At 67.5% G+C, this 57,671-nt stretch carries 40 protein-coding genes (1 of these 40 running past the window's edge); 22 read left to right on the top strand and 18 right to left on the bottom strand.

Annotation, left to right across the window (positions count from 1 at the left end; all coding sequences use genetic code 11):
* From HB724_RS10115 to HB724_RS10135, 5 genes are all read left to right on the top strand, one after another.
* On the top strand, positions 1 to 2,496 hold a 2,496-nt coding region (locus tag HB724_RS10115), incomplete at its 5' end, for a TonB-dependent receptor (protein WP_213980807.1).
* A gap of 77 nt (positions 2,497 to 2,573) precedes the next feature.
* Positions 2,574 to 4,733, top strand: a complete 2,160-nt coding sequence (locus HB724_RS10120) for an acetylxylan esterase (protein WP_213980808.1) — start codon at positions 2,574 to 2,576, stop codon at positions 4,731 to 4,733.
* Between the two features lie 187 nt (positions 4,734 to 4,920).
* The gene (locus HB724_RS10125) at positions 4,921 to 5,763 is read left to right on the top strand and encodes an aldolase/citrate lyase family protein (protein WP_213980809.1); all 843 of its coding nucleotides are present in this window, start codon (positions 4,921 to 4,923) and stop codon (positions 5,761 to 5,763) included.
* A gap of 31 nt (positions 5,764 to 5,794) precedes the next feature.
* Complete coding sequence (locus HB724_RS10130) at positions 5,795 to 7,006, top strand: CaiB/BaiF CoA-transferase family protein (protein ID WP_213980810.1); 1,212 nt, start codon at positions 5,795 to 5,797, stop codon at positions 7,004 to 7,006.
* Between the two features lie 50 nt (positions 7,007 to 7,056).
* On the top strand, positions 7,057 to 8,076 hold the full coding sequence (locus tag HB724_RS10135) for a LacI family DNA-binding transcriptional regulator (RefSeq protein ID WP_213980811.1): 1,020 nt from the start codon (positions 7,057 to 7,059) through the stop codon (positions 8,074 to 8,076).
* Here HB724_RS10135 and paoC read toward each other — a convergent pair whose 3' ends face one another.
* Genes paoC through paoA form a run of 3 tightly spaced genes read right to left on the bottom strand, consistent with a single transcriptional unit; the run spans position 8,077 to position 11,861 of the window.
* A complete protein-coding gene (paoC, locus tag HB724_RS10140) occupies positions 8,077 to 10,272 on the bottom strand; it encodes an aldehyde oxidoreductase molybdenum-binding subunit PaoC (RefSeq protein ID WP_213980812.1) in 2,196 nt (731 codons plus the stop codon).
* Between the two features lie 3 nt (positions 10,273 to 10,275).
* Positions 10,276 to 11,226: a xanthine dehydrogenase family protein subunit M gene (locus HB724_RS10145; RefSeq protein ID WP_213980813.1), complete on the bottom strand. Its 951-nt coding sequence runs from the start codon at positions 11,224 to 11,226 to the stop codon at positions 10,276 to 10,278.
* Complete coding sequence (paoA, locus tag HB724_RS10150) at positions 11,223 to 11,861, bottom strand: aldehyde dehydrogenase iron-sulfur subunit PaoA (protein ID WP_213980814.1); 639 nt, start codon at positions 11,859 to 11,861, stop codon at positions 11,223 to 11,225. Before paoA ends, HB724_RS10145 begins: the two co-directional genes overlap by 4 nt.
* Positions 11,862 to 12,029: 168 nt before the next feature.
* Between paoA and HB724_RS10155 the strand changes: the two genes are divergently transcribed.
* Positions 12,030 to 13,907: an ABC-F family ATP-binding cassette domain-containing protein gene (locus HB724_RS10155; RefSeq protein WP_213980815.1), complete on the top strand. Its 1,878-nt coding sequence runs from the start codon at positions 12,030 to 12,032 to the stop codon at positions 13,905 to 13,907.
* On the opposite strand, the gene HB724_RS10160 is transcribed toward HB724_RS10155, so the two are convergent.
* Entirely contained in the window at positions 13,904 to 15,394 is a 1,491-nt protein-coding gene (locus HB724_RS10160) for an FAD-dependent oxidoreductase (RefSeq protein ID WP_213980816.1), read from the bottom strand. The two genes, HB724_RS10155 and HB724_RS10160, sit on opposite strands and share 4 nt — an antisense overlap.
* Before the next feature lie 63 nt (positions 15,395 to 15,457).
* Between HB724_RS10160 and HB724_RS10165 the strand changes: the two genes are divergently transcribed.
* The gene (locus HB724_RS10165) at positions 15,458 to 15,940 is read left to right on the top strand and encodes a MarR family transcriptional regulator (RefSeq protein ID WP_346344711.1); all 483 of its coding nucleotides are present in this window, start codon (positions 15,458 to 15,460) and stop codon (positions 15,938 to 15,940) included.
* On the opposite strand, the gene HB724_RS10170 is transcribed toward HB724_RS10165, so the two are convergent.
* From HB724_RS10170 to HB724_RS10195, 6 genes are read right to left on the bottom strand one after another with little or no spacing between them, the layout of a single operon-like run.
* Complete coding sequence (locus HB724_RS10170) at positions 15,905 to 16,363, bottom strand: YaiI/YqxD family protein (RefSeq protein ID WP_213980817.1); 459 nt, start codon at positions 16,361 to 16,363, stop codon at positions 15,905 to 15,907. The two genes, HB724_RS10165 and HB724_RS10170, sit on opposite strands and share 36 nt — an antisense overlap.
* Positions 16,363 to 18,090, bottom strand: a complete 1,728-nt coding sequence (locus HB724_RS10175; protein ID WP_213980818.1) for a DEAD/DEAH box helicase — start codon at positions 18,088 to 18,090, stop codon at positions 16,363 to 16,365. Before HB724_RS10175 ends, HB724_RS10170 begins: the two co-directional genes overlap by 1 nt.
* A 49-nt stretch (positions 18,091 to 18,139) precedes the next feature.
* Positions 18,140 to 18,403, bottom strand: coding sequence for a hypothetical protein (locus tag HB724_RS10180; protein ID WP_213980819.1), 264 nt, complete (start codon positions 18,401 to 18,403; stop codon positions 18,140 to 18,142).
* Positions 18,404 to 19,579, bottom strand: a complete 1,176-nt coding sequence (gene nagA, locus HB724_RS10185; protein ID WP_213980820.1) for an N-acetylglucosamine-6-phosphate deacetylase — start codon at positions 19,577 to 19,579, stop codon at positions 18,404 to 18,406.
* Complete coding sequence (locus HB724_RS10190; RefSeq protein ID WP_213980821.1) at positions 19,579 to 20,610, bottom strand: SIS domain-containing protein; 1,032 nt, start codon at positions 20,608 to 20,610, stop codon at positions 19,579 to 19,581. The genes nagA and HB724_RS10190 overlap by 1 nt, the downstream gene beginning before the upstream one ends.
* A 4-nt stretch (positions 20,611 to 20,614) precedes the next feature.
* Positions 20,615 to 21,358 (bottom strand): GntR family transcriptional regulator, encoded by a 744-nt coding sequence (locus HB724_RS10195; RefSeq protein ID WP_213980822.1) that lies wholly within the window; start codon positions 21,356 to 21,358, stop codon positions 20,615 to 20,617.
* Between the two features lie 207 nt (positions 21,359 to 21,565).
* Here HB724_RS10195 and HB724_RS10200 point away from each other — a divergent pair, with 207 nt between their 5' ends.
* The 8 genes from HB724_RS10200 to HB724_RS10235 all read left to right on the top strand — a co-directional run bounded on the left by HB724_RS10200 (position 21,566) and on the right by HB724_RS10235 (position 37,953).
* Positions 21,566 to 24,292 (top strand): TonB-dependent receptor, encoded by a 2,727-nt coding sequence (locus tag HB724_RS10200; protein ID WP_213980823.1) that lies wholly within the window; start codon positions 21,566 to 21,568, stop codon positions 24,290 to 24,292.
* 135 nt (positions 24,293 to 24,427) lie between these two features.
* Positions 24,428 to 26,692 carry a family 20 glycosylhydrolase gene (locus HB724_RS10205; protein ID WP_213980824.1) on the top strand — a complete coding sequence of 755 codons (2,265 nt, stop codon included), beginning with the start codon at positions 24,428 to 24,430 and terminating at the stop codon, positions 26,690 to 26,692.
* Positions 26,689 to 29,145, top strand: a complete 2,457-nt coding sequence (gene ptsP, locus HB724_RS10210; RefSeq protein ID WP_213980825.1) for a phosphoenolpyruvate--protein phosphotransferase — start codon at positions 26,689 to 26,691, stop codon at positions 29,143 to 29,145. The genes HB724_RS10205 and ptsP overlap by 4 nt, the downstream gene beginning before the upstream one ends.
* Entirely contained in the window at positions 29,142 to 30,818 is a 1,677-nt protein-coding gene (gene nagE, locus HB724_RS10215) for an N-acetylglucosamine-specific PTS transporter subunit IIBC (protein ID WP_213980826.1), read from the top strand. Before ptsP ends, nagE begins: the two co-directional genes overlap by 4 nt.
* A gap of 84 nt (positions 30,819 to 30,902) precedes the next feature.
* Positions 30,903 to 31,751, top strand: coding sequence for a phytanoyl-CoA dioxygenase family protein (locus HB724_RS10220; protein WP_213980827.1), 849 nt, complete (start codon positions 30,903 to 30,905; stop codon positions 31,749 to 31,751).
* 215 nt (positions 31,752 to 31,966) lie between these two features.
* Positions 31,967 to 34,918 (top strand): carboxypeptidase regulatory-like domain-containing protein, encoded by a 2,952-nt coding sequence (locus HB724_RS10225; RefSeq protein ID WP_346344712.1) that lies wholly within the window; start codon positions 31,967 to 31,969, stop codon positions 34,916 to 34,918.
* A 43-nt stretch (positions 34,919 to 34,961) separates the two neighbouring features.
* Positions 34,962 to 36,794 carry a family 43 glycosylhydrolase gene (locus HB724_RS10230; RefSeq protein WP_213980828.1) on the top strand — a complete coding sequence of 611 codons (1,833 nt, stop codon included), beginning with the start codon at positions 34,962 to 34,964 and terminating at the stop codon, positions 36,792 to 36,794.
* A 133-nt stretch (positions 36,795 to 36,927) separates the two neighbouring features.
* Positions 36,928 to 37,953, top strand: a complete 1,026-nt coding sequence (locus HB724_RS10235) for a substrate-binding domain-containing protein (protein ID WP_213980829.1) — start codon at positions 36,928 to 36,930, stop codon at positions 37,951 to 37,953.
* Between the two features lie 237 nt (positions 37,954 to 38,190).
* On the opposite strand, the gene HB724_RS10240 is transcribed toward HB724_RS10235, so the two are convergent.
* Both HB724_RS10240 and HB724_RS10245 read right to left on the bottom strand, forming a co-directional pair.
* Positions 38,191 to 39,615: a glucoamylase family protein gene (locus tag HB724_RS10240; RefSeq protein ID WP_213980830.1), complete on the bottom strand. Its 1,425-nt coding sequence runs from the start codon at positions 39,613 to 39,615 to the stop codon at positions 38,191 to 38,193.
* 258 nt (positions 39,616 to 39,873) lie between these two features.
* Positions 39,874 to 40,881 carry a LacI family DNA-binding transcriptional regulator gene (locus HB724_RS10245; RefSeq protein WP_213980831.1) on the bottom strand — a complete coding sequence of 336 codons (1,008 nt, stop codon included), beginning with the start codon at positions 40,879 to 40,881 and terminating at the stop codon, positions 39,874 to 39,876.
* 189 nt (positions 40,882 to 41,070) lie between these two features.
* Here HB724_RS10245 and HB724_RS10250 point away from each other — a divergent pair, with 189 nt between their 5' ends.
* Together HB724_RS10250 and purT are read left to right on the top strand one after the other, a co-directional pair.
* Complete coding sequence (locus tag HB724_RS10250; protein ID WP_213980832.1) at positions 41,071 to 43,359, top strand: glycoside hydrolase family 3 N-terminal domain-containing protein; 2,289 nt, start codon at positions 41,071 to 41,073, stop codon at positions 43,357 to 43,359.
* A gap of 174 nt (positions 43,360 to 43,533) precedes the next feature.
* Entirely contained in the window at positions 43,534 to 44,715 is a 1,182-nt protein-coding gene (purT, locus tag HB724_RS10255; protein ID WP_213980833.1) for a formate-dependent phosphoribosylglycinamide formyltransferase, read from the top strand.
* 170 nt (positions 44,716 to 44,885) lie between these two features.
* On the opposite strand, the gene HB724_RS10260 is transcribed toward purT, so the two are convergent.
* The 4 genes from HB724_RS10260 to HB724_RS10275 all read right to left on the bottom strand — a co-directional run bounded on the left by HB724_RS10260 (position 44,886) and on the right by HB724_RS10275 (position 49,271).
* Complete coding sequence (locus tag HB724_RS10260) at positions 44,886 to 46,208, bottom strand: glycoside-pentoside-hexuronide (GPH):cation symporter (RefSeq protein ID WP_213980834.1); 1,323 nt, start codon at positions 46,206 to 46,208, stop codon at positions 44,886 to 44,888.
* Between the two features lie 17 nt (positions 46,209 to 46,225).
* Entirely contained in the window at positions 46,226 to 47,410 is a 1,185-nt protein-coding gene (locus HB724_RS10265; protein ID WP_213980835.1) for a dipeptidase, read from the bottom strand.
* 70 nt (positions 47,411 to 47,480) lie between these two features.
* The gene (locus tag HB724_RS10270; protein ID WP_213980836.1) at positions 47,481 to 47,786 is read right to left on the bottom strand and encodes a hypothetical protein; all 306 of its coding nucleotides are present in this window, start codon (positions 47,784 to 47,786) and stop codon (positions 47,481 to 47,483) included.
* Positions 47,787 to 47,801: 15 nt separating this feature from the next.
* Entirely contained in the window at positions 47,802 to 49,271 is a 1,470-nt protein-coding gene (locus tag HB724_RS10275) for a L,D-transpeptidase family protein (RefSeq protein ID WP_256731438.1), read from the bottom strand.
* Positions 49,272 to 49,471: 200 nt separating this feature from the next.
* On the opposite strand from HB724_RS10275, the gene HB724_RS10280 reads away from it, so the two are divergent.
* The 4 genes from HB724_RS10280 to HB724_RS10295 all read left to right on the top strand — a co-directional run bounded on the left by HB724_RS10280 (position 49,472) and on the right by HB724_RS10295 (position 54,131).
* Complete coding sequence (locus HB724_RS10280) at positions 49,472 to 50,818, top strand: MFS transporter (RefSeq protein WP_256731439.1); 1,347 nt, start codon at positions 49,472 to 49,474, stop codon at positions 50,816 to 50,818.
* Positions 50,819 to 51,141: 323 nt separating this feature from the next.
* A complete protein-coding gene (locus HB724_RS10285; RefSeq protein WP_213980839.1) occupies positions 51,142 to 51,585 on the top strand; it encodes a cupin domain-containing protein in 444 nt (147 codons plus the stop codon).
* Between the two features lie 9 nt (positions 51,586 to 51,594).
* Positions 51,595 to 52,752: a Gfo/Idh/MocA family oxidoreductase gene (locus HB724_RS10290; protein WP_213980840.1), complete on the top strand. Its 1,158-nt coding sequence runs from the start codon at positions 51,595 to 51,597 to the stop codon at positions 52,750 to 52,752.
* Between the two features lie 14 nt (positions 52,753 to 52,766).
* The gene (locus tag HB724_RS10295; protein WP_213980841.1) at positions 52,767 to 54,131 is read left to right on the top strand and encodes a Gfo/Idh/MocA family oxidoreductase; all 1,365 of its coding nucleotides are present in this window, start codon (positions 52,767 to 52,769) and stop codon (positions 54,129 to 54,131) included.
* 35 nt (positions 54,132 to 54,166) lie between these two features.
* Here the strand turns inward: HB724_RS10295 and HB724_RS10300 are convergent, their stop codons facing one another.
* Entirely contained in the window at positions 54,167 to 55,387 is a 1,221-nt protein-coding gene (locus HB724_RS10300; protein ID WP_213980842.1) for a cysteine desulfurase-like protein, read from the bottom strand.
* Positions 55,388 to 55,434: 47 nt separating this feature from the next.
* Here HB724_RS10300 and HB724_RS10305 point away from each other — a divergent pair, with 47 nt between their 5' ends.
* Positions 55,435 to 56,457 carry an oxidoreductase gene (locus tag HB724_RS10305; RefSeq protein WP_213980843.1) on the top strand — a complete coding sequence of 341 codons (1,023 nt, stop codon included), beginning with the start codon at positions 55,435 to 55,437 and terminating at the stop codon, positions 56,455 to 56,457.
* On the opposite strand, the gene HB724_RS10310 is transcribed toward HB724_RS10305, so the two are convergent.
* A protein-coding gene (locus HB724_RS10310; RefSeq protein ID WP_213980844.1) for a glycoside hydrolase family 3 C-terminal domain-containing protein crosses the window boundary here: on the bottom strand, positions 56,454 to 57,671 show its 3' portion. 999 nt of this gene lie beyond the right edge of the window; only the last 1,218 of its 2,217 coding nucleotides appear in the window; its start codon lies beyond the right edge, outside the window; it ends in the stop codon at positions 56,454 to 56,456. The two genes, HB724_RS10305 and HB724_RS10310, sit on opposite strands and share 4 nt — an antisense overlap.

Genomic DNA, 57,671 nt, shown 5'->3' on the forward strand with positions numbered 1-57,671 from the left:
ACGTTGCTGCGCGGTGTCGCGCCCACCGGCACGAATGTGATCGGTGTCGACCGTGCCTCGATCGAGAAGAGCGGCGTCGTTTCCTCGAACGATCTGCTGGCGGACATTCCCCAGGTCGCGAACCTGTTCAACACGATCCCGAAGGGCGGTTCGGACGCGGGCCTGCCGCTGGTGCGCCCCAATATCCGCGGCCTGGGCGGCTCGGGCAGCAACACGACGCTGGTGCTGCTGAACGGCCATCGGCTGGTGAGCGTCGGCGTGACGGTGACGACGCCCGACGTCTCGGTGATCCCGCCCGGCGTGATCGAGCGCGTCGAGATCGTGCCGGACGGCGGCTCGGCCACCTATGGCTCGGATGCGATCGGCGGCGTCATCAACTTCATCACGCGCACCCGGTTCGACGGGGTCGAGGCGGATGCCCGCTACGGCTTCGCCGACGGTTACGATACGATCGACGCGAACCTGACCGTCGGCAAGGATTGGGGCTCGGGCTCGATCTTCGCTTCCTATGCCTATGACTGGCACAACAACATCCTCGGTTCCGAGCGCGACTATGTGACCCAACTCTCGAAGGACGGCGTCGATTCGCGCAGCACCTCGTGCATGCCGGGCAACGTCACTGCGAACGGCATCAACTATCCGCTGCCGGGCCTGACCGCGGGGCCGTTGAACCGCTGCGACCTGGGCGAGACCACCGACTATTATCCGCGCGAGACGCGGCACTCGGTGTTCGTCGGCTTCGTGCAGGATCTGAGCGATCGTGCGACGCTGAACATCTCCGGCTATTGGTCGCGCCGGCAGACCGACAACGTCGTCAACCAGACGACGGGCTCGGGTGTCATCACATCCGCGAATCCCTATTTCCGCCCGATCGCCGGCGAGACGCAGCAGACCGTGGCGTTCGGTTTCGAGCCAGCCTTCGGCGCCTATCGCCACGTCAATCCGCAACTGGATTCCTGGGGCATCACGCCCACGCTGACCTACAAGCTGGGCTCGCGCTGGCAGGTGCGTGCCGAGGGTAATTACGGACGCAGCGCGACGGTGGTGTACGATCACCAGCTCAACCAGCTCGCGATCAACGATGCGCTCGCCGGCACGACGACCGCCACCGCGCTCAATCCCTATGACGTAACCGCGAGCGCGCCCGCCGTGCTCGCCAATCTGGGCGACTTCATCAACTATGCCCATGCGAACCAGGAGCTTGCCGATGGGCGCGTGATCCTGGACGGCCCGTTGTTCGCCTTGCCGGGCGGCGACGTGCAGCTCGCGGTCGGCGGCGAGTTCCGCCACGACGTGCTCGACGGCTCGACCTATATCGGCCCTGTCGTCGGCAGCGGCCAGCGGACCAGCTCGCACAGCCGCACGACGCGCAACATCACTTCGTTCTTCGGCGAACTCCATGTGCCCATCATCGGCCCGGAGAACAGCATGCCCGGCCTTCGGGCGCTCGAGCTGTCGGGTTCGCTGCGCTATGACGATTACAACGACGTGGGCGGCACGACCAATCCGAAGATCGGCGCGACCTACAAGCCGTTCGACAGCGTCACCATCCGCGGCAACTGGGGTACCTCGTTCAACGCCCCCAGCATGGCGGACAGCACCAACACGGTCGATCTGCGCGCGCAGATCTTCGCCAACAGCAGTTGGCTGGTACCGGACGGCACGGCGGCGGATCGGGGGCGGACGACCGTGCTCTATGCCGGCGGCTTCTCCGAGCTGCAGCCGGAGAAGGCGGACACCTGGTCGGCGGGTGCCGACTGGAAGCCCGAATTCGCTCCAGGCCTGACGCTGAGCGCGACCTATTTCAACGTCCATTACAGCAACCAGATCGGCCTCGCGCCCTTTTCGTCGCCGAACCTGTTCTCGGATCCCAGCTACGCCGATTTCTACATCCTCAATCCCACCCAGGCGCAGCTCGAATCGATCTTCAACGGCGTCCGTCTCGATGGCACCACGAGCATCGCCTCGCTGTATGAGAACGGGAAGTCGCCCTATCTCTATGTCGATGCCCGCCGGCACAATTTCGCGACGGTCGATATCGACGGAATCGATTTCAACCTGAACTATGTGCAGCGGACCGGCTTCGGGTCCGTCAATTTCAACTTCGGCGGCACCAACATGCTCAATCGCCATACCAAGGCGAATGCGAATGCGGTCGAAGTCGACAATCTGGCGAACGGCACCCGCCGCCTGAGCTTCATCGGCGCGATCGGCGCGACCGCAGGCCCGATCTCCGGCCAGGTCCGCTACAATTACGGCGGCGGCTATCCGATCCTGGGCGTAGCCGATCAGGACCGGATCGAATCGTTCCAGACGGTGGCGCTGAACCTCGCTTACTCGCTGGACGGGCCGGGCGCGCTGTCGGGGCTTCAGTTCTCGCTGAACGTCGACAATCTGTTCGACACCGATCCGCCGTATATCAACCGCTCTCCCGGCTATGCGAACGGCTCGACGTTCGGCCGGCTGGTCACCCTGGGCGTCAAGAAGAAGTTCTGACGCTGCGATGCGCCGCCGGCTACCCTGCCATGGGTAGCCGGCGGACATGCGTTTTGGATTTACGAGAGGATTAGGCGATGCGACGACATTTCCTGCGCGCGGTGGCGATCGGCGCTCTCCTGGCCGGCGGCACCGCGCAGGCGCAAACCCAGCCCAAGCCACCCGCACCCGGCATGCCCCCGGGGGACGAGGGGCTGACGCGGAGTCCGCTCAGCGAATCCTTCGTCGCGCTTGCCTATCCCGCGCTCAGCAAGCGTGTCGTCGAGATCGAGGCGCTTCGCACGGCCGAGGATGTCCGCGCCCGCCAGCGGCGGGTCCGCCAGCGCATCCTGGACCGCATCGGCGGCCTGCCGGATCGCGCGAACCCGCTCAACGCCCGCGTTACGCGCAAGTCCGAAGGCGAGGGTTTTCGCGAAGAGAATCTGGTGTTCGACAGCCTGCCGGGCATGCGGGTGACGGCCAATCTCTATCTGCCCGCGACGGGTGCGAAGGCGCCGGCGATCGTCGCCTTTCCAGGCCATGGCCCCTGGGGCAAGCTGGCCTACCACTTCTTCGGCATATCGATGGCGCGCGAGGGGATCGCGGTGCTCTCGATCGATCTGCCGGGCGAGGGCGAGCGCGTCCAATATGTCGATCCTGCCACCGGCCAGTCGCGCGTCGGTCCTTCGACCAGCGAGCATGGCATGGATGCCTTCGCGGTGATGGCGGGCGGCGATCACGTGGCGCGCTATTTCGTCAACGACGGGATGCGCGCGATCGACTATCTCGCCAGCCGCGCGGATATCGATGCTTCGAAGATCGGCGTGTTCGGCTGCTCGGGCGGCGGCACGGTCGCGGCCTATGTCGGCGGGCTTGACACGCGCGTGAAGGCGACCGCGGTCGCCTGCTACATGAACGATTTCGCGCACCTCCTGCCGGTGCAGGGCCCGCAGGAGGCCGAGCAGACCATCCCCGGCTTCATCCCGGACGGGCTGGATCTGCCCGACTGGATGGAGCTGGCCGCGCCCAATCCCTATGCGATCGTCTCCACCTACGACGACATGTTTCCCTATACGGGTGCGCGGGCGGCGTATCAGGAGGGGCGGCAGTTCTGGGGGCTGCTGGGCGCGTCGGGCAAGCTGAGCTGGATCACCGGCCCCGGCGGCCACGGCAATATCGCGCCGCTTCAGGGGCAGATCGCGGCGTTCTTTCATGATACGCTGGGTGGCGTGCCGGGGCCGTCCTTTCCCGCGCCGCCCTTCCGCGCGACCGACGAATGGCGCGCCAGGCTGCAAGTGACGGAAAGCGGGCAGGTCTCCACCGCGCCGGGCGGCAGCGCGACGATCCAGTCGGCCAATGCGGCGCGGGCGCTGAAGCTGGCGGCGAAGCCCGCGGTCGTGACCGATGCCGAACAGGCGGCGGCGCTGAACGCGAAGCTTGCGGCCGTTGCCCGCGAGGTGGCCGCGATTCAGGTGATCCCGGGAGGCACGCCGCAGGTCGATATGGGTGACCTGGCGCTGGATCAGGGCTTCCTGGTGCGGAAGCTGAGCTTCCAGTCCTTCCTCGGCCTGCTTCCCGCGGCGCTCGTCCAGGGCACGCCGGATTCGCAAGGCCCGGTGATGCTGCTGATGGAGGCGGATGCGCTCGATCCGGTTTCCGCCACTGTGCGGAAGCTGGCCGGTGCCGGCTGGCGCGTGCTGGTGATCCAGGCGCGCGGGGCCGAGGGCATCCAGCGCGGCGAGGACGACATGATCGGCGATCAGAACCGCATGGCGCTGCGTGCCTTCGTGGTCGGCCGCACGCTGCCGGGCATCCGTGCCGACGACCTGATCGCCGCGCTCGACTGGCTCCAGTCCAAGGGGATGAACGACGTATCGCTGGTGGCGATCGGCAGTGCGACCGTGCCGGCCGCGCATGTCGCGCTGCTCGACGGTCGCGTCCATACCCTGGTGCTCGAAAAGGGGCTGGCTTCGTGGCGCAACGCCGTCTCGTTGCCGATGCAGCAGGATCTGCCGCCGAACACCATCCCGGGGGCGCTGCGGCACTATGACCTTCCGGATCTCATCACCGCCACCCGTGCCTGCAAGGTCGTGATCCTGGATCCCGCCGACGGCATGGGCGCCGCGCTCGGCAAGGCGGATATCGACAGCATCTATGCCCAGCCGCTGGCGTGGCTGAACCACGGCCGAAGCGGCCGGTTGCAGCTTCTGTCCGGCGGCGGCGATCTTGCGGCGGGCGCGCTGGAATGCCCGCGATGACCGTCATCCGGTGGCGGGCTTGACGATCGGCCCGCGCCGCAAACCTATCCTCTCCTGGGCATGGGCCGATACCGGTCCATGCCCATTTTTTGGCCGGGAGAGTTGAGTGCGCAGCCATGGCGGCAATAGTTGCCAGCCTGGCCCGGCGATGCGATGGCGTGAGCGTCGTTCGATCCCGGAGCCGTTCGTGAAGCTCAGATCCCTGCTATTCGTCCCCGGCGACCGGCCGGAACGCTTCGCCAAGGCCGAGGCGAGCGGGGCCGACGCGCTGATCCTCGACCTGGAGGATTCGGTCGCGGCGGAGAAGAAGCCCGAAGCGCGCGCGGCGATCTCGGAATGGCTGTCGGGCGAGCGGCGGGTGCCGTGTTTCGTCCGGGTCAATCCGCTCGACGGTGAACAGATCCGTGCCGATCTCGATGCGGTGCTGGGTGCGGGGCCTGACGGGATCGTACTGCCCAAGGCGGAAGGCGCGGCTTCGGTGCACCGGCTCGTCGAGATGGCGGGTGGGAATTGCCCGCCGATCCTGCCGATCGCCAGCGAGACGCCGGCGGCGATATTCCAGCTTGGCACCTATGCCGATGTCGCCGCGCATCTGGCCGGCGTGACCTGGGGCGCGGAGGATCTGCCCGCCGCGATCGGCGCGGCCACTTCGCGCAATCCGGACGGCAGCTATACCGCGCCCTATGAGATGGTCCGCGCGCTCGCTTTGTTCGGCGCGCATGCCGCGGGCGTGGCGGCGATCGAGACTGTCTATCCCGACATCGCCGATGCCGAGGGGCTTGCCGCTTATGTCGCGCGGGGGCAGCGCGACGGCTTCACCGGCATGATGGCGATCCATCCGACGCAGGTCGCCGCGATCAATGCGGGCTTCACGCCGAGCGAGGCGCAGATCGCGCATGCCCGCGCGGTGGTGCGGGCATTCGCCGACAACCCTGGGGCGGGCGCGCTCAAGCTCGACGGCAGGATGATCGACCAGCCGCACCTGAAGCAGGCGCGCGCGCTGCTGGTGCGGGCCGGCTTGCCGATTTGACCCGCCGCGCGCCGCGAACCTAGAAGACGCGATGACCAATTCGGATACCCCGCGCGCCGCACCCTTGGCCGGACGGCGCGTGCTCGATCTCTCGCGGGTGCTGGCCGGACCCTGGTGCACGATGATCCTGGCCGATCTCGGCGCCGAAGTCGTCAAGGTGGAGAATCCGAACGGCGGCGACGATACCCGCCATTGGGGGCCGCCCTATGTCGGCGGCGAAGCGGCCTATTACCTCTGCGCCAACCGCAACAAGCAGAGCATCGCGATCGACCTCGCCAGTCCGGAAGGACAGGCGATCGTGCGCGAACTGGCCGCGCGCGCGGACGTGGTGGTGGAGAACTATAAATTGGGCGGGCTGGACCGGTTCGGGCTCGATTATGCGTCGCTGGCGGCGATCAACCCGGCGCTGATCTATTGCTCCATCTCGGGTTATGGCCGCAGCTCGCCGATCGCGGAGCGGCCGGGCTATGATTATATGATCCAGGCCGAGGGGGGGCTGATGGCCGTCACCGGCCCGGTGGACGGCGAGCCGATGAAGGTCGGCGTCGCGGTGGTGGATCTCTACACCGGCATGGCGGCGGCGCAGGCGATCCTGGCCGCGCTGATCGCGCGCGATCGCGACGGGCTGGGCCAGCATATCGACATGGCGCTTTACGACTGCCAACTCGCGATGATGGCAAATGTCGGTGCGGCCTATCTCGCGTCGGGCAATGAGCCGAAACGCTATGGCAATGGCCATCCGGCGATCGTGCCCTATCAGACCTTCGAGACGCGTGACGGGCGGGTGGTGATCGCGGTGGGCAACGACCGGCAGTTCGCCGGCCTGTGCGGACTGATGGGCAGGCCGGAGATCGCCGCCGACGAACGGTTCGCGCGCAATTCGGCGCGGGTGGAAAATCGCGATGCGCTGCTTGCCCTGTTGCAGCCGCTGATCGCCGAGCGCTCGACCGAAGCCTGGCTGGAGGGGCTGCGCGGCGCGGGGATACCCGGTGGCGAGGTGCGCGGCGTGGGAGCCGCGCTCCAGGCGCCGGAGACCCGCGCGCGTGACATGGTGCGGACGGTGCCGCATCCGACCGCGGGCGAGGTGGCGCTGGTGGGGTCGCCGCTCAAGCTCTCGGGCACGCCGGTCGTGGAGCCGGTTGCGCCGCCGCTGCTGGGGCAGGACGGCGACGCGGTGCTCGCCACACTGGGCTATACGGCGGAGCAGATCGCTGCCTTGCGCGCGCAGGGGGCGATTGGCTGAGCTTCGTCGCCGCGCTGGCATAGCAGCGCTTCCGCGGGCATAGCAGGACCATGCCGGCGACGATCTGGGACGTGGCGAACGAAGTGGGGGTTTCGATCCGCACGGTTTCGCGCGTCCTGAACGATTCCCCTTTCGTGAACGAAAAGACGCGGACCAGCGTGAAGGCGGCGATCGAGCGGCTTGGCTTCTCGCCCAATTCGCGGGCGCGGGCGCTGGCATCCAGCCGCTCCAATCTGATCGGGCTGATCCACGAAGAAGTGAACGCGGCGGTGCTCGATCAGATGCAGCGCGGCATCATCGACGTATGCGCACCCCGCCATGTCGAGCTGGTGATCCACCCCTCCAGCGGCGCATCGCCTACGGTGCTGGAGGATGTCGAGGCGTTCCTGCGGCGGTCGCGCGTGGACGGCGTGGTGGTGGGACCGCCGATGGCCGAAGTGAAGGGGTTGCCCGAACTGCTCGAGCGGCTCGGCGTTCCCGCGATCGGCGCGGCGGCGATGGCGCTTTCGGGCTATGACGGCAGCTTCCGGTACGAAGAGCGCGCGGCGACCGCGCAGATCGCGCGGCTTTTGCTCGACCTCGGCCATCGCCGGATCGGGCTGGTGCGGGGGCCGGAGCGCTATCGCTCGGCGCACGAGCGGGCAGAGGGATTTTGCGGCGAGCTGGTGCGCGCGGGCGTAACGATCGCGCCGCACCATATCGGCGCCGGCAATTACGGCTTCGTCTCGGGGATCGAGGCGGCACTGCCGATCCTTGCCACGCCCGATCGGCCGACGGCGATCTTCGCGAGCAACGATTATATGGCCGCCGGGGTGATGAAGGCGGCGGCGCTGAGCGGCATTTCGGTGCCCGCCCAGCTATCGGTGGTGGGGTTCGACGACAGCGAGATGGCGACGATGCTGCATCCTTCGCTCACCACCGTGCGCCGGCCCGTGCGCGAGCTGGCGCGACGGATGACCGAGCGGCTGTTCGATGCGATCGCGGCGCCCGCCGGGACGCGTGGGCATGGAACCCCGCTTCCTGTCCCGCTGGAATTGGTCGCCCGCGAATCGACCCGGCCGCCGGCCTGATCATGCCATCGGCGGCAGCCGGTCGATGAGCTTGTCCAGCGTGATCGGATAGGCGCGCACGCGGACGCCGGTGGCGTTGTAGATCGCGTTCGCCACCGCCGCACCGACGCCGCAGATGCCCAGCTCGCCCACGCCCTTGGCCTTCATCGGCGAGGTGGTGGGATCGGTCTCCTCTAGGAAGATCACTTCCTGGTGCGGGATGTCGGCATGGACCGGCACTTCATAGCCGGCGAGATCGTGGTTGACGAAGAAGCCGAAGCGCTTGTCGACCGCCAGTTCCTCCATCAGCGCGGCGCCGGCGCCCATCGTCATCGCGCCGATCACCTGGCTGCGCGCGGACTTGGGGTTGAGGATGCGCCCCGCCGCGCAGATCGCGAGCATGCGGCGGATGCGGATTTCGGCGGTCGCGGCATCGACGCCGACCTCGACGAAATGCGCGCCGAAGGTCGATTGCTGGTACTTCTTCGCCAGGTCGCCATATTCCATGATATCCTCGGCGACGAGGCCATCCGGCCCGGCGGCCTTGGCGAGCGGCACGCTGCGATTGCCCGAACGGACCTTGCCGTTCGCGAACACCGTATCGGCCGAGTTGAAGCCCAGCCTGGCGGCGACTGCCTCGCGCAGTTTCACGCAGGCGGCATAGACGCCCGCCGTCGCGCTGTTCGCGCCCCATTGGCCGCCCGAGCCCGCCGAGATCGGGAAATCCGAATCGCCGAGCTTCACCACCACCTTTTCGAGCGGCACGCCCATCATCTCGGCGGCTGTCTGGGCGACGATCGTGTAGGTGCCGGTGCCGATATCGGTCATGTCGGTTTCGACCGTGACCAGTCCGTCACCGTCGAGCTTCACGCGGGCGGCCGACTTCATGTTGATGTTGTTGCGGAAGGCGGCGGCAACGCCCATGCCGACCAGCCAGCGGCCGTCGCGTAGTCCCGCGGGCCTGGTGCGCCTGGCCCAGCCGAATTTGTCCGCGCCGATCCTCAGGCACTCGTTGAGCTGGCGCTGGGAAAAGGGGCGTTCGGGCTTTGCGGGATCGACCTGGGTGTCGTTGAGCACGCGGAAGGCGATCGGATCGAGCTCGAGCTTCTCCGCCGCCTCGTCCATCGCGATTTCCAGCGCCATCAGGCCGGGAGCTTCACCCGGCGCGCGCATCGCATTGCCTTCGGGCAGGTCGAGCACTGCGAGGCGCATCGCGGTCAGGCGATTGGCGCCGGCATAGAGCAGCTTCGTCTGGTTGACCGCGGTCTCGGGGCCGCCGCCGGGCAGATCGCCCGACCAGCTCTCATGGCCGATCGCGGTGATCCTGCCGTCCGCCGTCGTGCCGATGCGGATGCGCTGGATCGTCGCGGGGCGATGCGGCGTGTTATTGAACATGAAGGGGCGGGGGAGGGCGACCTTCACCGGCCGCCCCGCCGCCCTGGCGCCCAACGCTGCCAGGATCGCATCGGTACGGACGAACAGCTTGCCGCCGAAACCGCCGCCGATGAAGGGCGACACCAGCCGCACATTCTCCGCGGGGATGCCGAGCGTCTTGGCGACGTCGCCCTTGCCCCAGGCGATCATCTGGTTGGCGGTCCACACCGTCAGCCTGTCGCCTTCCCAGGCGGCGATCGAGGCGTGCGGCTCCATCATCGCATGGGCATGGTCGGGCGTGGAATAAGTCGCGTCGAACTGCACCGGCGCGGCGGCAAAGGCGCCGGCGAAATCGCCGACCTTGCTGTCCTTGTCGCCGCCGCCCGGTTCGGTCGCGGTATCGCGTGCGGTGGCGAGATCGAAGCTGCCCTTGGCGCGGGCATAGTCGACGCGGATCAGCGAAGCGGCGGCGCGGGCCTGCTCGAAGCTCTCCGCCACCACCATGGCGATCGCCTGGTGATAATGCTGGATCTCGGGGCCGCCGAGCAGGTTCGCGGTGTTGAAATTGCCCTTGGTCAGCTTGCCGGCATTGTCCGCGGTGACGATCGCCAGCACGCCGGGCGCAGCCTTGGCATCGGCGAGGCCGATCGAGGCGATGCGCCCCTTCGCGATGGCCGAACCGAGGATATAGCCATAGGCGGCGTTGGGCGCGACGTCGTGATGCTCATAGGCATAGGTTGCGGTGCCGGTGGTCTTGCGCGGGCCGTCGATCCGGTCGTGCGCCTTGCCGATGACCTTGAGCTGGTCGATCGGATTGGTGGTGGCGGGGGTATCGAACTTCATGGCTCAGGCCCTCGCTTCGGCGAGCACCGAACCGAGCGTGCGCTCGGCCAGTGTCAGCTTGAATGCATTCTCATGGCTGGGCTGCGCACCGGCGAGCAGCACATCGGCGGTGGCCTTGGCGCCCTTGGGCAGTTGCGCCTCGGCCGCCTCGATGCGCCACGGCTTGTGGGCGACGCCGCCCAGCGCCACGCGGCCGCTGCCGTCGCGCTGGACGACCGCGGCGACCGAGACCAGCGCAAAGGCATAGGAGGCGCGGTCGCGCACCTTCTGGTAGAAATGCCTGCCGCCGATCGGCTTGGGCAAAGTGACAGCGGTGATCAGCTCGCCGGGGGCGAGGCTGTTCTCGATATGCGGCGTGTCGCCGGGCAGGGTGTGGAACTCGGCGATCGGGATCGCGCGGGCCGAGCCGTCGGGCTTCACCGTCTCGACGCTCGCATCGAGCAGGCGCATCGCCACCGCCATGTCGCTGGGATGGGTGGCGATGCAGGCGTCGCTGACGCCGATCACCCCCAGGCTGCGACTCACCCCCCCGATCGCCGCGCAGCCGCTGCCGGGCTTGCGCTTGTTGCACGGCTGGTTGGTGTCGTAGAAATAGGGGCAGCGGGTGCGCTGGAGCAGGTTGCCCGCGGTCGTCGCCTTGTTGCGGAGCTGACCCGAGGCGCCCGCCAGCAGCGCGCGGGAGAGCACCGCATAGTCCTTGCGCACGCGCCTGTCGGCGGCGAGATCGGTGTTGCGGACCAGCGCGCCGATGCGCAGGCCGCCCTCCGGCGTCGCCTCGATCGTGTCGAGCTTGAGGGCGTTGACGTCGACCAGGTGCGTCGGCGTCTCGATCTGGAGCTTCATCAGGTCGAGCAGATTGGTGCCGCCGGCGATGAAGCGGGCGCCCTGGGTGCGCGCGACGATCGCCGCGGCCTCTGCGGGGGTGCGGGCGCGTTCGTAGCTGAAGCTCTTCATGCCTTTGCTCCCGCGACTTCCCGGATGGCTTCGACGATGTTCGAATAGGCGCCGCAGCGGCAGATATTACCGCTCATCCGCTCGCGGATCTCGGCGGCGGTCATCTGCGGTTTCGCATCGAGATCGGCGCTGACATGGCTGGGGACGCCGCGCTTGATTTCGTCGATCACCGATACCGCGGAGCAAATCTGGCCCGGCGTGCAATAGCCGCATTGATAGCCGTCATGCTTAACGAAGGCGACCTGCATCGCGTGCATGTCGCCGGGCGTGCCGAGGCCCTCGATCGTGGTGATCTCTTCGCCTTCGTGCATCACCGCGAGGCTGAGGCAGGAATTGATCCGGCGGCCGTCGACGATCACCGTGCAGGCGCCGCACTGGCCGTGGTCGCAGCCCTTCTTGGTGCCGGTGAGGTGGAGATGCTCGCGCAGCGCGTCGAGCAGGGAGGTGCGCGTGTCGAGCTCCAGCGCGCGGGGCTCGCCGTTCACCGTGAACGCGACCTTGTGCATCGGCGGGGGCGCCTCCTGCAAGGGAACGGGTTCGGCGGCGACGGTGGGCGCCACCGTGACGGCCATCGAAGCGGCGCCGCTGATCAGCACGCCCCGCCTCGAAATGTCGAATTCGCCTGGTCTGTCCATTTGCGGTGCTCCGGATCGCACGCTGGGATGCGTAGCTTAATTGCGGGAGACGGATGGAGTTCCCTGATCCATCGTTTCGCTGGCGAAAATTCTAGCGTGTTGATCGCCGCCTGTCTCCCCCTGCATTGCGGAGTTGGGATCGGGCCCGACTGGTGCTAGCGGGCGCGCATGCTCAATCTTGCCGACATTACCGTCCGCATCGGCGGACGGACCATCATCGACGACGCCAGCGCCAAATTGCCGCCCAGGAGCCGCGTGGGCCTGATCGGCCGCAACGGCGCGGGCAAGACGACTCTGGTGCGCGTCATCACCGGGCTGCTCGATGCCGATGGCGGCGACGTGCAGATGCCGCGCGGCAGCAAGATCGGCTATATCGCGCAGGAAGCGCCGAGCGGCAGCGCTACGCCCTTCGAAACGGTGCTGGCCGCCGATATCGAGCGCGCCGCGCTGCTGGAGGAGGCCGAGCACAGCCATGATCCGGACCGACTCGGCGAAGTGCATGAGCGGCTGAACGCGATCGAAGCGCATTCGGCGCCGGCGCGGGCGGCGCGAATCCTGGTCGGCCTGGGCTTCGACGAAGAGGCACAGCATCGCTCGCTGGAGAGCTTTTCGGGCGGCTGGCGGATGCGCGTGGCGCTGGCCTCGCTGCTCTTTTCCGCGCCGGACGTGCTGGTGCTCGACGAACCTTCGAACCACCTCGATCTCGAAGCGGTGCTGTGGCTGGAGGATTTCCTGCAATCCTATTCGGCGACGATCCTGCTGGTCAGCCACGAGCGCGATTTCCTCAACAATGTCGTCGATCACATCCTGCATCTCGATCGCGGCAAGCTGACGCTTTATCCGGGCGGATATGACGCGTTCGAGCGCCAGCGCGCCGAGCGCCAGGCGCAGCTCGCCTCGGCCAAGGCCAAGCAGATGGCCGAGCGCGAGAAATTGCAGGACTATATCGCCCGCAATTCGGCGCGCGCCTCGACCGCCAAGCAGGCGCAGAGCCGACAAAAGGCGCTGGCGCGGATGCAGCCGATCGCCGAGCTGCTCGACGATCCGACGCTGCACTTCGACTTCCCGAATCCGGATGAGCTGCGCCCGCCGCTCATCACGCTCGACATGGCGACGGTGGGCTATGGCGAGACGCCGATCCTCAAGCGGCTGAACTTCCGGCTCGATCCCGACGACCGGGTGGCGCTGCTAGGCCGCAACGGCAACGGCAAGACGACGCTCGCCCGGCTGCTCGCCGCGCAGCTTGCCCCGATGGAGGGCGAGATGACCGCATCGGGCAAGATGAAGGTCGGCTATTTCACCCAGTATCAGGTCGAGGAGCTCGACCGGACCGAGACGCCGCTCCAGCACATGACGGTGCTGATGAAGGGCGCGAGCCAGTCGGCGGTGCGCGCGCAGCTCGGGCGGTTCGGCTTTTCGGGGCCGAAGGCGACGACCGAAGTCGGCAAGCTCTCGGGCGGCGAGCGCGCGCGGCTGGCGCTGGCGCTGATCACCCGCGACGCGCCGCACATGCTGATCCTCGACGAACCGACCAACCATCTGGACGTCGATGCGCGCGAGGCGCTGATCCAGGCGCTCAACGCCTATACCGGCGCGGTGGTGATCGTCAGCCATGATCGGCACATGCTGGAGATGACGGCCGACCGGCTGGTGCTGGTCGACAGCGGCACCGCGAGCGAGTTCGACGGCAGCCTGGACGACTACATCGCCTTCGTGCTGACCAAGGACGCGAGCGATGCGGCCAAGGCCGGCGGCGAAGGCAAGATGAGCAAGAAGGACGCCCGCCGCGCCGCCGCCCAGGCGCGCGAGCAGGGGACTGCGCTGAGGAAGAGGGCCAAGGAGGCCGAGACGGCGCTCGCCAGGCTGACCGAGCAGCGCAGTATGGTGGACCGGGCGATGTTCGATCCCTCGACTGCCGACGCGAGCCTGTCGAAGCTGTCGATGAGCGACCTGATGAAGCGGCGCGCCGAGCTGGAGAGCCAGATCGCGGCGGCCGAGGCGGCGTGGATGGAGGCGAACGAGGCGCTGGAGTCGATCGCGGCTTAGGGCTTGTCCGCCAGATACTCCGCGATTCGCGCGCTTTCGGTCTCGGGGACCAGCGCGCCGACATAGCCGTCCGGGCGGATGAGCAGCAGGTCGCCATCGGCCATGCCGTGGATCCGGCCGAGATGGTCTTCGGCGTCCTGGAACTCCCCGGTCGGGCCGATACGGTGGATGCGCAGTCCCGGGCGTGGCGGCGGCAACGAGCCGGCATCGGTCTCGCGCGCGATCAGCGTCCAGTGCGGCCCTTGCAACAGATCGAACAGTCGCCTGGGCTGGCCGCCCGCGCCCTGAAGCGGCGCATCGGGCGCGCGGTCGCCGGCCGTTACCGGGCCTTGGCGGACAGACGAAGCCAGCGAGAGCGAGGACGCGGGATAGCCGAGATCGAGCTGGTGGACCTCGCGGCCGCGGCGCATGTCGCCCTGTTCCGCCTTTTTGAGCAGGTCGGTGGACAGGCCGAGCATGTCCGCGGCGATCGGGCGGCGCTCTTCCTCATAGGTGTCGAGCAGCGAATCCGGCGCGCCCGCCAGCGCCGCCGCGAGCTTCCAGCCGAGATTATAGGCATCCTGGACGCTGGTGTTGAGGCCCTGGCCGCCGGTGGGCGGATGGATGTGCGCCGCGTCGCCGATCAGGAACACGCGGCCGACACGATAGCGGTCCGCAAGGCGCGCGTTCATGCTGTAGGCCGAGGCCCAGGCGATAGGGCCGACGGTCAGCCCGCTGCCGGGGAAGCGCGCGTCGAGGAATGCCTGGAGGCCGGCGGTGGAGAGATCGACATCGCCTTCGAGCGGAATCGGCGCCTGGAGCTGGAACAGGCCGGTGTGCGGCAGCGGGCAGAGCGAGAATTGGCGGGCCATGTCGCCCTCGTTGAAGCGATGCCAGGCGTCGCGCGTCAGGCCGCTAAGCACCATATCGGCGACGATGGCGCGCACCCCCAGCGTCTTGCCCGGGAAGCCGAGGTTCAGGGTCTGGCGGACGAAGGAGCGCCCGCCGTCGCCGCCGATGAGATAGCGGCAGCGGATCGTCTCGATGCCGTCCGGCCCGGCTACGCGCGCGGTGACGGCATCCGTATCCTGCTCGAATGCCTGCAGCGCGCGGCCATATTCGGGTGCGGACCCAAGCTCGGCGAGCCGCTCGCGCAGGACGGCTTCGGTGCGATACTGGGGGACCATCAGCGGCGTGCGGTAGGGCTCCGCCGCGGTCGGTGGGGCGATGGCGATGATTTGCTCATCTTCATGGCTGCCATCGGCGCGATGCGTGCGCTGCGGCGGATAGGCGCGGCCGACCGCCGCGAGGCGATCGATGATGCCGAGATCCTCGAACACTTCCTGGGTGCGCGGCTGGATGCCCTTGCCGCGCGAGCCGGCGAAGGGGGCATCGAGCTTGTCGATCAGCCGGAACGATACGCCGCGCCGGGCAAAATCGATGGCGAGCGTGAGCCCCGCGGCACCCGCGCCGCAGATCAGGACGCCGATCGTGCCTTGGTCTTCCATATTCCAGCTCCTATGTGTATGATGCACATATCTGGATGGGGATGATCCGTGTCAACGAATAAAGTGCAAAATGCACATATTTCTGCCTGCCTGCCCGAACTGCACCGTTCGCTGATCGATCTCGTGGGCATCATGAACGAGCCGGAGCGCGATGCGGCAATGCTGGAAGCGGCGGGACTGTCGCTCGAACGCGCGCTGTTTCCGCTGATCGTCCTGATCGAGCGGCTGGGGCCGATCGGAGTGGTCGAGCTCGCCGGGCGGGTGGGGCGCGACTATACGACCGTCAGCCGGCAGGTGGCGCGGCTGGAGGAGCTGGGGCTGGTGAGCCGCCGGGCCAGTGCTGCGGACAAGCGGGTGCGCGAGGCGGTGATTACGCCGCAGGGCAAGCTGGCGACCGATGCCGTCGACGCCGCGCGCGAGCGCATGGCGCTGGCGCTGTTCAGCGACTGGAGCCGCGGCGATTTCGATGAACTGGTGCGATTGATGCGGATGCTGGCCGACGGAATGCGCCTAGCGCCGCTTGAGCCCCACCAGCGCGGTGTCTAGCGCCTGCAGGAAGCGCGAGCGATCGGTCTTGGAAAAAGGCGCCGGCCCGCCGAGCTGGTCGCCGCCCGCGCGCAGGTCGGCCATGATCGCGCGAGTGGCGATGGCGCCGCCGATCGAGCTGGTGGTGAAGGGTTTGCCGGTGGGGGCGAGCACCGTGGCGCCGGCCTTCAGGCAGCGATCGGCCAGCAATATGTCGGCGGTGATCGCGATCGTGCGCGCGTCGCTGTTCTCGGCGATCCAGTCGTCGGCGGCGTCGAAGCCGTCGCTCACCACGACGCGGCTCAGCAGCGGATGCTGGGGTACGCGCAGATGACTGTTGCTGACCACGGTCACTGACACCTCATGGCGCCACGCGACCTTGTAGATTTCTTCCTTCACCGGGCACGCATCGGCATCGACGAGGATGCGGACGGGTCCGCGCATCAGGCGCGGGGGCCCTTGGGCGGACCCTTGCGATAGGGCTTGGGCTGGTGGCGCGGCGCCGGACGGCCGGCGTTCGGGCCGTTGCGCTGCGGGGGGCGGGGACCGCGCGGGGGGCCGTCGTCATGCGCCGGCCCCTGCGAGGGCTCGATGCGGACATCGTCCTCGCCATCGGCGGTGCGGGCGAGCGCGGCCTGGAACTTGGCAGCCAGCGCGCGGGGCACCTGGAAGTTGGTCTCGTTCTGGGCGATGCGGATCGCGCCGACCTCGTTCTTGGTGATGTTGCCGCGACGGCAGATCAGCGGCAGGATCCAGCGCGCATCGGCATTCTGGCGGCGGCCGATGTCCAAGCGGAACCAGGCGATGTCCTCGAAACCGGGACGGTGGCGCTCCTGCTGCGCGGCGCGGCGGGCCTCGGGGGATTGGTCGGCCAGTTCCTCGGGCTGCGGCATCGCATTGCGGTGCGCGCGAACGAGCGCGGCGGCGATGTCCTCCGGGCTCTTCTCTGCCATCAGGCGCTCGGCGAGCGTGCGATCCTCGTCGTCGTACTCGACCGGTTCGAGCAAGGCTGCGATCAGGCGCTCGCGATCGCTGGCGCGGATCTGTTCGGGCGTCGGTGCCTCGACCCATTCCGCGTTGATCCGCGCGCCGCGCAGCATCGCCTCGACCCGGCGGCGGCGCGGATAGGGAACGATCAGGACGGCGGTGCCCTTCTTGCCCGCGCGGCCGGTGCGGCCCGAACGGTGCTGAAGCGTTTCGGCGTCGCGCGGCAGCTCGACATGGATGACCAGGGTGAGCGTCGGCAGATCGATGCCGCGCGCGGCGACGTCGGTCGCGACGCAGACTCGGGCGCGGCGGTCGCGTAGCGCCTGGAGCGCGGCGTTGCGTTCGTTCTGGCTATGCTCGCCCGACAGCGCGACCGCGGCGAATCCACGCTCGACCAGGCTGGCGTGGAGATGGCGGACATTGTCGCGCGTGGCGCAGAACAGGATCGCCGTCTCGGCCTCGTAGAGGCGCAGCAGGTTGATGACGGCATGTTCGATGTCGGACGGACTGACGGTGACCGCCTGATAGGCGATGTCGCCATGGCCGCGATCCTCGCCCACGGTCGAGATGCGCAGCGCGTCGTGCTGATAGCGCTTGGCGAGGGCGACGATCGGCTTGGGCATCGTCGCGGAGAAGAGCATCGTGCGGCGCTCTTTCGGCGTCGCGTCGAGGATTTCCTCGAGATCCTCGCGGAAGCCCATGTCGAGCATCTCGTCGGCCTCGTCGAGCACGGCGACGCGCAGCCCCGACAGGTTGAGCGCGCCGCGTTCGAGATGGTCGCGCAGGCGCCCCGGCGTGCCGACGACGATATGCGCGCCATAGCCGAGGTTGCGGCGTTCCTTCGAGGCGTCCATGCCGCCGACGCAGGTGGCGATGCGCGCGCCGGCCGGGCCATAGAGCCAGATCAGCTCGCGGCTAACCTGAAGCGCGAGCTCGCGAGTGGGGGCGATGACGAGCGCAAGCGGCTCACGGCTGGGCGCGACGCGATCGCCGTCGGGGATGAGCTGGGCGGCCATCGCCATGCCGAAGGCGACGGTCTTGCCGGAGCCGGTCTGCGCGGAGACGACCAGGTCGCGGCCGACGGCCTCGGGTTCAAGCACGGCGGCCTGGACCGGAGTGGGAGCCGTATAGCCGCGCGCGGCGAGCGCCTCGGAAAGAAGCGGGGGGAGCTGGGTAAAGGACATGTTTCGCTTAAATGGGGGGTGCGGGTCTGGCCGCAATAAGCTGGCCCCCTTAGCCGCGATTGAGCTTCCACGCCAGCGTTAGATAATCCTCGGCTGCCTTGCGCAGCGCGGGATCCTTTTCGAACGCCTCGGCCGGGGGCGGCGCGGTGCCCAGCGCCTCCATCAGTGACCAGAGCGCGAAGCGGCGGCTGGGCTCGCGTTCGGTGCCGAAATCCACCGCCAGGCGATGATCGCCCGCGGCACGCGCGGCGGGATCGATCGCATCGAGATCGTCGGTGCCGAAATAGTGCAGGAGGAGCGCGTCGAGGTCCATTCAGGCGGAAGCCGTGAAGGGCTGCGCTTGTTCCACGTCCTTGTCGCCGACGCCCGCGATCCAAGTGCCGGCGATCCGGAGCGAATCGTTGAGCGCCACGAAATCGGCGGCCTGGCCGGGTGCGATCCGGCCACGTTCGGTGGTCAGGCGCAGGAGCCTGGCGGGGGAGCGGCTGGCCATGGCGATAGCGGTCGCCAGCGAGACGCCCAGCATCGACACGGCGTTGCGCACCGCCGAGGCCATGTCGAGATTCGAGCCCGCCAGCGTGCCGTCGGCATCGGTGCACATACCCCCGCGCACCAGGATGCGGCGGCCTTGCAGCGTGAACTCGCTCGCATCGCTGCCGACCGAGGGCATGGCGTCGGTCACCAGCATCAGCGATTCGGGCGGCTTGCAGCGCAGCGCCAGCTTGAGCGTGACCGGGCTGACATGATGGCCGTCGACGATGATCCCGGCGATCAGGTCGTCCCGCTCCAGCGCCGCGCCGACCAGGCCGGGCGCGCGCGAGGTGAGCGGGGACATGGCGTTGAACAGGTGCGTGATGCCAGTGAGCCCGGCCCCGGCGGCGGCGATCGCCTGCTCATAGGTGGCGTTGCTGTGGCCTGCCGCGACGATCACGCCGGCATCGACCAGGCGCCGGATCACGTCGGGCGAGGTCTGCTCGGGCGCCAGTGTGACCAGCGTGCGGCCGTGCTTGAGCGAGGTGAGGACGCCCAGGCTCTCCTCGTCGATCCGGCGGATCTTCTCGGGCAGGTGGATGCCGCGCCGGTCGATGTTGAGGAAGGGCCCCTCGATATGGATGCCGAGCACGCCGGGCACGCCCGCTTCGATCGCCGCGTCCACCGCAGCGACGGCGCGGCGAACCACCGAAATATCATCGCTAATGAGAGTCGGTAGCAGGCCGATAGTGCCGAAGCGGCGATGCGCGGCAGCGATCGCGGCGATGCCTTCGATCGTGGGTTCGTCGTTGAACAGCACGCCGCCGCCGCCATTGACCTGGGTATCGATGAAGCCGGGGACGAGCATCCGGCCGGCAAGGTCGTGGCGGACGGCGTTGGCGGGAAGATCGGCGGCCGGCAGGATCGCGGCGATGCGGCCATCCTCGACCAGCACCGCGACATCGTCGCGAAACCCCTCCGCGAGCAGGACGCGGCCATTGACGAAAGCACTGGCCATCAGACGGTCTCGGTCACTTTCGCAAGGCTGGGCGGGCGATCGGGATCGAAGCCGCGTTTGAGCGATAGCGCATTTGCTGCGCGGTAAAAGGCCTGGATCTGCAACATCGGCTCGATCGCGGGATGCGCGGCCGGATGCGGGAGCTGGATCGCGCCGGCGACCGCGCCGCCGCTGACCAGCACTTCGCCGCCCCGCGCGAGGACATCGGCGACCAGCTCGTCCACGCCGTCGGCGGTCTCGTCGCCCTGGCGGAAGACCAGCAAGGGAAAGTCCGGACCGACCAGCGCCATCGGGCCGTGGCGGACCTCGGCGGCGCTGAACGCCTCCGCGTGCAGCCCGCAGGTCTCCTTGAACTTGAGCGCTGCTTCCTGGGCGATGCCGAAGCCGACGCCGCGGCCGATCACATAGAGGCCGCGCGCCTTGTGCAGCCGCTCGACCAGCGGCGACCAATCGCATTCCCATGCCGTGCGCAGCAGGGCGGGGGAGGCAGTTACCGCTGCGAGCAGCTCGGCATCGTCGGCCCAGCGCGTTACGAGATGGAGCAGGCCGGCGAGGCTGGCGATATAGGATTTGGTCGCGGCGACGCTCAGCTCGGGGCCGGCGTGGAGCGGCAGCGTCACGTCCGATTCGGTGGCGAGCGGCGAATCCTCGACATTGACAAGTGCGAGCGTGCGGGCGCCGCCCTGCTTCGCGGCGCGCATGGCGGAAAGGATGTCGGGGCTCTTGCCCGATTGCGAGATGCCGATCGCGAGCATGCCGGAGAAATCGGTGGCGGTGCCGTAGATCGAGGAGACCGAAGGCGCGGCGGAGGTGGTCAGGATGCCGAGGCGCGTCTCGATCAGATATTTGGCGAAGGTCGCGGCATGATCCGAACTGCCGCGCGCGCAGGTGAGCACGCCGCGCACATGCTGCGCGCGCAGATCGGCGGCGAGCGCGGCTACAGCCTCGGCATTGGCCGCAAGCTGGCGCGCGACGGCGTTGGCGGCATCGGCCGCTTCCTGGAACATCCGGGTCGTTTGCGGATCGGCCATCGCTTCAGCCTCGCGTATCCAGTTCGGCGACGAAATCATAGGCGTCGCCGCGATACCAGCTCTGCGTCGCCTCGATCACGCGCCCATCGGAAAGGAATCCACGCCGCTCGATGTAAAGCCCCGGCGCGCCGGCTTCGATCCCGAGCAATTTGGCCTGCTCGGCGTTGAACAGCACCGCGCGCAGCCGCTGGAGCGCCCGCACGGGGCGGTTTCCCGCGGCCTCCAGCGCGGCATAGAGCGAGGAGCCGACCGTCTCGATATCTTCGAAGCCGAAGCCGGGGATCGTCGCATGCTCGAGCGCCATCGCGACATCGTCGGCATAGCGGATGCGATTGAAGCGGAAGACGGCGGCGCCGGGGCTGAGGCCGAGCGTCAGCGCCTCGTCGGGCGTCACCGCGCCTTCGGTGCGGCTCAGCCATTCGCTGCGCACGATGCGCCCGCGCGCGGCCATATCCTCGGAGAAGGAGGAGAGCTTGGCGAACTGCTTCTCGACGCGGCTCGCGACGAAAGTGCCCGCGCCGTGGCGGCGGACCAGCAGTCCCTCGTCGACCAGAGCGTCGAGCGCCTTGCGCAGCGTGATCCGCGAGACGGAGAGGTCCGCGGCAAGGTCGCGCTCGGGCGGCAGCGCCTCATTGGGCTTGAGCACCTGATCGCGCAGCGCCTCGCGCAACGCATCCTCGATCCGCCGATACAGCGGACCGCCACCGGACCCATCCAGGGGTTTTATTCTCTCGGCCAGCAGCGGCATCTCGGCTCCACCATTGGGCGTGTCGTCGCCCGACGCAACACTAATACCAATGGGATACCAGTTGTCAGCTAAAAAATTTCACTCCGCCGTCACATTGTTGAAAGAATCCCTCTTGACGCCTGAATTGGTCTGGCGGATGGTTCAGTTATTGGTACGCAACTGGTAAAGACGCAGGGCATACCATGGTATCATCGAAGGGGATGAGACATGCGGATTCGGGCACTACTTATCGGCACCGCCAGCAGCGTGGCGCTGCTTGCCAGCGCAGCACATGCGCAAAGCCAGGACACTGACGCGGCACCGGCGGCGGAAACCCAGGACAATGGCGAAATCGTCGTCACCGGCTTCCGCGCATCGCTGGCCGCGGCGATCGAGACCAAGCGCAACGCCGATGCGATCGTCGATTCGGTTTCGGCCGAGGATGTCGGCAAATTCCCCAACACCAACGTCGCCGAGGCGCTGACGCTGGTTCCGGGCGTCACCGTCGACCGACAGTTCGGCCAGGGCGAGAAGGTCTCGATCCTCGGCACCGATCCGGCGCTCAACCGCACGCTGCTGAACGGCCAGACGGTCGCCTCGGCCGACTGGTTCATCCTCGATTCCCCCGGCCGTACCTTCAACTATGCGCTGCTCGCGCCGCAGCTTGTCGGCCGGGTGGATGTGTACAAGTCGCCCGAGGCGCGGATCGACGAAGGCTCGATCGGCGGCACGGTGAACGTCAACACGCGCCATCCGCTCGACCTGAAGCCGTTCACCCTCGCGGGCTCGCTCGGCTATCTCTACAATGACCGCTCCGAAAAGGGCGACATCCAGGGATCGATCCTGGGGAGCTGGCATAACGAATCCGGCACGCTGGGCCTGCTCGCGTCGTTCCAGCGCAGCAAGGATCGCCTGCGCCGCGACGGCCTGGAAAGCTACGGCACGATCGGCGCGGACTTCTGGAGCGGCGTGAACGACGGCGGCGCCGGCAATTCGAGCCTGTTGCCGTTCCGCGACGAGGACGGCAACATCACCGCGCCGGCCAATTGCGTGGACGCCTGCGCGGCCACGCTCGCCGCCAATCCGGATGCCAAGTTCCCCAACGCGTTCGGCACTTCCTATTTCGAGCAGGATCGCGAGCGCCTGACCTATTCGGCCGAGGCGCAGTGGAAGCCGGTGCCCGAGCTGACGGTGAGCGTCGACTGGCTGCGCATCGACGCGACCTATGACAATCTCAACCAGTCGCTGTTCGCCTTCCCGGGCAATGTCTGGAACAGCGCCCGGCAGCTCACCGACCTGACCGTCGAGGACGGCATCGTCAAGCAGGCGAGCTTCACCCACGCGCTCTCGGTGCTCGACGCGCAATATCGCATCGCCGAGATGCATTCGCAGACCTTCCACGGCAAGCTCGCCTGGGAGGGCGTCAACTGGAACCTGAATGTCGAGGGCGGCGTCTCGGATGCCGATGGCGGCACCAAGCACCAGGTGTTCCTCGAATTCCTCAACTGGTCCGACTATACGGTCGACATCAGCGGCGCGCCGAAGAGCCCGGGCACGATCAGCTATCCGACCAACGTGCTCGGCAATCCGGCGGCGTTTGCGACCGATCCGGGCTGGAGCGGCAACCTGGTCGACAAGCCGACCACCGACAAGGAGCGCTACGGCCAGGCCGATCTGACCTTCAAGTTCGACGGTTCGCTGAAGAGCATCCAGATCGGCTATAAATATCGCCGCCACGAGACCGGTCAGCGCTATTCGGGCGTGACCGTCGCGGGCGTCAATGCCCCCGCCTCGCTGTTCGATCCGAGCACGGTGAAGGACAATTACCTGACCGGCTTCGACGGCATCAACGACCAGATGGCCGGCCGCTTCAAGATCGACGGCGATTCCATGGTCGATTATGTCGAGAGCGGCCAGTGGCTGCCCGCCGGCACGACCTTCCCGGTGCCGTCGCAATTCTCGGCCGCCGAGTTCACTGCCGGCAACTGGGACGTGACCGAGGATATCCACGCGGTCTATGCGCAGGTCAATTTCCAGCAGGGTCCGCTGCGCGGCAATATCGGCGCGCGCTACGTCAACACGTCGAGCGACAGCGTTGGGTTCGTCTGCAAGCCGGGCGCGCTGTGCAACTCCGAGCCCGATTGGGTGTGGCAGAGCACGAAGAAGAAATACGACAACCTGCTGCCCAGCATCAACATCGCGATCGACCTGAAGAAGGACCTGATCTTCCGCGCCGCGGCCTCACAGGTGATCTCGCGGCCGAACTATGCCGACATGACCAATTATTTCTGGCTGTCGGACCAGATCCTGACCGGCGGCGGCGGCAATCCGAACCTCGATCCCTATGAATCGACCAACTACAATGCGTCGCTCGAATGGTATTTCGCGCCGCGGGCGATCCTGTCGGCCGAAGTATTCTACAAGGACATCAGCAACTATATCCTCCAGCAGACCGCGCCGGAGCAGTATTTCAACCAGTCGACCGGCGGGGTGACGACCTATGATATCAGCCGCCCGTACAATGCGGGCTCGGCCGAGGTGAAAGGCTTCGCGGTCGCCTATCAGCAGAACCTGCCGCTGGGCTTCGGCGTGCTGGCGAACTACACCTATGCCGACGGCCATGGGCAGGACGGCGCCGACCTGCCGTATAATTCCAAGCATCAGGTGAGCTTCAGCCCGTTCTTCGAGAACGGACCGTTCGCGCTGCGCGGCACCTATACCTGGCGGTCGAAATATTTCACCGGCATCGACCGCGCCGACCAGATGTATGTCCGCGACACCGCCAATGTGGACGTCTCGGCGACGTACAACATCACCAAGGAGATCGGCCTTACGATCTCGGGCATGAACCTGACCGACAGTCAGTACTATGCCTATGCCAACACGCCGCAATTGCCGCGCGGCGTCTACAAGACCGGGCGCAAGCTGCTCGCGACCGTCAACGTCAACTTCTGATCCTGACCTGGAAGCGCATGACTGGGCGGTGGAATCGGGGAAGCCATGCTTCCTGCTTCCGCCGCCCATTTCTTTTGTGCGGGCCGCGTTTGCGCATAAGCTCGCACGAATTCGACCGGCCGGGGATGTGACCGCGTGAAGCCCTATCGATATCTGCTCATCGCGCTGCTGGCGGCGCTGCCCTCGCCGCCCGCCGCGGCGCAATTGCCCCGGCTGCTGCCGGTGCCGGTCGAGCTGAAGGCGGCGGATGGGGCGTTCCGGATCGCTCCCGGCACGGCTATCGTGGCGGCGAGCGACGACAGCGGCGCGCGCAACGCGGCCGAGCGGCTGGCGGCGCTGGTGAAGGATTCGCGGGGGTTCGCGCCGGCGATCGTGGCGAGCGGCAAGGGGCTGGCGATCCGTTTCCGCCGGGGGCCGACCGGCGATGCGGAATCCTATCGGCTCGAGGTGACCGGCGCGGGCGCGACGATCACCGCGGGCGACGATGCCGGGCTGCTCTATGGTGCGGTCACCCTGTGGCAGGCGATGACGCAGGAAGCAGGACAGGGCGCGGTCACTGTTCCGGGCTTCACCGTGAGCGACACGCCGCGCTTCCACTGGCGCGGGCTGATGCTCGACAGCGCGCGGCATTTCCAGTCGCCCGATTATGTGCGGCACCTGATCGACTGGATGGCGGTCAATAAGCTCAACACGCTCCACTGGCATCTGGTGGACGATCAGGGCTGGCGGATCGAGATCCCCAAATATCCGAAGCTCACCGAGGTTTCCGCGTGGCGCGAACCCGCCACCGCGCCCAGCGCGCCGCGGCTGCCCAAGGTGGGGGGCTTCTACACCCAGGCCGAGATCCGCGAGATCGTCGCCTATGCGGCGAAACGCAGCGTGACGATCGTGCCCGAGATCGAGATGCCCGGCCATGCGCTGGCGGCGATCCGGGCCTATCCCTGGCTCGGCACCGGGACGCCGATCCCGTCGGGCACCGAGAGCGACTGGGGCGTCTTCCCCTGGCTCTACAATATCGACGATCGCACCTTCGGCTTCCTGGAGGAGGTGCTCGGCGAGGTGATGGCGCTGTTCCCGTCGCGCTATGTCCATGTCGGCGGCGACGAGGCGGTGAAGGACCAGTGGAAGGCCTCGCCTGCGATCCAGGCGCGGATGAAGGCGCTCGGCATCAAGGACGAGGCCGCGCTGCAGAGCTGGTTCGTCCACCGGATCGAGAAGTTCGTCAGCGGCAAGGGGCGGCGGCTGATCGGCTGGGACGAGATCCTCGAAGGCGGCATGCCCGAGGGTGCGACGATCACCTCGTGGCGCGGCATCGACGGCGCGATCGCGGCGGCCAAGGCGGGGCATGACGCGGTGCTGAGCCCGTCGCCGACGCTCTATATCGACAATCGCCAGGGCTTCGGGCCGTCCGAGCCGCCGGGGCGGGGGAATCTGATCGACCTGAAGACGGTCTATGATTTCGATCCCGCGCCGGATGCGATCCCGGCCGAGCAGCAGCATCATATCCTGGGGCTGCAGGCGAACCTGTGGACCGAGCATGTCCGCACCGAGGCGCGGGCGGCCTGGGCGACCTTCCCCCGCGCCAGCGCCGTCGCCGAGATCGGCTGGTCGCGCGAGGGCGCGCGCAGCTTCCCGGACTTCGTGACGCGAGTGATCCCGCAGATGGCGCGGATGCGCGCCCTGGGGTTGCGTTCGGCGTTCAGCGCCTGGGAAGTGCGGCCAAAGCTCGATTATAAGCCGGGCGAGGACGGGGTGACGGTGACGCTCGCCAACCAGGCCGGGCTGGAGATGCGCTACACGACCGACGGCAGCCTCGTGATCGCGACGTCGCCGCTCTATGCCGCGCCGTTCCGACTGAAGCTGCCGAGCGAACTCAAGGCGTCGACCTTTCTCGATGGCAAGCCGGCGCCCGGCGCAATCGCGCGGCGCGTCGACGCGCGCGCGGTTCGCCGGCGCAGCGACGAGGAACTCAAGACCTGCTCCAACAAGGTCGTGCTCGCGCTGGAGGATGATTATCCGGCGACGGGCAAGCGCGCGGTGTTCCTGACCGACATCTTCGATCCCTGCTGGATCTATGAGGGCGCGCCGGTGGGCGGCGTGAAGCAGATCGCGATCGAGGTCGGGCAGATCCCGTTCAACTTCCAGATCGGTGCCGATATCGACCATATCAAATTCCGCCCGCCAGCGACCCCTGCGGGTGAGTTCGAAGTCTATGCCGGTACCTGCAAGGGACCACGGATCGCGGTGCTGCCGCTGGCGCCGGCGGTGGGCAATCCGGGACTCACGCGGCTGGTCGCGCCGATCGAGCCGCGTTCGGGCAATGAGGATCTGTGCATCAGCTATACGGCCAAGGGCGTCGAACCGATGTGGGCGATCGAATCGGTCGAGCTGATCCCATGAGCGCTGACACTGTGATTCTGGCCGCGCCCTTCGCGGGCTGGCTCGCGCCGCTGGAGGAAGTGCCCGACGCGGTCTTCGCCGAGCGGATGATGGGCGACGGCTTCGCGGTCGATCCGATCGAGGGCGTGCTGCGCGCACCGGCGGCGGGCGAAGTGCTTTCGGTGCCGGCAAGCGCGCATGCGGTGACGCTGCGGCTCGAGAACGGTGCGGAACTGCTGCTGCATATCGGGCTGGAGACCGTGGCGCTGGACGGGCGCGGCTTTGCGGCCAAGGTTGCGGCCGGGGATCGCGTGGCGTTGGGCGATGTGTTGGTCGAATTCGACCTCGACGCAGTGGGCGAGGCGGCCAAGGCGCTGATTACGCCAGTGGTGGTCGCCAGTGAGGGTTTCACGCTGCATCTGGAGCGGGTCGGCCGGCTGGTCGATGCGGGCGATCCGGTTGCGCGGCTTGAGCGTGGTAATGGGGGCGTGGCCTCGGCCCCTATTTCGGAGGAACGCCATGAGCGGCAGGTGCAGGTGTCCGCCGCGCACGGCATCCATGCGCGCCCGGCGGCACGGATCGCGGCGGCGCTGCGGCCGTTCCTGTCGGAAGTTGAGCTGGTGCAGGGTACGCGGCGGGCCAATGCGCGCAGCACCGTGGCGCTGCTCGGGCTGGGCGTGGCACATGGTGACACAGTGCGGATCGCCGGCAGCGGGGCCGATGCCCGCGCGGCGGTGGATGCGGTTGCCGATCTGATCCTGTCGGGGCTGGGTGAGGACGCGGCGACGCCTGCGCCGAAGCCGGCAGCGCGGGCAGGACAGCCGGTCACGGCGTCGCCGGGATTGGCGATCGGCACGGTGCTCCAGCTCCGTGCGGCCGACCAGGATGTGCCCGAGAACGGCGCAGGTCCGGCGGTCGAGCGGGCGGCGCTCGGCAAGGCGCTGGGCGAAGTCGCCGCAAGCCTGGAAGGCAGGAGCGGCAGCGCCGCCGAGATCGCCGAGGCGCACCGCGCGCTGCTGGAGGATCCCGATCTGGTCCGCGCCGCCGAACGCCTGATCGCCGAAGGACGCAGCGCCGCCTTCGCCTGGCGCGCTGCGAGCCGCGAGGCCGCCGCTGCGATCCGCGCGACGGGCGATGCGCTGCTGATGGAGCGGATCGCGGACCTGACCGATCTGGAGCGCCAGGTGATCGCGGTGCTGCTGGACGGCGAGGGGCCGGGCGTTCCTGCCTTGCCCAAGGGTACGATCCTGATCGCCGAAGACCTGCTGCCGTCTCAGTTCCTGGCGCTTGATACGGGCAATCTCGCCGGCATCATCACCGCGGCGGGCGGGCCGACCTCGCATGTCGCGATCCTCGCGGCTTCGGCAGGCATTCCCATGCTCGTCGCGGCGGGAGAGGCGGCGCTGGAGATTGCCGACGGCACGCCGCTGATCCTCGACGCGGACGCGGCAACGATCGCGGTGAATCCGGACGCGGAGGCGCTGGCGGACGCGAGCGTGCGGCTGGCGGAAACCCGCGAACGGCGTGCCAACGACCTCGCGGCGGCGCACGCGCCAGCGCACATGGCGGACGGTACGCGGATCGAGGTCTTCGCCAATCTGGGTTCGGTCGCCGATGCGGCGGCGGCGGTGAATGCGGGTGCGGAGGGTTGCGGTCTGCTGCGCACCGAATTCCTGTTCCTCGAACGCGATACGGCTCCAAGCGAGGAGGAGCAGCGCGAGACCTATTCGCGGATCGCCGCCACACTGGGCGATCGCCCGCTGATCGTGCGCACGCTCGATATCGGCGGGGACAAGCCGGTGCCCTATCTGCCGCTGCCGGCGGAGGAGAACCCGGCGCTCGGCCTGCGCGGCATCCGGCTGGGCCTGGCGCGGCCGGACCTGCTGCGGCTCCAGCTCCGCGCGATCCTGCGCGGCGTGCCGGCGGACCAGTGCCGGATCATGCTGCCGATGATCGCCGATCTGGGGGATTACTGTCCGGTGCGGGCGATGCTCGATGCAGTGAAGGCGGAACTGGGCATCGCCGATGCGATTCAGTTAGGCGTGATGATCGAGACTCCCGCCGCTGCGATGCTGGCCGGGCAGATCGCGCGCGAGGCGGATTTTCTGTCGATCGGCACCAACGACCTGACGCAATATACGCTCGCCGCCGATCGCGGGAATGCTTCGGTTTCGGCGCGGATCGATGCGCTGCACCCGGCTGTGCTGCGGCTGATCCGCGAGGTGGGGCGCGGCGCGCGCGATGCCGGGCGTTGGGCGGGCGTGTGCGGCAGTCTTGCGTCCGATCCGCTCGCCGCGCCGATCCTGATCGGGCTCGGCATCACCGAACTCTCGGCGACGCCGGCGGCGGTGCCGGGTCTCAAATCCGCCGTGCGTTCGCTCGACATGGCCGCATGCCAGGCATTGGCCGAGCGCGCCTGCGACGCGGTCTCGGCGGCGGACGTACGCGAACTGGCCCGGGAGGCGATCCGATGAAGCTGCACCCCTCGCGCGTGCTTGCCCGGCTCCAGCCGCTTGGTCGCGCGCTGATGCTGCCGATCGCGGTGCTGCCGATCGCGGCGCTGCTGCTGCGGCTCGGCCAGGCGGACATGCTCGGCATTCCCTTCATCGCGGCATCGGGCGATGCGATCTTCTCGAACCTGGGCCTGCTCTTCGCCGCGGGCGTCGCGGTGGGGCTGGCGCGCGAGAATCACGGCGCGGCGTCGCTGGCTGGCGTGGTTGCCTTTCTGGTCGCGACTGAGGGCGCCAAGGTGCTCCTGCAACTGCCGCCGGGCATGGCGAACGCGCTGCCGGTCGAGCAGGCGGCGTGGCGCGCGAAGGAGATATCGCATCTGAGCGTGCCGATCGGCATCCTGGCGGGCGTCGTCTCCGGGCTGCTCTACAATCGCTTCGCCAATATCAAGCTGCCGGATTATCTCGCTTTCTTCGCCGGGCGGCGTTTCGTGCCGATAGCGGCGGGCCTTGCCGGGCTGATCGGCGCGGCGATCTTCGGCTATGGCGCGCATTGGTTCGAGGCCGGGATCGATACGGTGAGCCAATGGGTGGTTCGGGCGGGGCCGATCGGGCTGTTCGTCTATGGCCTGCTCAACCGGCTGCTGCTGATTACCGGCCTGCATCACATCATCAACAATGTCGCCTGGTTCCTGCTCGGCGACTTCCACGGCGCGACCGGCGACATCAAGCGCTTCTTCGCGGGCGATCCGACCGCGGGCAGCTTCATGGCTGGTTTCTTCCCGGTGATGATGTTCGGCCTGCCCGCCGCCTGCCTGGCGATGTACCGCAGCGCCTTGCCGGCTCGGCGCAAGGCAGTTGGGGGCCTGCTGCTCAGCCTGGCGCTGACCTCGCTGCTGACCGGGGTGACCGAGCCGATCGAGTTCACCTTCATCTTCCTCGCGCCCATGCTCTACGTCGTCCATGCGGTGCTGACCGGCGTGGCGATGGTGGTGATGGACCTGCTGGGCGTGAAGCTGGGCTTCGGCTTCTCGGCGGGGCTGATTGACTATGTGCTGAACTATGGGCTGGCGACGCGGCCGCTGCTGCTGATTCCGGTCGGGATCGTCTATTTCGGCATCTATTACGCGGTGTTCAGCTGGTGCATCCGCCGTTTCGATTTGAAGACCCCGGGCCGCGAGACCGACGAGCCGATCGCGGCAGCGGCCGGTGTCGGTGCTGGCGGGCGGGGTGCCGGGATCGTCCAGGCGCTGGGCGGGCGCGAGAATGTCCGCAGCGTCGATGCCTGCACCACCCGGCTGCGCCTGGTGCTGACCGATTCCGGCCGGGTCGATGAGGCGGGGCTGCGGGGCCTCGGCGCGCGTGGCGTGCTGAAGCTCACCGACGGCCGCGTCCAGGTGGTGATGGGACCGATCGCCGATCGGGTGGCGGGTGAGGTTCGTGAAGCGATGGCGTCCGGCCCGACTGCAAGCCCGGCGGCGAAGATCGATGCCGCCGCGGTTGCCCATGCGCTGGGCGAGGGCAATCTCCGCTCCGCCGAGGCGCGTGCGACGCGCGTTCTCGCCAGGGTCGGCGATCCCGGGCTGGTCGACGAGGCGGCGCTTCGCCGCGCGGGTATCCGGGCGGTGGCGATCATCGGCGGCACGGTGCACCTGATCGCCGGCCCCGACGCGCCCGATCTGGCGGCGCGGCTATAGCCTTAGGGAATTCCGAACCCAGACCACGCTATTAGCCGCCACCGTTTCCGGTCCTTAGACAGCCGGGGAAGGAGTAGGTGGGCAATGGCGGCTATCGGGCAGGCGGACGACTATGTCGCCGACTATCGGCGCAACGGCTATGCGATCATTCGCGGGCTGTTCTCGCCCTCCGAGATCGAGGCGATCGGCGCCGCGATCGACCAGGTCGAGGCCGAGGGCATCGCGCATGGCCGCAGCTTCCGTCATGGCAACCTCTTCTACAATGTCGCCCCGGCCGAGGGCGCGCAGCCGCCGCTGGTGCGGATGGCGCAGTGGATGTCCTATCATCAGCCGGTGCTGAACGGCGTGCGGACCGATCCGCGCATCGCCCGGATCCTCGCGCCGCTGATCGGCGGCGATCTCAAGCAGATCATCAACCAGCTCCACTGGAAGGCGCCGGGATCGAAGGGTGATTTCGCCTGGCATCAGGATTCGCGCTTCCGCCGTCCGGAATGGGCTTATCGGAACCTCGGCACCTCCTATGTGCAGACCGGCATCGCCATCGATCCGCACAATCCCGAGAGTGGCGGCATGAAGTTCATTCCCGGTAGCCATGTCCACGGCGTGATCGGCCTGGATACCTCTACCGAGGTACTGGGCACCGAGATGCAGGATGCGGTGCTGCAAGCGGCGGGCCTTTCGGCGGACGACACGATCGATCTGGTGATGGAGCCCGGCGATTTCGCGCTGTGGAGCCCGTATCTGGTCCATGGCTCGGGCCTCAACCGTTCGACCCACCAGCGCCGTTTCTACATCAACGGCTATGTCCGCGCCGAGGATTGCGACCGCGGCGAATGGGCGTTCCGGGGCGGCGAGCCGGTACCGTTCGGCTCCGAGCCGGCGCTTGTCCACTACGAGGCGCTGCACGAGCGCGGCGAGCCGCATTACGTCTGAGAAACGCCCGGCCCGAACCGGGCCGGATACACGCGCCGCGGAGCAGGTGTTGCTCTTTGGGCACGGTCGCTGGTTTTCCGGAAACTAAGAACGTTCTCAAGCATTGGCGCAGGATTGACACTCGCGGTCAAAGTCGGTTTTGACATCGTTGTCAGATAACAGAATCGCGTAAGCGGACATGTAACCGGTTACAACCAGGTTAGGGGAGGAATAAAGTGAAGCATTCCAAGATGATGCGGGCGTATCTCGCTGCGGCGACGATGCTGGCCGGCGGCGCGGTGATGCTGCCGGTTGCGGCTTCGGCCCAGGTGACCACCGGTACGCTGCGCGGCCATGTAACCGGCGCGGACGGTGCGGCGGCGGGCGGCGCGGCGGTGACGGCGCGCAACACGAGCACCAACCAGAGCTACCGCGTGGCCGCCGATGCGAACGGCAACTACACGCTGACCGGCCTGCGTCCCGCCACCTATGAGGTGACTGCGACCGCGGGCGAGCAGACCGCGAGCAAGCTGGTTCAGATCGTCGTCGGCCAGGCTGCGAACCTCGACCTTGCCATCCTCTCCGCGGAAGCCGCGGCTGCGGAGCCGGCGACCGTCGGCAGCGACGAGATCGTGGTTGTCGGATCGCGGCTGGCGGAGACCCGCACCAGTGAGGTCGCGACCAATGTGAGCCAGGACCAGATCCGCATCCTGCCGCAGACCGATCGCAACTTCCTGTCCTTCGCGGCGCTGGCCCCGGGCGTGCGCTACAATGACGGCGAGACCGGCAAGGGCATCCAAGCGGGCGCATCGACCGCGAGCCAGGTCAATGTCTTCATCGACGGCGTCAGCCTGAAGAACAAGCTGCGCGAAGGCGGCATCGCCGGTCAGCAGAACAGCCGCGGCAATCCGTTCGGCCAACTCGCCGTCCAAGAGTTCCGCGTGCTGACGCAGAACTACAAGGCGGAATATGAGCAGGCCGGATCGGCGATCATCACCGCCGTCACCAAATCGGGCACCAACGAATTCCATGGTGAGGCGTTCGGCCAATATACCGACAAGGGGCTGACCGAGAAGCCGTATCTCGACAAGCGCAACAATCGCCCCGAGCCTGAGTTCGAGCGCAAGCAATACGGCATCTCGCTCGGCGGCCCGATCGTGAAGGACAAGCTGTTCTTCTTCGCCGCCTATGAGGGTAACGACCAGAACCGCGCGCTCAACGTCGACAGCACCGGATCGGCGGACGCGATCACTGAGTTCGAGCAGGTCTCCGGCCGTCGCCTCTCGGATTTCGAGGGTTCTTTCGTCAGCCCGTTCCGCGGCGACTTTTATTTCGGCAAGCTGACGCTCACGCCTGACAGCCACCAGACCTTCGAATTGTCGTTCAGTCGTCGTCAGGAAACCGACATCCAGAATTTCGGTGGCAACGTCTCCTATGAGAATGCGGAGAACAAGATCAACAAGGTCGACACCTATCTGTTCAAATGGACCTATAACGGTGACAACTTCGTAAATGAATTCAATGCGAACTATCTAGATTATACGTTCAACCCGGTTTCGGTTAATCCGAATCTACCGACATTCGACTATGACGGCGTAATCATATTCGGCGGCAAGGATTCCACGCGCCGCGAGATTCAGAAGGGCCACACTCTCCGTGACGACTTCACCTATACGGGGTTTGACGGTCACGCGATCAAGTTCGGCGCCCGGGTAGAGGTCACCGATATCGAATTCGCCAATCAGGCGAATATCCAGCCGCGCTACACCTTCCGGCGCGAGCCGCAGAATAATCTCAATTTCTCCTTCCCTGCAGAGGCGCGGCTGGGACTGGGCAACGGACTGATCCTGGCCTCCGACACCCAGGTCGGGCTGTATGTGCAGGACGATTGGGACATCACGAGCCGGCTGCAGCTCAATATCGGCGTGCGCTGGGATTATGAGACGAACGGCTTCAACAACGACTATCGCACGCCCGCTGCCGCGGCGGCTGCGCTGCGCGCCCTGCCGACGACGTCCTATTTCAATCCTGAAAACTACATCACCGACGGCAACGATCGCAGCCCGTTCGCTGGCGCGATCGCGCCGCGCCTCGGCTTTTCGTGGGATATCAAGGGCGATCGCTCGACGGTGATCTTCGGCGGGCTGGGCCGTTATTATGACCGCAACAACTTCAACAACACCGTCGACGAGCTTTCGCGCACGATCAATCCGATCGGCGTGTTCCGCTTCTCAGCGGACGGCCAGCCGCGCGGTGGCCTGCCGACTGTTCAGTGGAACCCATCCTATCTGACGCGCGAAGGCCTGCTGGCCCTGCGCGACAGCTCGCAGAGCGCCGGCCTGCCCGAACTGTTCGCCGTCAAGAACGACGCCAAGCCGCCGGTCAACGATCAGGTCAGCATTGGCGTCCGCCAGCGTATCGGCGTCTTCCAGGCGTCGCTTACCGGCTCGTACCAGCGGGGCCGCAACGGCTATACCAATCTGTTCGCGACGCGGAATGACAACGGGCTGGGCGGCTGCTGCAACACCGCCCCGGTCGTTCCGTTCGGCTATGCCAATGTGCTGATTGGCTATGACGGGCTCGATACGCGCTACAAGGCGATCTATTTCACGCTCGACAAGAACTACACCGAGGCGTCGGGCTGGGGCTTCAATCTTGCCTATACCTATTCGAAGGGCGAGCAGAACGGCGGCGACCTGTTCAGCCTCGATGCGCTGACGCCCGATAATTATGGCTGGCGTCCCCGAGCGGGCGATGAGCGGCACCGCCTTGTCCTGTCGGGCATCGTCGATCTGCCGCTGGGCTTCCAGTTCTCGACGCTCAGCACCTTCGGCTCCGGCCAGGCGTTTCAGGTGGTCGATTCCACCAACGGCGCCGATTCCGGCTTCAACCGCTTCACTGCCGCTTATCCGGAGAAGAACTGCATCAAGGGCGTCTTCGCCTTTTGCGAAGTCAATGTGTCGCTCTCCAAGAAGCTCGCGATATTCGGCGGCGACCAGGTGGAGGCCGCGGTCGATATGCTCAATGTCTTCAACAACAAGAATTTCGAAGGCTTCGACACAGGGTTCAACAACACGATCAATCCTGAGACGGGCCAGGTGACGGACCCGCTCGAGCCGGCGCGGATCGGCAGCAACGTGCTCACCCTGCCGCGGCGCATCCAGTTCCGCCTCGGCTATCGCTTCTGATCCGGTCTGGCGGGGCTCTTTCGGGAGCCCCGCCTCGTTCGAAATGAAGCGCGCGTCCCTCCTTCTGCTCAGCCTGCTTGCGGGCACCGCCGTCCAGGCCCAGGCGCCGAAGCGGACGTACATCAATCCGCTCGACATCGATTACCGCTACAATTTCGAGCAGATGAACGAGGGCGTCTCGTACCGGACCGGGGCTGATCCCGCCGTGGTCCAGTTCAAGGGCGCCTATTACCTGTTCCAGACGCTGGCCGACGGATACTGGCGCTCGACCGACCTGATCGACTGGACCTTCATCACGCCGAGCCGCTGGCCGTTCCAGTCGATCGTCGCGCCGGCGGTGTGGTCGGACGGCGAGCGGATCCTGATCCAGCCCTCGATGACCCGGCCGGAATCGATCCTCTCCAGCACTGCGCCGGAGACGGGCAGGCTCGACTTCTTCGTGCGGCGGATGCCGGAACTGCCGGGCGCCGTCCCGGGCGGGTTCGAGGATAGGATCAAGCCGGGACAGGTGCCGCCGGGGCCGTGGGATCCCGCGCTGTTCAAGGACGATGACGGGAAATGGTATCTCTACTGGAACTCGTCGAACGTCTTTCCGCTCTATGGCATCGAGATCGCGTTCAAGGATGGGCGGCTGATCTACAAGGGGCAGGCCCAGGCGATGCTGGCGCTGCATCCGGAGCGGCACGGCTGGGAGCGGTTCGGCCAGGATCATTCGGGCAGCCTGCCCGACGGCACGCCGATCAAGCCCTTCATGGAGGGCGCCTGGATGACCAAGGTGGGTGGGCGCTACTATCTCCAGTACGGCGCGCCGGGGACCGAATATAACGCTTATGCCAACGGCACTTACGTCTCGGACAAGCCGCTGGGGCCGTTCGAGTACGCGCCATACAATCCGGTCGCCTACAAGCCCGGCGGGTTCGTCCAGGGGGCGGGGCACGGATCGACCTTCCAGGACGTACACGGCAATTGGTGGAACACCGGCACGCCGTGGATCGGCTATAACTGGACGTTCGAGCGGCGCATCGGCATGTGGCCCGCGCATTTCGCAGCCGATGGGCAGATGTCGGTCTCGACCCGGTTCGGCGACTTTCCCCATTATGTGCCGACCTCCAAGATCGAGAATCCGGACAGCCTGTTCACCGGCTGGATGCTGCTTTCCTACAAGAAGGCGGTGACGGCTTCCTCGACGCTCGGAGAGTTTGCCGCGGACCGGGTGACCGACGAGAATCCGCGGACTTTCTGGGTGGCGGGCGCCAACCGGCCGGGCGAGACGCTGACGGTCGATCTGGGCGGGGCCAGGACGCTGCGGGCGGTGCAGGTCGATTTCGCCGACTACAAGTCCGGACGGTTCGCCGATGCGGACGACATCTACACCGAGTTCGCGCTGCAATCCTCGCTCGACGGCACGCACTGGGCGCCGCTGGCCAGGACCGAGGCGCCGCGCCGCGACCGGCCCAACGCCTATTTCGAGCTGCCGGCGCCGGTGAGGGCGCGCTACGTCCGCTATGTCCACGGCCATGTCGGCGCAGCCAATCTGGCGATCGGCGACATCCGCGTGTTCGGCTCGGCGGCCGGCAAGGCGCCGGCGATGCCGGGGGGCGTGACGGCCCGGCGCGACGCGGACCAGCGCAATGCGCGTATCGCCTGGAGGCCGGTGAAGGGCGCGGTCGGCTATAATGTGCTGTGGGGCATCCGGCCCGATCGGCTGACGCTCACCTATCAGCGCTGGGCCGATCAGGGGACGGCGCTGGACCTGCGCGCGCTCGACGTGGGGCAGGGCTATTGGGTCGCGGTCGAGGCGTTCGATGAAAGCGGCGTGTCGCGGCGTTCGAAGCCGGTGCGGATCGACTGGAACTTGCCTTCCGCCAGCCGATAGCCACCCCCAAGCAGTCTATCGCCTGTCCTGACCGGCTTGTCATACGGGGGTAACCCAGTTGCCGGAGAATAGGGCCCGACGGACGCGCGTATTCTGCGCCCCCAATACATAACCAAAACGGGGAGGAACGGCGATGCTTGGCCGGCTTGGTCTTCTGGCGTGCGCGGTATTCGCGCTCGCATCGTGCGACGGCGGTTCCTCCCGTGAGATTCGAGCGACGGGATCCTCGACCGTCTATCCCTTCACCAAGGCGGTGGCGGAGGCGTTCGTCCAGGCGAAGAGCGGCCGCAAGGAGCCGGCGATCGAATCGACCGGGACCGGCGCCGGCATCAGCCGTTTCTGCGAAGGCGTGGGCTATCAATATCCCGATAATGCCTCGCGCCGGATGAAGCGCGCCGAGTTCAACAAATGCGAAGCCAAGGGCGTCGGCGAGATCCTGGAGATTCCGATCGGGCTCGACGGGATCGTACTCGCCGAAAGCAATGCCGGGCCGAAGCTCCAGCTCAGCAGGAAGGACATCTATCTGGCGCTCGCGGCGAACCCGATGGGCAAGCCGAACACCGCCAAGACCTGGAAGGACGTCAATCCGGCGCTGCCGGCGATCCCGATCCAGGTGCTGGGTCCGCCATCGACCAGCGGCACGCGCGACGCTTTCGTGGAACTGATGCTGGAGCCCGGTTGCCTGGAGGCGATGCCCGCGGCGCAGGAACTGAAGAAAGCCGCCGATCCCGCGCTGCTCGACAATGCCTGCCACCGCGTCCGCAGCGACGGCCCCTATGTCGAGAAGGGGGAGGACGACAATCTCATCGTCCAGGGGCTGGAGCAGAATCCGAACGCGCTGGGCCTGTTCGGCTATTCCTATCTGGAGGAGAATGCGAGCCGGCTGCACGGCGTGCCGATCGACGGGATTGCGCCGGTTTACGACACCATCGCCAGCGGCAAATATCCGGGGGTCCGCAGCCTCTACCTCTACATCAAGAAGCAGCATCTGAAGGCCGTGCCGGGATTGCAGGACTTCCTGAACCTCTACACGACGATGTGGGCGCCGGGCGGCCCGCTTGCCAGGCATGGCCTGATCGCGGCGCCACAGCGAATCCGCGAGCGCTCGGCGGAGGCGATCCAGCTTGCGCTTCCGCTCGATGTTTCGGCGCTGCCATGATCCGGCGAGTCGGGGCTGCGAGCGGTAGCAGGATACCTGTTGGTTGACTCATTTGACTGCCCCACGTGCGCGCACGCCCGCGCGCGGGTGCGCGAGACCGGGGTGCAGTATATTCGCGATGAGAAAGAACCTGCGTGGCGTTGCAGGTGAAATCCTACATTGCAAGTGGGTTGGCGGTTGTGACGTGGATTGAACCGCGTGAGCCAAATCCTCCCCCGGCTTGCTGGGGGAGGATTTTTAGGCCAGCCAGCCGCCGGTGAAGCCTGCGCGCTTCAGGCCCTTTCGGATCGCGGGAGAGGCCCGCATGTGCTTCCAGACGAAATCGCTGCGGTAATTGGCCGCCATCGTCAGGATCGGTCCCTGGTCGATGCCGAGATAATCGTCATCCACCCATCCCTGTTTCGGATCGACGCTGCCCTTTTCGGGGCGGACATCGGCATATTTGAAGCTGGGATTGAACGAATCGAGGAAGCCGTATCTGCCGTAGAGCCGGTCGCCATAGTCGCGCTTCATCGCTTCGGCGCAGGGAATGACGATCTCGGGGGCGAAGGGGAGGCAGCCCAGCGCGGCGGTGGGGGCCAGCGTGCCGTCGTCGCGCTCGTCGGGCTGGCCGAGCGGGCCGCGCGCCGAATAGCTGAAGAACTCGCGCGTCTCCCCCTTGAAGGGCAGGCGGAAGCCGCCGGGGCCGTCACAGGCGGTGAGGCCCCAGATGTCCTTCGAATAGCCGTCCCAGCGCATTGGATTGGCGATGCAATAGGCGCGATCGGCATAGGCGGCGCGGCGGCTGTTCTCGAAATAATCCATGCCGGCCTCGCGCATCGCGCGATCGCGGATGCCGCGGAAATCGATCCATGTGTGGCTGTACTGGTGGCCGAACAGCGGCGCGAAGGCGAGATGGCGGGTAGGGCCGTCGCCGCGCCACTTCTGGGGATAGGGGGCCATCCATGCCTCCCAGCTATCGGCCGGAAGCGCATGCTCGGGCGCGCCGAGCCCGAGGATGAAGACGAACATGCCCTCGTTATAGCCCTCCCAGCTGCGCGGGATCAGGCCGCGCTCGGGATGCCAGCCCATCGAGACCGCCTTGCGCCCGTCCGAGCGGAAGAAGTTCCAGTCGGCGCGGGCATAGATGGCGTCGGCGAGGCGGCGGATCTCCCGCTCGGCGGGATCGGCGCGGTCATAATATCGGCCGGCGAAGAGGATGCCCATGAACAGGATCGTGCTGTCGACGCTGGAAAGCTCGACGTCGCGGAAGCGCGCGCCGCTTATCATGTCGATGAAATGGTAGAAGAAGCCCTTATGGCCGATCCTGCCGGTCGGTTCGGGGCCTTGCGGCGCTTCCCAGAAGAAGCGGAGCGTAGTGAGCGTGAGGTCGCGGGCCTCGGCGCGGGTGATCCAGCCGCGCTCGACGCCGATCGGATAGGCGGTGAGCGCGAAGCCCACCGAGGCGATGCTGCAGAAGGAGGGGCTGGGATGGCGATCGGGCACCAGCCCGTTGTCGCGGCGGGCCAGTTCCCAGAACCAGCGGAAGGTGCGCTTCTCCAGATCCTCGTAGAAGGCGGGGAGGGTGGGGCCGGCGGGCGCGGCAACGGCGCCGCCGGCGGGCAGGGCCGATCCGGCGAGCAGCGCGGAACCGCGCGAGAGAAGGGCGCGACGATCGATCATGTTCTTGTCCTTCCTACACCAAAAAATCAGGGGCGGCACGGGCAGCGCCGCCCCCGAGTTGGGGTGTAACCGGGGAGGGGGTGAAGCGCCGGACGGCGGCGTGATGTGAAATCACAGGAACAACCGTCATCCCGGCGGGATGACGGTCTTCTGCCGATCGGAAATCGCCCCGGATGCAAGCGACCTCACCACCAGGCGCCGGCCTGGTTGTGAAACCGGTTACATTCGCGGCGAAAAAATGGGCGTCAGCGTGCATCCTCAAGCTCCGTTCGGCGTGTGGGGCGCGGTGGTGGCGCGGGCGACGAGCTCGGGGACGTGGATCTCGCTGGGCTCGCCGGTGTCGCGGCCGTCGAGCAGGTCGATCAGGCGGGCGACGGCGCGCGCGCCGATCTCGGCGATGCGGACGCGGACGGTGGTGAGCGCCATGTAGCGGGCGAGGGGGACGTCATCGAAGCCGGCGACGGCGATGTCGCCGGGCACCTGTTTGCCGGCGGCGCGCAGCGCGTGGAGGCAGCCGAGCGCCATCATGTCGTTGGCGGCGAACACGGCGTCGCACGGCTCGGCGCTGGCGAGGATCGTGCGCGCGGCGGCGGTACCCGTCTCCTCGTTGAAGTCGCCGCCGATGATGCGCGGTTCGATGCCGGGGGCGTGGCGCGCCATCGCGCGGCGATAGCCCTCGGCGCGCTCCTGGGCATCGACATTGCCTTCGGGGCCGGCGATGTGGACGATGCGCCGATAGCTGTTTTCGACCAGGTGGCGGACGATCGCGTCGGCGCCGGCGAAATTGTCGAAGCGCAGCGACGGGCGCGTGCCGAAATCGCCGGGGGCGTTGATGAGCACGGCGGGCAGCGTCCGCGGCAGCGCGCGTTCGAGCGCGGCGGGCGGGATGTGCGGCGCCATCACCAGCAGCCCGTCGACCCGGCCGTGCATGGTGCGCAATGCGTTCGCGGCCTGCTCGCTGTCGTCGTGCATGTTGGAGAGCAGCAGCACATAGCCGCGCCGGCTCGCCTCGCGGTCCATGCCGCGCACGCATTCGGAGAAGAACTCGCCGTGGAGATCGGGCAGCACCACGCCGATCGCATGGGCGCGCGAGAGCGAGAGGCTGCGCGCGCCGGCATGGGGGACATAGCCGAGCGCGTTGGCCGCCGCGATCACCCGCTCGCGCGTCTCGGCGCGGACATTGTCCAGGCCGTTGAGCGCGCGCGATACCGACGCGACCGAAACCTCGGCGCGGCGGGCGACATCGCGGATGGTGGCCTCGGCCATTTCAGTCCCTTCTCCGGTCCCACGCATGTTTGCTACGTTTCAGACCCTGTAGGCGATTGCAATCCTTGCTTCGCAAAGAGTATGTAACCGGTTACGGTTAGCGGTCACAAGCAAAAAGATTTCGCGGGTCCATCAGTTGATACAATCGCGCTTCAGGGTGGGAAGCGCGCCGCCAGGAGAGGAATTGCAATGTTCGACACCAGGATCTCGCGACGCGCGGCGCTGATGGGGGCCGGGGCGTTCGCGGCTTGGATGCACAATCCGGCGCGCGCCATGCTGTGGCAGGCCGGGGCGCTGCCCGTGCCCGCCTTTATCGACGGGCTGATCGCCAGGATGACGCTTGCCGAGAAGGCGGGGCAGTTGACCCTGATGCCGGCCGCCTGGGGCGGCGGCGTGGCGACTGCGCTCAATCCGGCGGGCAACGGGCCGAGCTTCGACGGGCAGCTCGACGAAGTGCGCCAGGGCAGGCTGACCGGCGTGTTCAACGGCAACGGCGCCGAGATGGCGCGGCGGATGCAGACTGCCGCCATGACGCAATCGCGGCTCAAGATCCCGCTGCTCTTCGCCGCCGACGTGATCCACGGCCACCGTACGATCTTCCCGGTGCCCGTGGGCGAGGCGGCGAGCTTCGAGCCGGGGCTGGCCGAGCGTACTGCGCGGGCCGCTTCCTATGAGGCGGCGGCTGCCGGGATCGACTGGACCTTCGCGCCGATGGTGGACATCGCGCGCGACCAGCGCTGGGGCCGGACGATGGAGGGCGCGGGCGAGGATGTGCTGCTGGGCGAGCTGATCGCCGAGGCGCGGGTGCGCGGCTTCCAGGGCAAGGATCTGAAGGACGACGACGCGATGCTGGCCTGCGCCAAGCATTTCGCGGCCTATGGCGCGGCGGAGGCGGGGCTCGATTACAATACGGTCGATATTTCCGAGCGGACGCTGCGGGAGGTCTATCTGCCGCCGTTCAAGGCCGCGCTCGATGCCGGGGTGCTGTCGTTCATGGCCTCGTTCAACGAGATTTCGGGGGTGCCTTCCACCGGCAATGGCTGGCTGATGGAAGAGGTGCTGCGCGGGGAGTGGGCGTATCAGGGCTTCGTGGTGTCGGATTATACCGGCGACATGGAGATGATCGATCATGGCTTCGCGGCGGATGCGCGCGAGGCGGCGAAGCTCGCCTTCCTGGCGGGCGTGGATATGAGCATGACCAGCGGCTTCTACCGCGATCATTTGCCCGATCTGGTCGAGAAGGGAGAGGTGCCGGTGGCGCGGATGGATGCTTCGGTGCGGCGGGTGCTGGCGATGAAGGCGCGGCTCGGGCTGTTCGACGATCCGTTTCGCCGCATTGACGTGAAGCGCGAGAAGGCGCGGTCGCGGACGAAGCCGACGCTGGCGCTGGCGCGCGAGGCGGGGCGCAAGTCGATCGTGATGCTGAAGAACGAGGGCGACCTGCTGCCCTTGCCCAAGGCCGGCAAGCGGATCGCGATCATCGGGCCGTTCGCCTCGGGCCAGCACGACATCAACGGGCCGTGGGTCGTCTATGGCGACAATGGCCAGGCGGTGGACCTGGCGACCGGCGTGAAGGCGGCGGTGGCCGACAAGGGGCTGGTGACGGTGGTCGAGGGCTCGGGCGTCGAGGCGCCGGTGCCGGGCGGGATCGAGGCGGCGGTGGCGGCGGCGCGGGCTGCGGACGTGGTGCTGCTCGCGATCGGCGAGAGCGAGAACCTGTCGGGCGAGGCGCAGTCGCGGGCCGAGATCGTCGTGCCCGCGCCGCAGATGGCGTTGGCCGAGGCAGTGGCGGCGGTGGGCAAGCCGGTGGTGGTGGTGCTCAAGAACGGCCGCGCGCTGGCGCTGGCGGGCGCGGTGGTGCAGGCGCCGGCGATCCTCGTGACGTGGTTCCTGGGGTCCGAGAGCGGCCATGCGATCGCGGACGTGCTGTTCGGCGACTATTCGCCCACCGGCCGGCTGCCGTGCAGTTTTCCGCGCTCGCCGGGGCAGCAGCCCTACAGCTATGCGCACAAGCCGACCGGGCGGCCCAATCCGCCCGGCGACCTCCAGCCCTACAAGGCGCATTATCGCGGGATTCCGAACTCGGCCTTGTTCCCGTTCGGGCATGGGCTGACCTATGGCCGGATCGAATATTCGGGGCTGTCGGTGGCGCCGAGCATGGCGTGGGACGGCGAGCTGGTGGTGAGCGCCAAGGTGACCAACCGGGGCAGCCGGGCGGTGGAGGAGGTCGTGCAGCTTTATACGCACGATCGCGTCGCCAGCGTGACGCGGCCGGTGCGCGAGCTGAAGGCGTTCCGCAAGGTGGCGCTGGCGCCGGGGGCGTCCGAGGTGGTGACGTTCCGGTTGCGGCGCGACAATCTGCTGTTCATCGGACGGGAGAACAAGCCGATAGTGGAGCCGGGCAAGTTCGACGTGTGGATCGCGCCTTCGGCGGAGACGGAAGGGGTGCGGGGGAGTTTCGAGCTGGCGCGGGCTTAATTCCAGAACCGCCCTCACCCTTCCGCGGCTTCGCCGCTCCCTCCCTCTCCCATCGGGAGAGGGAAGGGGCCCGCCGCCGGAGGCGGTGGGAAGGGTGAGGGCAGTCTGCCTCTCGACATCGGCCGCGCGCTTCGCGAGAAGCCCGCATCCTGATTCACGCGAGAGGCGGACCCCATGTCATTCACTGCCAAGATCCTGCTGCTCGGCTCGGGCGAGCTTGGGCGGGAGTTCGTCATCTCCGCCAAGCGGCTGGGCGCCTATGTCGTGGCGTGCGACAGCTATGCAGGCGCGCCGGCGATGCAGATGGCGGATGCGTGCGAGGTCTTCTCGATGCTCGATGCGGATCGGCTGCGCGAGGCGATCGAGCGGCACCGGCCCGATTTCGTCGTGCCCGAGGTCGAGGCGATCCGTACCGAGGTGCTGGCCGAAGTGGAGAAGGCGGGCGTGACCGTCGTTCCCTCGGCACGCGCGACCCAGATGACGATGAACCGCGACCGCATCCGCGAAGTCGCGGCGGTCGAACTGGGGCTTACCACCTCGCGCTACCTCTATGCCGAGAGCCTGGAGGAGGCGCGCGCCGCGGTCGCGCATGTGGGTGTGCCCTGCGTGGTGAAGCCGGTCATGTCCTCGTCGGGCAAGGGCCAGAGCACCGTCCGTGCGGCGGAGGAGATCGACCGGGCCTGGGACTATGCCGTCGCGAACATGCGGGGGGATCGCCGCCGCGTGATCGTCGAGCAGTTCATCGACTTCGATTACGAGATCACCCTGCTCACCGTCCGTACGCGGGAGGGCATCCGCTTCTGCGCGCCGATCGGCCATCGGCAGGAGCGGGGGGATTATCAGGAATCCTGGCAACCGGCGGCGATGTCGGGCGCGGCGCTTGTCCAGGCGCAGGACATGGCGCGGAAAGTGGTCGACGATCTGGGCGGCTATGGGCTGTTCGGGGTGGAGTTCTTCGTGAAGGGCGAGGCGGTGATCTTCTCCGAGCTGTCGCCGCGCCCGCACGATACCGGGATGGTGACGCTGATCTCGCAGGATCTGAGCGAGTTCGACCTGCATGCCCGCGCGATCCTGGGCCTGCCGGTACCCGAGCCGAAGCTGCTCGGAGCGGCAGCATCGGCGGTGATCCTGGCGGACCGGGATGCTGATGCTTTTCATTATGAAGGGCTCGCCGAGGCGCTGGCGGAGCCGGGCGATGCGGTGGACGTGCGCATCTTCGCCAAGCCGGTGACGCGGACGAACCGCCGGATGGGCGTGGCGCTGGCGTTGGCGGAGGATGTCGATGCCGCGCGACGCGTGGCGACAGCGGCGGCGGGCAAGGTACGGATCGTCTACGACGCGGACCAGCCGGCCTGAGTTGATCGGCATTCGGCGCGAAGGGCGCCGATGCTCCTCGTCCGTCACCCCGGCCGAAGTGCCGGGGTCCACCGGGATGCTGGGAGAGCCGCTCGAAGCTTAAAGGGGCTCGTTCGAGGATGAGTGGACCCCGGCACTTCGGCCGGGGTGACGATGGAGGTTTGGCCGCCCTATCCGCCCTCCATCTCGCGCACGATGCGGGCATGGGCGCCCCGGCCGAGCGGATTGAGCAGCATCAGCGCGCAGGACAGCGCCAGGAAACCCAGCGGGGCGATGGCGATCGTCCAGCGCATGATCGCGAGCGTGGCGTCGCTCTGGTGGACATTGGCGACATAGCCCGCCGATCCGAAGCCGAAGCCGATGATCGCGGTGGCGATGCCGATCGCGATGCGCTGGAGCAGCGCCGCCAGGCCGAACACCGCGCCTTCTACCCGCAGCCCGGTGGTGCGCTCGCCATATTCGATCGTGTTGGGCAGCATCGCCCAGAAGACGAAGTGCAGCCCGACGATCATCGCCTGCATCGCGACCAGATAGAATTGCATCACCCCCGCGCGATCGATGCGGATCGAGGCGAAGACCACCAGCCCGGCCATGCAGAGCGAGGCGGCGAGGAACCACAGCGCGCGGGTGCCGATGCGGCGCTGGAGGAACATCCAGGCCGGCACCGCCACGGCGCTGACCAGCCCCATCCAGGCGAGCGCGGTCTGGCCGGCATCCTCATCGCCCAGGAAGTACTTGAAATAATAGAGCACCGATTTGTTGAGCACGGTGACGGCGACGATCATCGCCATCATGGCGAGGTTCAGCGTCACGAAGGCGCGATTGGCGGCGAGGCTGCGCAGGCTCGCGGCGATCGAGGGGCGCTGGGTGGGCGGGGAGACGGCGGCCTCGCGATAGGAAGCGCCGATCAGCAGCAGGATCGCGGTGCCGACGACCGCAAACAGGATCGCGGCGCCGAGATAGGCTTTCGCCTCGACCGTGCCGCCGCCCAGCCATGCGCCGATCGGCACGGTGCCGCGCGCGACGACAATCCAGGCGAGCGTGCCGAACAGCATCCGCATGCCGGCGATGAAGGCGCGATCCTTGCTGTCGCTGCTGATCCGCGCGGACATCGCCAGATAGGGGATGTTCACCGCGGCATAGGCGGTGCGGAACAGCAAATGCCCCGCCAGCACGAAGGCGATGCCCCAGAAGCCGGAGACCGGCGGCGGCAGATAGGTGAGCACGCAGGCGATGCCGAGCGGCAGGCTGCCGAGCATCAGCACCTTGCCGTAATGCCGCCCCGCCTCACGCCGGTCGGCGAGCGTGCCCGCGACGAAATTGGCGATGCCGTCCCAGATCGTCGCGATGGTGTAGATCGTCGCGGCGGTCTCCACCGGGAGGTTCAGCGCCTCGGTGTAGTAGAACAGCAGGAAGAGCATGATGCTCTGCCAGTAGAGATTGAACGCGAAGTCCCCGAAGGCGAACAGGAGCAGGCGCGGGCGGCGGATCATCGTGCCGGCATGCCGGGTCAGCGGCCCTTGCGCGCTTCGGCGATGCGCAACAGGCGCAGGACGTTGCCGCTCCACATCTTCTGCAAGTCGGCCTCGCCATAGCCGGCGGCGCGCAAGCGGGCGGTGACCTTGGGCAGCGCGTCGATGTCCTCGAAGCCCTTCACGCCGCCGCCGCCATCCCAATCCGCGCCGAAGCAGACATGATCGACGCCCGCCACCTGGATCAGGTGGAGGAGCCCGCGCATATAGGTCTCGAAATCGGCGGCCTGGACCGGCTGGGTGCGATCGAGCGCGCGCGTGTCCGCCGTCAGCTTCACCTGCTCGGCCGGCGACATTTCGGCCATCTGCTCGACATCGGGCAGCGCGTTTCGTTCAGGCGTGGAGCGCATCTCCGAGAGATAGGCGCTGTTCATGCAGATCGCCCCGCCCGAGGCGGCGAGCTTGCGGATATGATCGTCGTCGAGGTTGCGCGGGTGATCCCACATCGCGCGCGGGCCGGAATGCGAGAGCAGGACCGGGGTGCGCGAGAGCGCGATCATCTGATCGAGCACCGCGTCCGAGGCATGGCTGGCGTCTAGCACCATGCCGAGCCGGTTCATCTCCTTCACCCAATCGCGGCCGAGTGGGCTCAGGCCGTTCCATCTGGGCTTGTCGGTGGCGCTGTCGGCGAACTGGTTGGCGCGGAAATGCACCGGGCTCGCGAGGCGCACGCCGCGCCGGTAGAATTCGCTCAGCAGCGACAGGTCTTCGCCGAGCGGATAGCTGTTCTCGATGCTGATATAGGCGAAGCGCTTGCCCGCGCGATCGATCCGGGCGGCATCGCTCGCCTTCGTCGCGAGCGCGATGCGATCGGGGAATTTGGCGAGCGTCGCCTCGATCTCGCCGAGCCGCTTGAAGGCGAACGCCCTGGCATCGGCATAGCCCTGCGGGGTCAGCGGGCCTTGCGCGGTGTAGATGACGAAGAAGCCGCCATCGAGATCGCCCGCATCCATTCGCCCGAGATCGACCTGGGCGAGATCGCTCTCATAGCTGTGCCGCGTGCCGAAATCCCAGCCGGGCCGGGCGAAATGGACCGGCGTGTCGAGATGGGTGTCGAGCGTCAGCAGCTTGCGGTGCAGCGCCATGTCGTCCTGCGGCGGATGGCGGGTGGCGGTGCAGGCGCCGGTCGCGAGCAGGGCCGCGGCGAGGAGGAGCTTTCTCATGGCGGCGGACCCGTTCGGGAGGAGAGGGCGCCGCCCGCGCGGCTGTCCGGCGGGCGGCACGGCGTTCGGCTTATTGGGCGGGCTTGCCGCTTTCCTCGCCCTCGTCGCGCGAGACGCGGGCGGTCATGCCGGTGGCGTCGGCATCGTCCTGGGTCTGCTCGTCGGGCGTGACCGCGACCGGCGGGGCAGGCGTCGCCTCCACGGTGTTGACGGTCGGCTCGGGCGTGGGCGTCTCGACCACGAAATTGGCGGCGGTGTCTTCCGGCACGGTGATGTTGGTCAGGTTCGCGTCCGGACCGGCTTCCTCATCCTTGTGGCCGCAGGCGGCGAGCGAGAGGCCGGCGGCGGCGAGGAGCGCGATAGTGTGGAGCTTCATGGATTTCCTTCCCTGTTAACGTGCGGCGACGGCGGCGGCCGTGATGGCGGAGCGCTTCTCGACCTTGGCGGCCAGCGTGCCGTCCCAGCCATAGGGATCGGCGCGGAAGTTCATCGTGCCGTTCGCGCTGGCGAATGCCGTCCAATAGAGGAGATAGACCGCGACCTGGTCCTGCTCCTGCAAGGGCACGCGCTGCGTCTTGCCCGTGGCGACGGCGGCATCGATCGCATCCGGCTGCCAGGCGGGGTCGTTGCGCAGCAGGAGCTGGGCGAGCGGACCGGGCTTTTCCAGGCGGACGCAGCCATGGCTGGAAAGGCGGCTGAAGCTTGAGAAGCCGGCCTGGACGGGCGTATCGTGGAGATAGACCGCATAGGGATTGGCGAAATCGAACTTGTAGCGGCCCAGCGCGCTGGTCGGTCCGGCCTGCTGCTGGAGGCGGCGGTTGGCGCCGGTGCCGATGATCTTGTAGTTGTTGCGCTTCAGATACGCCTCGCCCTTGGGCCATAGTTCCTTGGCGGCGATGCTGGTGGGGACGTTCCAGGGCGGATTGAGCACGATCGAATGGATGCGCGACTGGAGCATCGGCGTCTCGTTGCCGGGACGGCCGGTGACGGCCTTCATCGAGGCGATCGGGGCATCGCCCTCGAACACGGTCAGCACCGCGGCGGCGATGTTGACCTGGATGCGCTTGGCGGGAAGCTCCTGCGGCAGCCAGCGCCAGCGCTCCATGTTCGCCATGATCTGGCGGACGCGATCGGCGGCGGGGACGTTGAGCGCGCCCAGCGTGCCGGTGGAGACGATTCCGCTGGGATTGAGGCCGTAGCGCTTCTGGGCGCGGACCACGGCTTCCTGAAGCTCCTTGTCGAACTTGTCGCCGGTGGCGATGACGTCGGGATCCTCGACCGCCAGGCGCTTGCGCAGCGCGGCGACGCGGGGGCCGCTGGCGCCTAACCCCATGTCGGGGCCGGCGGGGAGCTTGGTCCAGCCGCCCTTCGCCTCGATGTCGCGATAGGTGGCGAGTCCCTTTTGCAGGCCGTCATAGCCGGCATAGGGCGGCGGCAGCGAGCGCAGCCAGGCGGCGATGCGATCGCGCTTCACCGCGTCGGCGAAGCCGGGGAGCGGATCATAGGGCGCGGGGCGCAGGCCCCAATCCTCCTGGAAATCGCTGGTGTCGAGCCGGCCCGAATGCACCGCACGGGCATAATCGAGCACGGCGCCGACCAGGGCGGCATTGTCGCCGGGCAGCGGCGCGGCGGTGCCGTCGTGGCGCAGGCCCTGTGCGAAGCCCGAATCGGCGAGCAGCGTGGCGACCTGTGTCGCCTGGGCGGCGCTCAGCACGGGCAGGGGGATGACCGGCGGCGGGGGCGGCACGACCTGCTGGATCAGCGGCGCCGCGGGCGTGGGAGCGGGCGCCGGCACATTTTGCGCGAGCAGCGGGCCGCAGACCAGCGTTACTGCCAGCGTTCCGGCAATAGTGTTTCGCATCATGCGGTTGTTTCGATCGATTACGCCCATAGCCTTTACGCGGCTCCCAAATTACACAGCGGATGCTGAATCCAAGCCCCTAATAAGCGAAGCCGGGGCATAAGCGCGAGCGCGAAACACGCATCTGCACTGCTTGACAATGGCAACGTTGTCGGGCGTTGTCGCGCCACAACGAGAAAGACATGCAGGGGAGAGCAGCTTTGGCATCCGCACGATCGACACAGACGACGCTGGCGTTCGCCGCCGTCACGACGCTGTTCTTCGCATGGGGTTTCATCACCTCGCTGATCGATCCGCTGGTGGCGGCGGTGAAGGGCATCTTCACGCTTACCGACCTCCAGGCGCAGTTGGCCACCTTCGCCTTCTTCATCGCTTACGGCGTCGCTTCGTTCCCCGCGGCGGCGCTGCTGGCGCGATTGAAGTCGATCCCGACGATCCTGACCGCTTTGTGCATGATGATCGCGGGCTGCCTGGTGATGCTGGTCGCGGCGAACCTGGCGATCTTCACCCTGGTGCTGCTCGGGCTGTTCATCCTGGCGAGCGGGATCACCGTGCTCCAGGTGGCGGCGAACCCGCTTGCCGCCGCGCTGGGCGACCCGAGCCGCAGCCATTTGCGGCTGACGCTCAGCCAGACCTTCAATTCGCTGGGCACCTTCATCGGGCCGCTGCTGGGGGCGCACCTGTTCCTGAAGGGCGTCGAGGTGAAGCCGGGGACCGTCATCACCGAGGCGGTGCGGGCGGACGCGCTGGCGGGGATCGATTCGGCCTATTTCTGGATCTGCGGGCTGATCGCGGCGCTGGCGGTGTTCTTCTTCCTCAGCCGGCGCGTCGTCACCCAGGCCGCGCCGCCGTCTTCGCTGGAGGCGCGGGGTAGCCTGGGCGCGCTGATCGCCGATGCCTTTTCGTCGAAATGGGCGCTGTTCGGCGGGCTGGCGATCTTCCTCTATGTCGGCGCCGAAGTGTCGATCGGATCGCAGATGGCGCTGTTCCTCAATTCCAACGCGGTGTGGGGCCAGTCCGACGCGCCGTTCGGCGTGCCGCTGCTCGGGCTTGCGATGGGCAGCGACGGGATTGCGGGCGTCTCGCTCCAGGAAGCGGGCAAGGCCGTTGCCTTCTATTGGGGCGGCGCGATGGTGGGGCGGGCGATCGGTTCGGCGCTGCTGGCGCGGTTCAACGCGGCGCGCCTGCTGACGGTGTTCACTGCGATCGCGGCGGCGATGTGCCTCTATGTCTTCGTGGTGGGCGGGGTGACGGCGGGCTTCGTCGCGCTGGCGATCGGGCTGTTCAACTCGATCATGTTCCCCGTCATCTTCACGCTGACGCTCGAACGCTCCAGTGCGAGCGAGGAGGCGACGTCGGGGCTGCTGTGCACCGCGATCATCGGCGGCGCTTTCGTGCCGCTGCTGGTGGGCGCGGTGTCGGGGTCGCACGGCTATGCCTTCGCGCTGATCGTGCCGGCGCTTTGCTATGGCGTGCTGTGCTTCTTCGCGGTCTCGGCGGGGCGGGCGAAGCCGGTACGCGGCGGGACCGGCGTCTCGCTGCACTGAATCGCTCTCGCCCCCGGCCGGAGCAAGCCGGTCGAGGGCGAGGCCAAGCGGATGCGCGTTACCCCAAGCAACCCGGGCCTGGCATCCGCGCGGAATGCCGGGCTCATCCCGGTAAACGGCCGGGGCGGGCGGATCTTGCCGGCTTTTCGCAGCGACGATCATGTTTCGCCGTTGCCGGGTAATGCGTCTTCGCGAACCCGCCCGTCCGCCCTTGGCCGGGCTGTGGCAATATTCTCAGACAAATAGGGTTTCCGTCTCGAAATTATGCGCTAAGCTCGCTGTGAACGACGCGGCCTGAACCCGCGCGAATCAGGAGGGATGCGATGGGGATCACACGCCGGGACGTGACGATAGCGCTGGGCGCGGCGCTCTGCACCGTGGCGGCGGGCGCGGTGGCGCAGACGCACGACAAGCTCGGCCCGGCGGTGTTCGATTGGGAGAAGATGCCGGTCAAGCAGACGGATGTCGGGGCGATCCGCAACCTGGTCCGCCAGCCCACCGCGACGCTCGATGAGCTGGAGATGCACGTCACCACGCTCAATCCCGGCCTCGCCTCGCACCCGCCGCACAAGCATCCGAACGAGGAGCTGGTCATCATCGACCAGGGGACGGTCGAGACGCTGTCCGGCGGCAAATGGGAGCGGCTCGGCCCCGGCTCGGTGATCTTCAACGCCAGCAATTCGGAACATGCGCTGAAGAATGTCGGCACCACGCCGGCCATTTATCACGTCATCAACTGGAAGACTCCCGCGACCCCGAAGAACTGAGGAGAGAGTATGGATCGCCGCTCGATACTGACCGGGGCCGGACTGGCGGGCTTTGCCGCGACGATGCCCGATGCGCTGCTCGCCCAGTCCACCGCGCAGGGCAATGCGCCCTCGGAGCAGCAGGCGCCGGCGGGGCCGGAGCCCGAGGCCAGGCACCGCATCAGGTTCGGCGTGATCGGGCTGGATCACGCGCATATCTATGGCATGACCGATGCGGTGATCCGCGGCGGCGGCACGCTGGCGGCCTTCCACGCCACCGATCCGGGGCAGATCGCCACCTTCCGCAAGCGCTACGGCAACGACGTGAAGCTGGCGCGCAGCGAGGCGGAGATACTGGACGACAAGTCGATCCTGCTGGTCGCCGGGGCGCCGATTCCCGATCTGCGCGCGCCGCTCGGCATCCGGGTGATGCGCGCGGGCAAGGATTATCTGGGCGACAAGCCGGCGATCACCACGCTCGCGCAGCTCGCCGAGGTGCGAAAGGCGGTGAAGGAGACCGGCCGCAAGTTCGCGATCATGTATTCCGAGCGGCTGGAATCGCGCGCCTCGGTCCATGCCGGGCAGCTTGTCGATGAAGGGCGGATCGGCAAGGTCGTCCAGACGATCAACATCGCCCCGCACCGGATCAGCCCCGCCAGCCGGCCCGACTGGTTCTGGGACAAGGCGCGCTATGGCGGCATCCTGACCGATATCGGCAGCCACCAGGCCGACCAGTTCCTTTATTACACCAAGACCACCCGGGCGCATGTCGTCGCCTCGCAGACCGGCAACCTCAACTGGCACGACAAGCCCGAGTTCGAGGATTTCGGCGACATGATCGCCACCGGCAACGGCGGCACCGGCTATATCCGGGTGGACTGGTTCACGCCTGACGGCCTGCCGACCTGGGGCGACGGGCGGCTCTTCCTGCTCGGCACCGAAGGGTACATCGAGCTCCGGAAATATGTCGACATCGCCGGGCGTCCGGGCGGCAATCACCTGCTGATCGCCGACAGGAAGGGCGTTCAATATGTCGACTGCTCGAAGGTGCATCTGCCGTTCGGCCCGCAATTCGTGACCGACATCGTCGAGCGTACTAGCCTTGCCCAGGATCAGGACCAGGCGCTGCTCGCCGCCGAGCTGGTCCTCACCGCCCAGAAGAATGCAACGCGGCCGGTTTCGGCCTGACAGGGGGATTTGCCATGAAGCAGGGGATTTCGCGCCGCGGGCTCATCAAGGGCGGCGCCATTGCCGCGGTAGTGGCGCCGACGATCGTGCCGTCGAGCGTGTTCGGCCAGAACGCACCGTCGAACCGGGTCGCGATCGGGGCGATCGGGGTGGGGCGGATCAGCCGCATCCACGACATGAAGGAAATCCACAAGCATGCCGACGCGCAGATCGTCGCGGTGTGCGACCTCGATACCAAGCGGCTGGGCGCGGGGATGCAGCTGGTCGACAGCCGCTATGCCGCGAGCACCGGCAAGAACTACTCCGGCACGCGCGGCTATACCGATTATCGCGAACTGCTGGCGAGCAAGGACATCGATGCCGTCCTGATCTCGACGCCGGATCACCAGCATGCGCCGCTCGCGGTCCATGCGGTGGGGGCGGGCAAGCATGTCTATTGCCAGAAGCCGGCCTCGCTGACGATTGCCGAGGGGCGGAAAATGGCCGATGCCGTCAAGGCTTCGGGCAGGATACTTCAGATCGGATCTCAACAGCGCGGGCAGGAGCCCTGGCCGCAATTCCATCGCGCCTGCGAGCTGGTGCGCAACGGGCGGATCGGCAAGCTGAAGCAGGTCGAGATCGGCCTGCCGGGCGATCCCTCCGGGCCGGAGGCGGCCGAGATGCCGATCCCGTCCAACCTCAATTACGACGCCTGGCTGGGGACGACGCCGGAAGTCTATTACACCGAGATCCGCGTCCATCCGCAGAACAGCTTCGAGGATCGGCCGGGCTGGCTGCGCATGGAGCAGTTCGGCGCGGGCATGATTACCGGCTGGGGCGCGCACCATGTCGACATCGCCCATTGGGGCATGGACATGGAGCATTCGGGGCCGGTCGAGATCTGGGGCACCGCGGAGTTCCCCAAGAGCGGGCTTTGGGACGTGCACGGGCCGTTCGAGACGCATGCGCGCTATGCCAATGGCGTGACGATGACGATCTCGGGCGCGCTGCCCAACGGGGTGAAGTTCATCGGCGACAAGGGCTGGATCTTCGTGACGCGCACGGGACAGGTCTCGTCTTCGGACCCGGCCAAGGCCGCCGACGTGCCGCTGCTGGCGAGCGATCCCAAGATCCTCGACAGCGTGATCGGGCCGAACGAAGTGCATCTCTACAAATCGGCCGAGCAGCACCGCAACTGGCTTGATGCGATCCTGAAGGGTGTGCCGGTGAGCGCGCCGGCCGAGATCGGCCATCGGGCCTGCTCGACCTGCCTGCTCCATCACATTGCGATGAAGACCGGGCGGCGTTTGAAGTGGGATCCCAAGGCCGAAAAGTTCATCGGCGACGATGCGGCGAACGCGATGCTCGAGCGGCCGCAGCGGGCGAAATACGCGATTTGAGGACTTTGATGATCCTCCCCGGTACGGGGAGGATTTTAGAGTTCGCGCAGCGCCGCGATCAGCCGGTCGACTTCATCGGCGGTGTTGTAATGGCACAGCCCCACGCGGAGCAGGCCGCCGCTTTCGGCCAGGCCGAGCCGGTCGATCACTTCGACGGCGTAGAAATTGCCCGACCAGGCATGGATTTCGCGCGATGCGAGATGCTTGGCGATCGCATCGGGATGATGGCCTTCGATCATGAAGGAGAAGGTGGGCACGCGCCCCTCCATCGTCGGCGCCCCCCACAGGCGCAGGCCGGGGATGGACGTGAGGCCGGCGAGCAGGCGGGTGCCGATATCATGCTCATAGGCGGTGGCGCCCTGCATCGCGGCGACCAGCTTTGCCCGCCGGCTGTTGGCCTGGGGATCGAGGCGGGCGCCGAGCCATTCGAGATATTCTACCGTGCCGAGCACCGCGGCCTGCCCCTCGAACGAAGGCGTGCCGGTCTCGAAGCGGTGGGCGCCTTCGCTGGAGGCGGGGCGGACGCGATAGGCATCGATCCGCTCGACCAGATCGCCGCGCACCCACAGCACGCCCTGGTGCGGGCCGAAGAATTTATAGGGCGAGCAGGCGAGGAAATCGGCGCCGAGCGCGGTGACGTCGGTAACGATGTGCGGCACCGATTGCACCGCATCGACATAGACCAGCGCCTGCGAATGGGCGCGGACGATGCGGATCGCCTCGGCTACCGGATTGATCGTGCCGAGCGCGTTGCTTGCCATGCCGAGCGCGACGAGGCGGGTGCGGGGGCCGAGCAGGCCGGCCAGTTCGTCGAGCTTCCAGGCGCCGGTTTCGGGGGCGAAATCGAGCCAGCGCACCGTCACGCCCTTGTCCGCCGCGGCGCGCAGCCAGGGCGAGACATTCGCGTCGTGGTCGAGCCGGGTCAGCACGATCTCGTCACCCGGCTGCCAGTCCTGCGCCAGCGCGCGCGAGACCGCGAAGGTGAGCGAGGTCATGTTCGGGCCGAACGCGATTTCGTGCGGTGCGCCGCCGAGCAGGTCGGCCATCGCGGCATGGGCCTGGTCGCTCAGCGCGTCGGTCTCGATCGAGGTGCGGAAGGCGCCGCCCGAATTGGCCGTGCCGCTCGCGAGGTGCGCCACCATCCGCTCGACCGCGGGGGTGCAGATCTGGGTGCCGCCGGGCGCGTCGAAATAGATGCGGGATTCGTCGGAAAGCGCCTTGAATTGCCCGCGCACGGCGTCGATTGGAAAGGTCATGCGCCCGCATAGAGCGGACGGCCCAGCGGCGAAAGAGGAGCAGCCCCATGATCCGTACCGGAGTGATCGGCTTTGGCCTTGGCGGCACGGCGTTCCATGCGCCGCTGATCGATGCGGTGCCCGGGCTGGAGCTCGCGGCGATCGCCACCAGCAAGGCCGATGCGGTGCGTGCCGCCTATCCGCATGCCGCCGTGACCACGCCCGAGGCGCTGATCGCCGATCCGGACATCGCGCTGGTGGCGATCTCGACGCCCAACGACACGCATTTCCCGCTCGCCAGGGCGGCGCTGGAGGCGGGCAAGCATGTCGTGATCGACAAGCCCTTCGCCACCAGCCCGGCCGAGGCCGCCGAGCTGATCGAACTGGCCAGGGCGCGCGGGCTGGTGCTGTGCCCGTTCCACAATCGCCGCTGGGACAGCGATTTCCTGGCGGTGCGGGCGCTGGTGGAGAGCGGGCGGCTGGGCGAGATCCTGCTGTACGAGGCGCATTGGGACCGTTTCCGGCCCGAGCTGGCCCAGCCCTGGAAGGAATCGATCGCGGCGGGATCGGGCCAGCTTCCCGATCTGGGGCCGCATCTGATCGATCAGGTGCTGGTGCTGTTCGGCGCGCCCGAGGCGCTGAGCGCCGATCTGGAGGTGCAGCGCGCGGGCGGCGAGGTGGACGATTATTTCGCGCTGACGCTGCATTACGGCATCCGCCGGGTGATCCTCGCTTCGTCGCGGCTCGTGGCTGCGCCGCGTCCACGCTTCGGCATCCATGGGCGGCAGGGGAGCTTCGTCAAATACGGGCTCGATCCGCAGGAGGCCGCCTTGCGTGCGGGCGGCAGCGTGGCGGACCCGGAGCATGGCATCGAGGATCCGGCGCAATATGGCGTGCTGACGCTGCCCGATGGTACGCGCGAGACGATCCCCTCCGAGCGCGGCGACTATCGGCGCTTCTACGCGGGCGTCGCCGCCGCGATTGCCGAGCGCGCGCCGCCGCCGGTCGATCCGGCCGATGCGCTGACCGGGCTCAGGATCATCGAGCTGGCGCGGCAGAGCGCCCGGGAGGGGCGGCGGCTGGCGCTTTAGGGCCTCCAGCCAACCGGGAGTGTCCGAGCAGGCACGTTGACCGATACCGTCTGGGCGATGTCGCGGGAGGAATGGCCGAGCAGCACCTGATAGGTGCCGGGCGCGATCTTCCAGGCGTTCGCAGGCCCGTCGAACACCGCGAGCAGGCGCGGATCGATCGCGAGCGTCACCTGCGTCGAGGCGCCGGGGGCGAGATCGAGCTTCCTGAAGGCGCCGAGCCGCTTCGGCGCTTCCCAGCCGCTGCCCGCGACATAGACCTGCGCCACGTCCTTGCCCTGGCGCTTACCGGTGTTGCGCACCGTGAAGCTGACCGTGACGCTGCCGTCCGCGGCGCGGGCGCGCAGACCCGAATAGGCGAAGCTGGTGTAGGACAGGCCGTGGCCGAAAGCGAATTGCGGCGCGCTGCCCTTCGCATCGAACCATTTATAGCCGACCGTCGCGCCCTCGCTATAGGTCGTGTCGCCGGTGTTGGGCTCGGAGGGCTTGGGAAGCTGATCGAGGCTGCGCGGGAAGCTGGCGGGGAGGTGGCCCGAGGGGTTCACCTTGCCGAACAACACATTGGCGATGGCATCGCCGCCCGCGGTGCCGGGATACCAGGCTTCCAGGATACCGGCGGCCTGATCGGCCCAGGGCGTGAACACCGGGCCGCCGGTCTCCAGCACCACCACCGTCTTCGGATTGGCGGCGGCGACGGCGGAGACCAGCGCGTCCTGGCCCTTGAGCGTCAGCGAGACGTCGAAGGATTCGCCGGCCCATTGCGTGGCGAAGACCAGGGCGACGTCGGCGCCCTTCGCGGCGGCGGCCGCCGCGGCGGGATCGCTGCCGTCGATGTAGATCACCCTGGCGTTGGGCGCCTGGCGTTTGATCGCCTCCAGCGGCGAGGAGGGATAGTACATCACCGGCCCTGGCCATGCCGCCGGTCCGCTGCCCGGCGCCGCATTGCCGCCGACCGGATAGACCAGCGACGAGCCGCTGCCCGCGAGCACGCCCTTGTCGGCATGGCCGCCGATCACGACGATCGACTTGACCGACGGCGAGAGCGGCAAGATCGCGCGGTCGTTCTTGAGCAGGACCGTGGCGTCCTCGGCATCGGCGCGGGTCACGTCGGCGTGCTTCGCCAGCATTTCGGGGGCGAGGTCCATCGGCGCTTCGGTGACGGGGTGATCGAACAGCCCGTGGGCGAACATCGAGCGCAGGATGCGCGTGGTCATCTC

This window comes from Sphingomonas sp. dw_22 (assembly GCF_018449795.1).
GTDB lineage: Bacteria > Pseudomonadota > Alphaproteobacteria > Sphingomonadales > Sphingomonadaceae > Sphingomonas.

What these genes read in the sequence shown, in the direction of transcription:
- HB724_RS10120 (WP_213980808.1), top strand. Translation starts at nt 2,574, where the DNA reads ATGCGACGACATTTCCTGCGCGCGGTGGCGATCGGCGCTCTCCTGGCC.
- HB724_RS10130 (WP_213980810.1), top strand. Translation starts at nt 5,795, where the DNA reads ATGACCAATTCGGATACCCCGCGCGCCGCACCCTTGGCCGGACGGCGC.
- HB724_RS10135 (WP_213980811.1), top strand. Translation starts at nt 7,057, where the DNA reads ATGCCGGCGACGATCTGGGACGTGGCGAACGAAGTGGGGGTTTCGATC.
- paoC (WP_213980812.1), bottom strand. Translation starts at nt 10,272, where the DNA reads ATGAAGTTCGATACCCCCGCCACCACCAATCCGATCGACCAGCTCAAG.
- HB724_RS10145 (WP_213980813.1), bottom strand. Translation starts at nt 11,226, where the DNA reads ATGAAGAGCTTCAGCTACGAACGCGCCCGCACCCCCGCAGAGGCCGCG.
- paoA (WP_213980814.1), bottom strand. Translation starts at nt 11,861, where the DNA reads ATGGACAGACCAGGCGAATTCGACATTTCGAGGCGGGGCGTGCTGATC.
- HB724_RS10155 (WP_213980815.1), top strand. Translation starts at nt 12,030, where the DNA reads ATGCTCAATCTTGCCGACATTACCGTCCGCATCGGCGGACGGACCATC.
- HB724_RS10160 (WP_213980816.1), bottom strand. Translation starts at nt 15,394, where the DNA reads ATGGAAGACCAAGGCACGATCGGCGTCCTGATCTGCGGCGCGGGTGCC.
- HB724_RS10170 (WP_213980817.1), bottom strand. Translation starts at nt 16,363, where the DNA reads ATGCGCGGACCCGTCCGCATCCTCGTCGATGCCGATGCGTGCCCGGTG.
- HB724_RS10175 (WP_213980818.1), bottom strand. Translation starts at nt 18,090, where the DNA reads ATGTCCTTTACCCAGCTCCCCCCGCTTCTTTCCGAGGCGCTCGCCGCG.
- HB724_RS10180 (WP_213980819.1), bottom strand. Translation starts at nt 18,403, where the DNA reads ATGGACCTCGACGCGCTCCTCCTGCACTATTTCGGCACCGACGATCTC.
- nagA (WP_213980820.1), bottom strand. Translation starts at nt 19,579, where the DNA reads ATGGCCAGTGCTTTCGTCAATGGCCGCGTCCTGCTCGCGGAGGGGTTT.
- HB724_RS10190 (WP_213980821.1), bottom strand. Translation starts at nt 20,610, where the DNA reads ATGGCCGATCCGCAAACGACCCGGATGTTCCAGGAAGCGGCCGATGCC.
- HB724_RS10195 (WP_213980822.1), bottom strand. Translation starts at nt 21,358, where the DNA reads ATGCCGCTGCTGGCCGAGAGAATAAAACCCCTGGATGGGTCCGGTGGC.
- HB724_RS10200 (WP_213980823.1), top strand. Translation starts at nt 21,566, where the DNA reads ATGCGGATTCGGGCACTACTTATCGGCACCGCCAGCAGCGTGGCGCTG.
- ptsP (WP_213980825.1), top strand. Translation starts at nt 26,689, where the DNA reads ATGAGCGCTGACACTGTGATTCTGGCCGCGCCCTTCGCGGGCTGGCTC.
- nagE (WP_213980826.1), top strand. Translation starts at nt 29,142, where the DNA reads ATGAAGCTGCACCCCTCGCGCGTGCTTGCCCGGCTCCAGCCGCTTGGT.
- HB724_RS10220 (WP_213980827.1), top strand. Translation starts at nt 30,903, where the DNA reads ATGGCGGCTATCGGGCAGGCGGACGACTATGTCGCCGACTATCGGCGC.
- HB724_RS10230 (WP_213980828.1), top strand. Translation starts at nt 34,962, where the DNA reads ATGAAGCGCGCGTCCCTCCTTCTGCTCAGCCTGCTTGCGGGCACCGCC.
- HB724_RS10235 (WP_213980829.1), top strand. Translation starts at nt 36,928, where the DNA reads ATGCTTGGCCGGCTTGGTCTTCTGGCGTGCGCGGTATTCGCGCTCGCA.
- HB724_RS10240 (WP_213980830.1), bottom strand. Translation starts at nt 39,615, where the DNA reads ATGATCGATCGTCGCGCCCTTCTCTCGCGCGGTTCCGCGCTGCTCGCC.
- HB724_RS10245 (WP_213980831.1), bottom strand. Translation starts at nt 40,881, where the DNA reads ATGGCCGAGGCCACCATCCGCGATGTCGCCCGCCGCGCCGAGGTTTCG.
- HB724_RS10250 (WP_213980832.1), top strand. Translation starts at nt 41,071, where the DNA reads ATGTTCGACACCAGGATCTCGCGACGCGCGGCGCTGATGGGGGCCGGG.
- purT (WP_213980833.1), top strand. Translation starts at nt 43,534, where the DNA reads ATGTCATTCACTGCCAAGATCCTGCTGCTCGGCTCGGGCGAGCTTGGG.
- HB724_RS10260 (WP_213980834.1), bottom strand. Translation starts at nt 46,208, where the DNA reads ATGATCCGCCGCCCGCGCCTGCTCCTGTTCGCCTTCGGGGACTTCGCG.
- HB724_RS10265 (WP_213980835.1), bottom strand. Translation starts at nt 47,410, where the DNA reads ATGAGAAAGCTCCTCCTCGCCGCGGCCCTGCTCGCGACCGGCGCCTGC.
- HB724_RS10270 (WP_213980836.1), bottom strand. Translation starts at nt 47,786, where the DNA reads ATGAAGCTCCACACTATCGCGCTCCTCGCCGCCGCCGGCCTCTCGCTC.
- HB724_RS10275 (WP_256731438.1), bottom strand. Translation starts at nt 49,271, where the DNA reads ATGCGAAACACTATTGCCGGAACGCTGGCAGTAACGCTGGTCTGCGGC.
- HB724_RS10285 (WP_213980839.1), top strand. Translation starts at nt 51,142, where the DNA reads ATGGGGATCACACGCCGGGACGTGACGATAGCGCTGGGCGCGGCGCTC.
- HB724_RS10290 (WP_213980840.1), top strand. Translation starts at nt 51,595, where the DNA reads ATGGATCGCCGCTCGATACTGACCGGGGCCGGACTGGCGGGCTTTGCC.
- HB724_RS10295 (WP_213980841.1), top strand. Translation starts at nt 52,767, where the DNA reads ATGAAGCAGGGGATTTCGCGCCGCGGGCTCATCAAGGGCGGCGCCATT.
- HB724_RS10300 (WP_213980842.1), bottom strand. Translation starts at nt 55,387, where the DNA reads ATGACCTTTCCAATCGACGCCGTGCGCGGGCAATTCAAGGCGCTTTCC.
- HB724_RS10305 (WP_213980843.1), top strand. Translation starts at nt 55,435, where the DNA reads ATGATCCGTACCGGAGTGATCGGCTTTGGCCTTGGCGGCACGGCGTTC.